At 55.1% G+C, this 55,879-nt stretch carries 56 protein-coding genes (1 of these 56 cut by a window edge); 30 read left to right on the forward strand and 26 right to left on the reverse strand.

Annotation, left to right across the window (positions count from 1 at the left end; translation table 11 throughout):
• The first annotated feature begins 1,049 nt into the window (after window positions 1-1,049).
• Window positions 1,050-1,724: a GAP family protein gene (locus B7364_RS00755; protein ID WP_085338033.1), complete on the forward strand. Its 675-nt coding sequence runs from the start codon at window positions 1,050-1,052 to the stop codon at window positions 1,722-1,724.
• On the opposite strand, the gene B7364_RS00760 is transcribed toward B7364_RS00755, so the two are convergent.
• The 3 genes from B7364_RS00760 to ccrA all read right to left on the reverse strand — a co-directional run bounded on the left by B7364_RS00760 (window position 1,721) and on the right by ccrA (window position 4,309).
• Window positions 1,721-2,059 carry a gamma-glutamylcyclotransferase family protein gene (locus B7364_RS00760; protein WP_085338034.1) on the reverse strand — a complete coding sequence of 113 codons (339 nt, stop codon included), beginning with the start codon at window positions 2,057-2,059 and terminating at the stop codon, window positions 1,721-1,723. The genes B7364_RS00755 and B7364_RS00760 overlap by 4 nt on opposite strands.
• A 13-nt stretch (window positions 2,060-2,072) precedes the next feature.
• Complete coding sequence (locus B7364_RS00765; RefSeq protein WP_085338035.1) at window positions 2,073-2,933, reverse strand: TauD/TfdA dioxygenase family protein; 861 nt, start codon at window positions 2,931-2,933, stop codon at window positions 2,073-2,075.
• Window positions 2,934-3,013: 80 nt separating this feature from the next.
• Complete coding sequence (gene ccrA / locus B7364_RS00770) at window positions 3,014-4,309, reverse strand: crotonyl-CoA carboxylase/reductase (RefSeq protein WP_085338036.1); 1,296 nt, start codon at window positions 4,307-4,309, stop codon at window positions 3,014-3,016.
• A 257-nt stretch (window positions 4,310-4,566) separates the two neighbouring features.
• Between ccrA and B7364_RS00775 the strand changes: the two genes are divergently transcribed.
• Window positions 4,567-5,694, forward strand: a complete 1,128-nt coding sequence (locus B7364_RS00775) for a hypothetical protein (protein WP_157893393.1) — start codon at window positions 4,567-4,569, stop codon at window positions 5,692-5,694.
• Here B7364_RS00775 and B7364_RS00780 read toward each other — a convergent pair.
• A complete protein-coding gene (locus B7364_RS00780; RefSeq protein WP_085338038.1) occupies window positions 5,691-6,665 on the reverse strand; it encodes a bifunctional helix-turn-helix transcriptional regulator/GNAT family N-acetyltransferase in 975 nt (324 codons plus the stop codon). The two genes, B7364_RS00775 and B7364_RS00780, sit on opposite strands and share 4 nt — an antisense overlap.
• A gap of 160 nt (window positions 6,666-6,825) precedes the next feature.
• Between B7364_RS00780 and B7364_RS00785 the strand changes: the two genes are divergently transcribed.
• From B7364_RS00785 to B7364_RS00805, 5 genes are all read left to right on the forward strand, one after another.
• Window positions 6,826-8,811: a protein meaA gene (locus B7364_RS00785; RefSeq protein ID WP_085338084.1), complete on the forward strand. Its 1,986-nt coding sequence runs from the start codon at window positions 6,826-6,828 to the stop codon at window positions 8,809-8,811.
• 98 nt (window positions 8,812-8,909) lie between these two features.
• On the forward strand, window positions 8,910-9,518 hold the full coding sequence (locus B7364_RS00790; protein ID WP_157893394.1) for a hypothetical protein: 609 nt from the start codon (window positions 8,910-8,912) through the stop codon (window positions 9,516-9,518).
• Window positions 9,519-9,527: 9 nt separating this feature from the next.
• Complete coding sequence (locus B7364_RS00795) at window positions 9,528-10,208, forward strand: hypothetical protein (RefSeq protein ID WP_157893395.1); 681 nt, start codon at window positions 9,528-9,530, stop codon at window positions 10,206-10,208.
• A complete protein-coding gene (locus B7364_RS00800; protein ID WP_085338041.1) occupies window positions 10,205-10,816 on the forward strand; it encodes a hypothetical protein in 612 nt (203 codons plus the stop codon). Before B7364_RS00795 ends, B7364_RS00800 begins: the two co-directional genes overlap by 4 nt.
• A gap of 123 nt (window positions 10,817-10,939) precedes the next feature.
• Window positions 10,940-11,461 carry a hypothetical protein gene (locus tag B7364_RS00805; RefSeq protein WP_157893396.1) on the forward strand — a complete coding sequence of 174 codons (522 nt, stop codon included), beginning with the start codon at window positions 10,940-10,942 and terminating at the stop codon, window positions 11,459-11,461.
• Between the two features lie 99 nt (window positions 11,462-11,560).
• Here the strand turns inward: B7364_RS00805 and B7364_RS00810 are convergent, their stop codons facing one another.
• Both B7364_RS00810 and dusA read right to left on the reverse strand, forming a co-directional pair.
• Window positions 11,561-12,385: a sulfite exporter TauE/SafE family protein gene (locus B7364_RS00810; protein ID WP_085338043.1), complete on the reverse strand. Its 825-nt coding sequence runs from the start codon at window positions 12,383-12,385 to the stop codon at window positions 11,561-11,563.
• Window positions 12,385-13,398: a tRNA dihydrouridine(20/20a) synthase DusA gene (gene dusA / locus B7364_RS00815; protein ID WP_085338044.1), complete on the reverse strand. Its 1,014-nt coding sequence runs from the start codon at window positions 13,396-13,398 to the stop codon at window positions 12,385-12,387. Before dusA ends, B7364_RS00810 begins: the two co-directional genes overlap by 1 nt.
• A gap of 722 nt (window positions 13,399-14,120) precedes the next feature.
• Between dusA and metG the strand changes: the two genes are divergently transcribed.
• A complete protein-coding gene (gene metG, locus B7364_RS00820) occupies window positions 14,121-15,830 on the forward strand; it encodes a methionine--tRNA ligase (RefSeq protein WP_085338085.1) in 1,710 nt (569 codons plus the stop codon).
• Between the two features lie 3 nt (window positions 15,831-15,833).
• On the forward strand, window positions 15,834-16,484 hold the full coding sequence (locus B7364_RS00825; RefSeq protein ID WP_085338045.1) for a glutathione S-transferase family protein: 651 nt from the start codon (window positions 15,834-15,836) through the stop codon (window positions 16,482-16,484).
• Window positions 16,485-16,559: 75 nt separating this feature from the next.
• On the opposite strand, the gene B7364_RS00830 is transcribed toward B7364_RS00825, so the two are convergent.
• Both B7364_RS00830 and B7364_RS00835 read right to left on the reverse strand, forming a co-directional pair.
• Window positions 16,560-17,066, reverse strand: a complete 507-nt coding sequence (locus B7364_RS00830) for a porin family protein (protein ID WP_157893397.1) — start codon at window positions 17,064-17,066, stop codon at window positions 16,560-16,562.
• A 354-nt stretch (window positions 17,067-17,420) separates the two neighbouring features.
• Complete coding sequence (locus B7364_RS00835; RefSeq protein WP_085338047.1) at window positions 17,421-17,867, reverse strand: PaaI family thioesterase; 447 nt, start codon at window positions 17,865-17,867, stop codon at window positions 17,421-17,423.
• Window positions 17,868-17,963: 96 nt separating this feature from the next.
• Here B7364_RS00835 and B7364_RS00840 point away from each other — a divergent pair, with 96 nt between their 5' ends.
• From B7364_RS00840 to B7364_RS00855, 4 genes are read left to right on the forward strand one after another with little or no spacing between them, the layout of a single operon-like run.
• Window positions 17,964-19,115 (forward strand): acyl-CoA dehydrogenase family protein, encoded by a 1,152-nt coding sequence (locus B7364_RS00840; protein ID WP_085338086.1) that lies wholly within the window; start codon window positions 17,964-17,966, stop codon window positions 19,113-19,115.
• Between the two features lie 3 nt (window positions 19,116-19,118).
• Window positions 19,119-19,430, forward strand: coding sequence for a DUF3253 domain-containing protein (locus B7364_RS00845; protein ID WP_085338048.1), 312 nt, complete (start codon window positions 19,119-19,121; stop codon window positions 19,428-19,430).
• Window positions 19,405-20,439: an alpha/beta fold hydrolase gene (locus B7364_RS00850; RefSeq protein WP_085338049.1), complete on the forward strand. Its 1,035-nt coding sequence runs from the start codon at window positions 19,405-19,407 to the stop codon at window positions 20,437-20,439. The genes B7364_RS00845 and B7364_RS00850 overlap by 26 nt, the downstream gene beginning before the upstream one ends.
• A 36-nt stretch (window positions 20,440-20,475) precedes the next feature.
• On the forward strand, window positions 20,476-21,414 hold the full coding sequence (locus B7364_RS00855) for a hypothetical protein (protein ID WP_085338050.1): 939 nt from the start codon (window positions 20,476-20,478) through the stop codon (window positions 21,412-21,414).
• A 742-nt stretch (window positions 21,415-22,156) separates the two neighbouring features.
• Here B7364_RS00855 and B7364_RS00865 read toward each other — a convergent pair.
• Both B7364_RS00865 and bcp read right to left on the reverse strand, forming a co-directional pair.
• Window positions 22,157-22,780 carry a bactofilin family protein gene (locus B7364_RS00865; protein WP_085338052.1) on the reverse strand — a complete coding sequence of 208 codons (624 nt, stop codon included), beginning with the start codon at window positions 22,778-22,780 and terminating at the stop codon, window positions 22,157-22,159.
• A gap of 99 nt (window positions 22,781-22,879) precedes the next feature.
• Window positions 22,880-23,350, reverse strand: coding sequence for a thioredoxin-dependent thiol peroxidase (gene bcp, locus B7364_RS00870; RefSeq protein ID WP_085338053.1), 471 nt, complete (start codon window positions 23,348-23,350; stop codon window positions 22,880-22,882).
• Between bcp and B7364_RS00875 the strand changes: the two genes are divergently transcribed.
• Complete coding sequence (locus B7364_RS00875; RefSeq protein ID WP_085338054.1) at window positions 23,349-27,596, forward strand: YhdP family protein; 4,248 nt, start codon at window positions 23,349-23,351, stop codon at window positions 27,594-27,596. The two genes, bcp and B7364_RS00875, sit on opposite strands and share 2 nt — an antisense overlap.
• Window positions 27,597-27,625: 29 nt before the next feature.
• Here the strand turns inward: B7364_RS00875 and B7364_RS00880 are convergent, their stop codons facing one another.
• On the reverse strand, window positions 27,626-28,264 hold the full coding sequence (locus B7364_RS00880) for a nitroreductase family protein (RefSeq protein WP_085338055.1): 639 nt from the start codon (window positions 28,262-28,264) through the stop codon (window positions 27,626-27,628).
• A gap of 63 nt (window positions 28,265-28,327) precedes the next feature.
• On the opposite strand from B7364_RS00880, the gene B7364_RS00885 reads away from it, so the two are divergent.
• A complete protein-coding gene (locus tag B7364_RS00885; RefSeq protein ID WP_085338056.1) occupies window positions 28,328-28,927 on the forward strand; it encodes an NUDIX domain-containing protein in 600 nt (199 codons plus the stop codon).
• 2 nt (window positions 28,928-28,929) lie between these two features.
• Window positions 28,930-29,769 (forward strand): serine O-acetyltransferase, encoded by an 840-nt coding sequence (cysE, locus tag B7364_RS00890; protein WP_085338057.1) that lies wholly within the window; start codon window positions 28,930-28,932, stop codon window positions 29,767-29,769.
• Between the two features lie 10 nt (window positions 29,770-29,779).
• Here cysE and B7364_RS00895 read toward each other — a convergent pair whose 3' ends face one another.
• The 3 genes from B7364_RS00895 to B7364_RS00905 are packed head-to-tail and all read right to left on the reverse strand — an operon-like array spanning window position 29,780 to window position 32,276.
• Window positions 29,780-30,682, reverse strand: a complete 903-nt coding sequence (locus B7364_RS00895; RefSeq protein ID WP_085338058.1) for a metal ABC transporter solute-binding protein, Zn/Mn family — start codon at window positions 30,680-30,682, stop codon at window positions 29,780-29,782.
• Window positions 30,663-31,544, reverse strand: a complete 882-nt coding sequence (locus B7364_RS00900; RefSeq protein WP_157893398.1) for a metal ABC transporter permease — start codon at window positions 31,542-31,544, stop codon at window positions 30,663-30,665. Before B7364_RS00900 ends, B7364_RS00895 begins: the two co-directional genes overlap by 20 nt.
• Before the next feature lie 18 nt (window positions 31,545-31,562).
• Window positions 31,563-32,276, reverse strand: coding sequence for a metal ABC transporter ATP-binding protein (locus B7364_RS00905; protein ID WP_157893399.1), 714 nt, complete (start codon window positions 32,274-32,276; stop codon window positions 31,563-31,565).
• 221 nt (window positions 32,277-32,497) lie between these two features.
• Between B7364_RS00905 and B7364_RS00910 the strand changes: the two genes are divergently transcribed.
• Complete coding sequence (locus B7364_RS00910) at window positions 32,498-33,556, forward strand: MBL fold metallo-hydrolase (protein WP_085338061.1); 1,059 nt, start codon at window positions 32,498-32,500, stop codon at window positions 33,554-33,556.
• Here B7364_RS00910 and B7364_RS00915 read toward each other — a convergent pair.
• Window positions 33,553-35,772, reverse strand: coding sequence for a transglycosylase SLT domain-containing protein (locus B7364_RS00915; protein ID WP_085338062.1), 2,220 nt, complete (start codon window positions 35,770-35,772; stop codon window positions 33,553-33,555). The two genes, B7364_RS00910 and B7364_RS00915, sit on opposite strands and share 4 nt — an antisense overlap.
• A gap of 279 nt (window positions 35,773-36,051) precedes the next feature.
• Here B7364_RS00915 and dapA point away from each other — a divergent pair, with 279 nt between their 5' ends.
• The 5 genes from dapA to B7364_RS00940 all read left to right on the forward strand — a co-directional run bounded on the left by dapA (window position 36,052) and on the right by B7364_RS00940 (window position 40,016).
• Window positions 36,052-36,939: a 4-hydroxy-tetrahydrodipicolinate synthase gene (dapA, locus tag B7364_RS00920; protein ID WP_085338063.1), complete on the forward strand. Its 888-nt coding sequence runs from the start codon at window positions 36,052-36,054 to the stop codon at window positions 36,937-36,939.
• 3 nt (window positions 36,940-36,942) lie between these two features.
• Window positions 36,943-37,410 (forward strand): SsrA-binding protein SmpB, encoded by a 468-nt coding sequence (gene smpB / locus B7364_RS00925; RefSeq protein ID WP_085338064.1) that lies wholly within the window; start codon window positions 36,943-36,945, stop codon window positions 37,408-37,410.
• A 4-nt stretch (window positions 37,411-37,414) separates the two neighbouring features.
• A complete protein-coding gene (locus B7364_RS00930) occupies window positions 37,415-38,140 on the forward strand; it encodes a TVP38/TMEM64 family protein (protein WP_085338065.1) in 726 nt (241 codons plus the stop codon).
• A 48-nt stretch (window positions 38,141-38,188) separates the two neighbouring features.
• Window positions 38,189-38,380: a hypothetical protein gene (locus B7364_RS00935; RefSeq protein ID WP_085338066.1), complete on the forward strand. Its 192-nt coding sequence runs from the start codon at window positions 38,189-38,191 to the stop codon at window positions 38,378-38,380.
• Window positions 38,381-38,477: 97 nt separating this feature from the next.
• Complete coding sequence (locus tag B7364_RS00940; RefSeq protein ID WP_085338067.1) at window positions 38,478-40,016, forward strand: 2-isopropylmalate synthase; 1,539 nt, start codon at window positions 38,478-38,480, stop codon at window positions 40,014-40,016.
• Here the strand turns inward: B7364_RS00940 and B7364_RS00945 are convergent.
• Entirely contained in the window at window positions 40,013-40,786 is a 774-nt protein-coding gene (locus B7364_RS00945) for an RluA family pseudouridine synthase (protein WP_085338068.1), read from the reverse strand. The two genes, B7364_RS00940 and B7364_RS00945, sit on opposite strands and share 4 nt — an antisense overlap.
• Before the next feature lie 9 nt (window positions 40,787-40,795).
• Entirely contained in the window at window positions 40,796-41,341 is a 546-nt protein-coding gene (locus tag B7364_RS00950; protein WP_157893400.1) for a TetR/AcrR family transcriptional regulator, read from the reverse strand.
• Window positions 41,342-41,394: 53 nt separating this feature from the next.
• Between B7364_RS00950 and B7364_RS00955 the strand changes: the two genes are divergently transcribed.
• The 4 genes from B7364_RS00955 to B7364_RS00970 all read left to right on the forward strand — a co-directional run bounded on the left by B7364_RS00955 (window position 41,395) and on the right by B7364_RS00970 (window position 44,447).
• Window positions 41,395-42,273 (forward strand): alpha/beta fold hydrolase, encoded by an 879-nt coding sequence (locus B7364_RS00955; RefSeq protein WP_085338070.1) that lies wholly within the window; start codon window positions 41,395-41,397, stop codon window positions 42,271-42,273.
• A gap of 343 nt (window positions 42,274-42,616) precedes the next feature.
• Window positions 42,617-43,723 (forward strand): hypothetical protein, encoded by a 1,107-nt coding sequence (locus B7364_RS00960; RefSeq protein ID WP_085338071.1) that lies wholly within the window; start codon window positions 42,617-42,619, stop codon window positions 43,721-43,723.
• Window positions 43,724-43,797: 74 nt separating this feature from the next.
• Entirely contained in the window at window positions 43,798-43,998 is a 201-nt protein-coding gene (locus B7364_RS00965; protein ID WP_085338087.1) for a tautomerase family protein, read from the forward strand.
• The gene (locus B7364_RS00970) at window positions 43,995-44,447 is read left to right on the forward strand and encodes a DMT family transporter (RefSeq protein ID WP_085338072.1); all 453 of its coding nucleotides are present in this window, start codon (window positions 43,995-43,997) and stop codon (window positions 44,445-44,447) included. The genes B7364_RS00965 and B7364_RS00970 overlap by 4 nt, the downstream gene beginning before the upstream one ends.
• Here the strand turns inward: B7364_RS00970 and nadC are convergent.
• From nadC to B7364_RS01000, 6 genes are all read right to left on the reverse strand, one after another.
• Complete coding sequence (gene nadC / locus B7364_RS00975; protein ID WP_085338073.1) at window positions 44,444-45,286, reverse strand: carboxylating nicotinate-nucleotide diphosphorylase; 843 nt, start codon at window positions 45,284-45,286, stop codon at window positions 44,444-44,446. The two genes, B7364_RS00970 and nadC, sit on opposite strands and share 4 nt — an antisense overlap.
• Complete coding sequence (locus B7364_RS00980; RefSeq protein ID WP_085338074.1) at window positions 45,283-46,782, reverse strand: L-aspartate oxidase; 1,500 nt, start codon at window positions 46,780-46,782, stop codon at window positions 45,283-45,285. The genes nadC and B7364_RS00980 overlap by 4 nt, the downstream gene beginning before the upstream one ends.
• Window position 46,783: 1 nt before the next feature.
• Complete coding sequence (gene nadA, locus B7364_RS00985; protein ID WP_085338075.1) at window positions 46,784-47,932, reverse strand: quinolinate synthase NadA; 1,149 nt, start codon at window positions 47,930-47,932, stop codon at window positions 46,784-46,786.
• Window positions 47,933-48,090: 158 nt separating this feature from the next.
• Window positions 48,091-49,047: an NUDIX hydrolase gene (locus tag B7364_RS00990; RefSeq protein WP_085338076.1), complete on the reverse strand. Its 957-nt coding sequence runs from the start codon at window positions 49,045-49,047 to the stop codon at window positions 48,091-48,093.
• Between the two features lies 1 nt (window position 49,048).
• Window positions 49,049-49,570, reverse strand: coding sequence for a tyrosine phosphatase family protein (locus B7364_RS00995; RefSeq protein ID WP_085338077.1), 522 nt, complete (start codon window positions 49,568-49,570; stop codon window positions 49,049-49,051).
• Window positions 49,570-50,166: an HD domain-containing protein gene (locus tag B7364_RS01000; protein WP_085338088.1), complete on the reverse strand. Its 597-nt coding sequence runs from the start codon at window positions 50,164-50,166 to the stop codon at window positions 49,570-49,572. The genes B7364_RS00995 and B7364_RS01000 overlap by 1 nt, the downstream gene beginning before the upstream one ends.
• 264 nt (window positions 50,167-50,430) lie before the next feature.
• On the opposite strand from B7364_RS01000, the gene B7364_RS01005 reads away from it, so the two are divergent.
• The 4 genes from B7364_RS01005 (at window position 50,431) to B7364_RS01020 (ending at window position 53,516) form a co-directional block, all read left to right on the forward strand.
• On the forward strand, window positions 50,431-51,267 hold the full coding sequence (locus tag B7364_RS01005) for a universal stress protein (RefSeq protein WP_157893401.1): 837 nt from the start codon (window positions 50,431-50,433) through the stop codon (window positions 51,265-51,267).
• Window positions 51,268-51,299: 32 nt separating this feature from the next.
• Window positions 51,300-51,674, forward strand: a complete 375-nt coding sequence (locus tag B7364_RS01010; protein WP_085338079.1) for a hypothetical protein — start codon at window positions 51,300-51,302, stop codon at window positions 51,672-51,674.
• 65 nt (window positions 51,675-51,739) lie between these two features.
• On the forward strand, window positions 51,740-52,921 hold the full coding sequence (locus B7364_RS01015) for an acyl-CoA dehydrogenase family protein (RefSeq protein ID WP_085338080.1): 1,182 nt from the start codon (window positions 51,740-51,742) through the stop codon (window positions 52,919-52,921).
• Between the two features lie 31 nt (window positions 52,922-52,952).
• A complete protein-coding gene (locus B7364_RS01020) occupies window positions 52,953-53,516 on the forward strand; it encodes a DedA family protein (protein ID WP_085338081.1) in 564 nt (187 codons plus the stop codon).
• Here B7364_RS01020 and B7364_RS01025 read toward each other — a convergent pair.
• The 3 genes in view from B7364_RS01025 to B7364_RS01035 are tightly spaced (at most 49 nt apart) and all read right to left on the reverse strand, a layout consistent with a single transcriptional unit that may run on beyond the window.
• Window positions 53,488-54,051, reverse strand: coding sequence for a hypothetical protein (locus B7364_RS01025; RefSeq protein ID WP_085338082.1), 564 nt, complete (start codon window positions 54,049-54,051; stop codon window positions 53,488-53,490). The two genes, B7364_RS01020 and B7364_RS01025, sit on opposite strands and share 29 nt — an antisense overlap.
• Before the next feature lie 5 nt (window positions 54,052-54,056).
• Window positions 54,057-55,151 (reverse strand): chorismate synthase, encoded by a 1,095-nt coding sequence (gene aroC / locus B7364_RS01030; RefSeq protein WP_085338089.1) that lies wholly within the window; start codon window positions 55,149-55,151, stop codon window positions 54,057-54,059.
• A 49-nt stretch (window positions 55,152-55,200) separates the two neighbouring features.
• Window positions 55,201-55,879 carry the 3' portion of a hypothetical protein gene (locus B7364_RS01035; RefSeq protein ID WP_085338083.1) on the reverse strand. The gene runs 344 nt beyond the window's last position, so 679 of the gene's 1,023 nt are visible here — the last part of the coding sequence; its start codon lies beyond the right edge, outside the window; the stop codon is at window positions 55,201-55,203.

Consider the following 55,879-nt stretch of genomic DNA (forward strand, 5'->3'; position numbering starts at 1 on the left):
GCCAGTCCGTTAATCTGGCCCACTTTAATTGGCGCACTCTTCGCGCCCCGGCCCCTCTGCCCTTTTCCCAAGGGCAAAGCCAAACCCCCGGAGGTCTTTTCCTCGCGGGGCAAAAAGTGTTGGTGCTGGTGTGAGGGCCCCCCTTTACGCTGTCATCCCGGACGGCGTGAGCCGATCCGGGATCTCGTGTCGCACATGCACAAGGAGGTCCCCGCTCTGCGCTTCGCTTCGGCGGGGATGACGGTGGTTTTGGTTAGATTTTATATCTGGACGCGCTTTGGTGATCTCCTTGGTCCACCAAACCGCTTTGAATATCGTGTTCGGGCGATTTGTCGCGTCAAGTCCAGATTTCCTTCGGAAATCTGCCGCCCTAGGTCCACCTCCTTATTTGAAAGGAGGTGGACCTAATTTCTTGATTTAAACGCGCAACTTGGTTCCAAAGAACCAAACGCGCGTCAATGGCGCGAAGCGGACTTGACCCGTCAAATCGCCCACCAACAATTGAGTTTGGCCTTTGGGGCAGGCACAGCCTGCGCCAAAGCCTTCCAGATAAAACCCTTTTTCACGCTGTCATCCCGGACGGCGTGAGCCGATCCGGGATCATTTTCCCCATCTGCGCATCTGCGTAATGGGGTCCCCGCTCGAAGCTCACGCTTCGGCGGGGATGACGGTGGTTTTGGTTAGGTTTTTTATCTGGACGCGCTTTGGTGATCTCCTTGGTCCACCAATTCGCCCGCGAACAATAACGTATGGCCTTTGGGGCATGCAGGGCCTGCACCAAAGCCTTCTAGAAGAAAAGAACGATAAGCGATGCTATGCCTTACGGCGCAACCGAGTCCCAGACCATGTGGCGAAAAGTCCCCTGGGGTCCTCGCTCTCCACAGGCGCTTCGACGAGGATGACATGGCTTTGGGAGGGATTGTACCGTTTAATGTGGCTGTATCGGCGCTCCCAGTCTCCATCTTCCCTCCATGCCCATGCGTTAGATCGACCGCCTGTTCACTCTAAGGCCATGGCCACCTTCATCAAACGTTGTATCACTTGCTACCATGTCGTTCTTGACCGCTCTGCTCGCCATTGTGGGCCTTGGCCTACTTGATAGCCTCAACCCCTTCTCGATCGCCGCCTGTGCTGTAGTGTCTGCAAGGCCCCAAAGCCTTGGGCGAGGTGTTGCCTTCATTACAGCAACATTCCTCGTCTATTTTCTCTCCGGTGTCGCCTTGGTGACAGGTTGGGCTGAATTGCTGATCGCGCTACAGCCATGGATCAAGCCTTGGATGAGAGTTGCATTCTGGCTGTTGGTTGCATTTGGCTGTTCTCTCGGCGCGATCTTCCTCTGGCGACGTCCTCCGATGGGGCAGGACAAGGCGGTCAAGCAACCCAGTTCTACCGCTATTTTGGCCATTTTTCTCTTCGCATTCGGCTCAACCCTATCGGATATGCCGACCGCATTCCCTTATTTTGGAGCCATCCCGATTATGGTGGCAACGGGGGCCAACTTCCTTGGACTTTTGGCTTGGTTGGCTCTCTACAGCCTGATCTATGTCAGCCCGCTGATTATATTACTGGCCTATCGCCTGATCTTCCCGCAGGCGTTTGAGCCTTTGCAGGGGGTAATAAATCGCATGATGGATTGGGTGATCCGTCGCCTCAGCCCGGCGCTCTTGGTTCCCTGTGCGGGGTGGGCGGCCTATCTCGCTGCGCAATCGTTGGGCCCGCTTTAAGGCTCAGCTGCCACATAGATCCAAGCAGGGATGGGGCCTTCTGCCGTTTCGACACACACGTTGCTGCGGCGATATTCCTCCCCTTCAAAGGCGTCGAGCCATTCCCAAAGCTGTGGCAATTGGTCGGAGATCAGGAGGTGGACTTCAATCAGATCACCTGCTGGATCAAGCCTAAGGGCAGGAAATCCCAAAGCCGCACCCCAGCCTGTTTCAACCAAATGGCCACGCAAGGTGCCGGTCGTCCACCTCCCACCCAAATGGGCCAGGCGGTGGTGATTGGGTTTGCCGGGGGCCAAGGTTCCATAGGTGGCTAAACAAAAGTCGACCTCGTTCATGGGCGCCGGCACCTCATCCCCGTGACGGGTCAAAAAAAGGTCTATCCCCCGCAATGGTCACTCGCTCCATAATGCGCACTGCAGGGAAGTAATCTGAGGCGGCATAATGCTGGCAGGCGCGATTGTCCCAAAAGGCCAGCGAGCCTGGTGCCCAGCGGAAGCGGCACACATGTTCTGGCACAGCGGCAAAGCTGTACAAATGGTCGAGTAGCCAGTCGCTCTCCTTTTTGGAAAGCCCCAAAATGCGCGTGGTAAAGCCTGTGTTGACATAAAGCGCGCGCTTGCCCGTCTCTGGATGGGTGCGAACAACGGGATGGACTTGGACCGGGAATTTCTCGTGCAGCTTCTCAATGTCTTGATTGAGCCGTTTGGCAAAAACCCGGGCAATATCATGCTCGGCCTCCAACGTGCAGACAAAGGTCTTCATCGCCGGACTGAGGGCTTCATAGGCGGCATACATATCCGAGAACAGGGTGTCGCCACCGACCTCGGGCAATTCGATGGCGCGCAAAATAGAGCCCAACGAAGGTTCTGCCCGCCAAGTCACGTCCGAATGCCAATTATTCTCAACCCCGCGCGAGTTCGGGCCATGGGCAATGCGCAAGACTTCTGGATCGGGTTGATCGCGCGGCGTTGCGGGGTGGATTTCAAGCGGCCCAAACCGGCGGGCAAAGGCCAAATGCTGGGCTCGCGTGATGTTTTGGTCGCGGAAGAAGACAACTTTGTGCGCCAGAAGAGCAGCACGAACGTCGCCAATCATGGCATCATCCAGCTCTTGGCTGAGATCAAGCCCCAGCAATTCCGCGCCAATATTTGGTGTCAAAGAGCGGACTTCAAAGCGGGTGAACTGGCTTTTGGGCACATGGACAGTCATGGCAGCGTCTCTCCCAAATTATTGTTTGAGAGAGATCGTATCCTGCATTTGTCTTTCGGCAAGCCTTACCGAAGCCGGACTTATCCGATTACGGATTCGCTGGCTTCCAGCACATCTTCAAATGTCCGCAAGCCAGGCTTTGGCGCACACACCAAGACTGCCATATTGCCGGGCAAATGTAGATTATCGAGCATTTTTTCATGCGCCAGCGGAATATCGGCCCATTCGAAAACTTCCGACATGCAGGGGTCGATGCGGCGCTCAATCACCAATTGGTTAGCTGCACTGGCCTGTTGCAGGTTTGCAAAGTGACTACCTTGCACGCGCTTTTGCCGCATCCACAAGAAGCGGGCATCCATGGTCAGATTAAAGCCGGTGGTGCCCGCACAAATCACCACCATGCCGCCGCGCTTGGTGACAAAAACAGAAACCGGGAAGGTGCTTTCGCCTGGATGTTCAAACACAATATCCACGTCGCGCTTATCGGTGACATTCCAAATGGCTTTGCCGAACTTGCGGCATTCCTTCATATAATCGTTGAATTCAGGACCGTTGACGGTGGGCAATTGACCCCAGCAATTAAAGTCCTTCCGATTGAGAACAGCTTTAGCGCCCATCGACAAAACATAGTCGCGCTTGCTTTCATCCGAGATCACACCAATCGCATTAGCACCCGAAACGGCGCACAATTGGGTTGCAAACACCCCAAGGCCGCCCGAAGCGCCCCACACCAAAACATTCTGGCCGGGCTTCAAAACATGGGGGCGGTGGCCGAACAACATGCGATAGGCCGTTGCCAAGGTGAGGGTATAGCAGGCGCTTTCCTCCCACGTCAGATGCTTTGGCCGGGTCATAAGCTGGCGGGACTGCACCCTGGCAAACTGGGCAAAGGCCCCATCGGGGGTCTCATAACCCCAGATGCGTTGGCTGGCCGAAAACATCGGGTCGCCGCCATTGCATTCCTCATCATCGCCATCGTCTTGGTTACAATGAACCACAACCTCATCGCCTGGCTTCCAGCGTTTGACGTTTTTTCCCACAGCCCAAACAATGCCGGCAGCGTCGGAACCCACAACGGCATAATCTTGGTCATAGCCATCCAGCACACTAACAGGTTCACCCAACCCCGCCCAAACACCGTTATAATTGACGCCAGCAGCCATCACGAGAAGGAGGACTTCATCATTATCAATCTCAGGAGTTGGCAGAACTTCCAACTGCATCGCCTTCAGTGGGCGGCCATGGCGCTCTTTGCGGATCGCCCAGCCCCACATGGTTTTGGGCACATGATAGGCAGGTGGAATTTTGCCGACGGGATAGAGATCGAGCAAGGGCTCACCCGAAACTGGCGGTGCCGCTACATCTGTTGTCGTCATCCCGAACTCTCCCGCTGAACGTGCTTGGCGCGATGGTTTTTCGCATTTTGTGGAAATTGGTTTCTCAATAGTCCGAATTAGAGGCAGAAACGTGCGCTTCAAGCCCCAATCGGACCTTGCCTGAGCCAAACTCTTCTGCTGCGCTGCAGCATAATTTGTCAAGCTGTTTTTAGCCCCGCTAGAAGCACCATTCTAACTAGCGGACAAAAGGATCACTGCTTACCTAGGATTTAAGTGAGGTGATGGGGGAGTTAGGCGTGAATCCTTTTCAGGCGAAGATTGGTCCACCGCGCATTTTTCTGGGTGTTATGGCGATAGGCTACGCGCTGGTGAATATCGGCTTTGAGATGCTGAGACGCGGTGAGTTTGAGCCTTTGCTACATGTGGATGAGATGCTGGCTTTGGTCTTTGGTCTGCTTAATCTCATCCAAGAACTGAATTTATCCATTTTTCGGAACCGCTTCGTTGTCGTCGAGATGAACGAGCAAGGTCTCTTCGATCGCCGGATCATGTATGAGCGCTTGGCTTGGGAGGACATTGAGTGGATCGAGCCCCATCCTGGTGGGGTACCCGATCGACTTCGGGTGAAGGCACAGGTGCGGTTGACCCCCTTTGGTGCGGTGCGCAACCGCTTGCTCTGCCTGATCCGCCATATTCCACAGGGTGAAGTTGTCGTGACTTTTGGCGGATTGAATAAGGCAACGGCCCAAGCCGCAGCGTGGCTTGCCGATCATCAACCCCGCCTGATCCCGGATGTTTGGAAGATTACGACCGTTCAGTATACGGGCGCGATCCCAACTGAGCATCGCGATATTTGCCTGCGCGCCTTTGTCTATCCCCGGGCTTGGCTGGGCTATCTGGCCAGCGGCGTTGTTGTGGTTGCCTTACTTTTTGCGTTGGTTCCAACACTTGTGGTCCCCAGTATGGCCAAGGGGAAGGTACCCGAAGATCTGGCGCAATTTGCCTTGATCGGTTTGATCGCCGCAGCCGCGATTATTGGCGGGATTTTCTCGGTCCTAACCTATGTCCGCCTGTCCAGTGACCGCAATGGTGTTATCATCCTCTCGCAAACAGGGCTGACCGACATCCGCATTTCAAGTCAGTTTATCCCGTGGAACCATATCGATCACGTGACGTTTCATTGGCTAAACAATGGCCGATTGGTCAATGAGGCCATTGCGGTGCAGGTGAAGTTGCAAGAGGGCATCAAGCTAAAGCCACCTGAAGGTGGTGTATTTTGGTTGGCGCATCGGTTCCGGCAGATTGCTCATCCAGAGCTTTTTGACGTGCGGCATGCCGGAACAACCACCAGTGTGAGCGAAATCATCGATCATATCGAACGCCACAACCTGCCGGTTGCCCTAAGAGAAATCGCGCGGAATTAGCGGTTTGGGTTCGATCTCTGTGGACGATAGCGCATGGCCACGTCACAGCGCTCATAGCTGCAGCCATAGCGGTCTATGATCTCTTGATCATGCACAAAGCCTAGCTTTTCATAGAGGTGGATGGCCGCTTCGCAGGTGTGATTGGTGAGTAGGAAGAGGGTTTCTATCCCCCGTTCTCCGGCCCGTGCTAAGGTTGCCGCCAATAAATGTTCACCCGCCTTTTGTCCGCGTAAGGAATCCAAGACACCCATTTTGGTCAGTTCAACCGCTCCATCCTCGGTCGGCATCAGGGCACAGGTGCCCACGACACCATGTTTTTCGGTTGCTATAAACAAAATCTCGCCGCCTCGGTCGAGGATTTCCACTTGAGGATTACTGAGGACGTCAATGTCATGCTCCTCCAGCTTGAACATCGCCGATATCCACGCGGCATTGATGTCGTAAAAGGCCTTTGCAAGCTCCGGCGTGATGGTGTCAGCCACTTGGATCACAGAGAAAGGATTGGTGACACGCTGCAACATGGATCGCTCCGCTAGATGGGTTTCAAAAAGGGTGAGAAGGGCCAGAAGTTCGTGTTCACGCCCCCCTGCAAGATCTGAGACGGCGGAGCCGACTTTCGGCCAGACGCGTTCTCGGGTTTTCACCAAGATGGCGCGGCCAGCATCGGTAAGGGCGATCTGCTTTGCCCTTGCATCGCCGGGATCTTGGTCGGTGGTGATCAGGCGAGCGCCACGCAAGGCAGCAACGGTTCGCGTCATAGCAGGTTGGCTAAAGCCCACGGTGGCAACCGCTTCCTTGATGCTCAAGGGGCCATACCGCTCGAGGGCCGTCAATAATGCGAGGTGGCTTGGCTGAACTGGGATGCCGGCTTGCTCGAGTATGATGGCGGCATCGGCCAGCAAGCGCTCTGCCAAGCGTTTAAGGCGGCTTCCCAGCGCCACATGGCCTAAGTTTTGAAGAATATCCGGCATGATACGTCCATTTGTATAACATGTTATGTATAATCGCGCCGACTGGTGGTCAAGCAAATTTTAGCGAGAATGGCTCTCTATTTCGGTGTTCTTGGAAGATTTTGCCGCTTGCCTAGCAGGTATCAGGCATGGCAATGCTGCAGTGCACAAGGACACACGCATGACCGATAAACCTTTCCAACACGCCCCCGACAAGCCCTGGATCTTCCGCACCTATGCGGGCCATTCCACCGCCGAAAAGTCCAATGCGCTCTATCGGGCCAATCTGGCGGCAGGGCAGACGGGCCTATCGGTCGCGTTCGATCTGCCAACCCAGACTGCCTATGAGGCCGACCATGTGCTGGCCAAGGGCGAGGTGGGTAAAGTCGGCGTGCCCGTCAGCCATTTGGGCGATATGCGGGCGCTGTTTAAAGACATTCCGCTTGAAACCATGAACACCAGCATGACAATTAATGCCCCAGCAGCGTGGCTCTTGGCGCTTTATGTCGCTTTGGCCGATGAGCAGGGGGCAGACCGCAAGAAGCTGCAGGGCACCACACAGAATGACTTGATCAAGGAATATCTCTCGCGTGGGACCTATGTGTTCCCGCCCGCGCCCAGCTTGAAATTGACGGCCGATACGATTGCTTGGTGCCTCAAAGAAACGCCCAAATTCAATCCGATGAATGTCTGCTCCTACCACTTGCAAGAAGCTGGCGCGACGCCGGAACAGGAATTGGCCTTTGCACTTGCCACGGCCATCGCGGTCCTGGATGAAGTCAAAGCCCAAGGCCAAGTCTTGCCGGAGGATTTCCCTGCTGTGGTCGGCCGCATCAGCTTCTTCGTGAACGCGGGCATCCGCTTTGTGACAGAGCTGTGCAAGATGCGCGCGTTCAATGTCCTGTGGGACGAGATTTGTCAGGACCGCTATGGCGTGACCGACCCCGCCATGCGCCGCTTCCGCTATGGGGTGCAGGTCAATTCGCTGGGGCTGACCGAACCACAGCCAGAAAACAATGTCTATCGCATCTTGCTTGAGACCTTGGCTGTGACCATGAGCAAGGATGCTCGTGCGCGCGCGGTGCAATTGCCGGCTTGGAACGAGGCCTTGGGCCTGCCGCGCCCGTGGGATCAGCAATGGAGTTTGAGGCTTCAACAAATCCTCGCCTATGAAACCGATCTTCTTGAATATGAAGACCTGTTTGCGGGTTCTTATGTGGTGGAGAAAAAGGTCGCTGAATTGGTGGCGGGGGCAAAGGCAGAGCTTGCCAAGATTGATGCCCTTGGCGGGGCGGTCGCCGCTGTGCCCTATATGAAGGAAGGCCTAGTCCAATCCAATCGCGACCGCTTGCTTGGCATTGAAGGTGGCACCCAAGTGGTGGTCGGCGTCAATCGCTGGGCGGATACCGAGCAATCGCCCTTATCGGCGGGCGAAGGGGCGATCCAGACGGTCGATCCCATGGTGGAAGCCGATCAGATTAAGCGGCTGAATGCTTGGCGTGCAGCGCGCGATAGCGCTGCTGTCGAGGCGGCCTTGGCAGAGTTGGAAGCTGCAGCGCGTGAAAACCGCAATATTATGGAACCCTCCATTGCATGCGCGAAAGCCGGTGTCACCACCGGGGAGTGGGGGGCTTTGCTGCGCCGGGTTTATGGCGAATATCGTGCGCCAACCGGTGTCTCGCTACTTGTGAATATTGAGGGCGAAGATATTGAAGCCGTTTCGAAAAAGGTTGATGATCTCAGCGAGAAACTGGGTCGTCGGTTGGCCTTTTTGGTGGGTAAGCCCGGCCTTGATGGCCATTCGAATGGGGCCGAACAAATCGCTACGCGCGCCCGGGCTGTCGGCATGGATGTGACCTATGAAGGCATCCGCATGACACCGGAAGAAATTGTCGCCCGCGCCGCCGAAAAGAAGGCCCATGCGGTGGGGCTGTCGATCCTTTCAGGCTCACACCTCGACTTGGTACGTGATGTGGTGGCCCGCATGCGGGCCGCAGGTCTTGAGCATGTCCCGGTGGTGGTCGGCGGCATCATCCCGCCAGAAGATGCCCGCGCGCTCAAGCAATTTGGCGTCGCCGCCGTCTATACGCCGAAGGACTTCAAAATCACCGAAATCATGGGCGATTTGGTCGATATTGTGGCGGCTCGGGTGGAGCAATTGGTCTAAGTAGGGCTTTCCATCTCACGCAAATCCTAGGTTGCCAGATCGCGCGATTGGCCTTAGCCTCCAACCCTATTCAAGGTTTGGTAGGATTGGAGGTTGGATTGGGCAAAAGGAGATATCTGCCGGGCGTCGAAATTGCCCAAACGCCGGAGGAGAAAATCACGGCTGGATTGATAGAGGTGCGTGGCTTTCTGATTTATGGACTGTTTTTTTTGACGTTGGCCGTATCAGGCTGTGCACCTCTATTTGGCAAGCTGGGACTGAATGGCGAAAGCACTTCAGTCCTAGAGACAATCTCGGTTATGGGGGCGGTAGTCTTCTACATCCTCTGTACGATTGTCCTTTTTATGAGCAGCAAAACACTCATTCGAAGACATGCTATTCAACCCGTTTTGGTATCGGGTAGGGTGCGGAACTGGAGGACACCCTCACTGCTCATCAGTGTGGTGGCTGCCATTGTCTTGGTCGGTGGCTTTGCCTTGGTTGTTACCTCATCCTACTTTGATTTTACGCGGGGTGGTGATCCCTCGTCGGCGCTGCGCTTCTTGCAAGTTCCTCAAGTTCTAGGCGGCTGCCTAGGTGTATGCGCCATGATAGCAGCTGCAATGGAAACTCTCGAGTGGGTCCAAGACGTTCGCCGGGATCCGAGCACGTCGACCAAACAAGCCGAACAAGAACCCCAACTGCCCAGCTGGGCGCAGACTTTATAGGACGGGGTGATGACATCCGGTATAAGTTCAGACACGCCACTGATGCAGTCTTCGCCGCAGGGAAAATATGGGCCAATCGCCCCAGATCGGGAGACGAAAATTCAAGCGGCCTTAGGCGAGATTGATCGTGCGACGATAGTGCTTGTTTTTGCACTTAGCATGGCGGTCTCGTGTTCCCTTCTGGCCTTCGGCGATTCGAAAGCTCTAGAAGGCACCTTATTGGCCAATGGATCAGGATTTTGGTGGCTGCCGTATTGTGCGGCTTGGCTTTGGTACGGCAGAGCCATTCGAAAATCTCGTGCCACTTGGCCGCAATTTCACTCTGGCAGATCGGAGAGCATCTTTTTGCCGTCCAATTTACTTCTTTGGGCAGGCATTCTTCTTTTGTGCTGGCAAACACTTGTTCTCGTGTTCGTTGTGATAGCCAATTTATTGAGCGGCGATTTTCCGTCCCGCGAACTGATATCGAACGAGGTATTTTCAGGTTATATGATGGCCGCAGTTGGTTTCCCAGTTTTGTGGGCGATTTCTTGCTTGGTGAAAGTGTATGAAACATTTCAATGGGTCAAAGTCTTGAATGGTGAGAAAGATGATGCCCCGCTTACGCTAGGACACTCTGTAGCCACCAAACCATTCCCAAACCCAACAAAGCCCGGCTCTAAACTAACGCCAGAGGAGGGTAGAACATGACCGAACCTGTTAGCCAAACGGGGGAAGCCCGCAAGTTCTTGTTCTGGACCGACAAGCGGCCCATCGCGCCAGATACGGAGACAAAAATCACCTGTGCGATTTCAGAGATTGGGATGGCTGGCGTTCAAGTGTTATGCAATCTCGTATTCATCGGTCTTCTGCTCCAGGTTCAAGCGCTGGATTTAGAAGATCATACTGTCGCGCCATCTGTATTTGGTCCACTCTTGATGCCGCTTGCATCAATCTTCTTCTTCTTGACTGGCGCACATGCAGGGTTTCCGCGTTCGGCCTTTCAAAGTGGCGTCCCTACAGATCAGACCCGTTTAAGCCGAATTCTTTTGGTGATCGCGATGGCTGCCTTTGGTGGCTTTATGGTTAGTCTCAGTTTTTGGGTACTAAACCTTGCTGAGCGGAGCGACCTGTACCTCGCAGAATTGGCAGGCCTTTACACAGTATGTGCGCTGGCAAGCTATGGAAGCTCAATTATCGTCAGAGCCTGCTGGATTCTCGAACTGCGCGCAGAGCAAGGCCATAAGCTGCCTTTAGGCAATGATGAAGATGAAACCAATGGGTCCCAACCTGCTTGGTATCAACGATCCACCAAATGATCGAGCGAGGATTCCACCATGTCTGACAAGCACCCAGGGCCCCAAAAAATCTTGTTCTGGACCGACAAGCGGCCCATCGCGCCGGATGTCGAGACACGGATTACGTGCGCAATTGCTGAGGCAATGAGCGCCATTATGGGGGTTTTGGCCCAACTCATTCTTGTCTATGTGTTGTATGCGTCTGGCGTAAATCGTCTCGGTGATAGTTACGCCGGCATGAACTTTGATGATCTCGCCATTCTACTGTTGCTCGCGATCGTAATTTTGAACCTCTCGGTGGGAAACTATCTTTCTAAGCTCGGGCGGGGTCGGGACCTTGCATGGCAGAGCGGCATTCCGCAGGCGCGTACCAGGACGAGCCGATGCATTCGATTGATTGTTTATTCTTCCTTGGCTCTGTTCATGCCTGCCTTGATACTTGATCTCGCGAAAGTGGATTTCATAGATGGCTTTCTTACGCGCCATTCTCTTGAGATATTTGCTTTTATGATTGTTTTTGGGATTTCGGCAAACGTCTCGCTGGCACATGAGCGTCTTGCGTGGGTTGTTGATCTGCGCAAGCAGCAAGGGCACGCCCTGCCGTTTGAGGACCATCCAATGGCTCAGCCAATGAAGGATGGGAAGGACTGGGGTACTAAGTCGTAGGCTTGGGCTCGCCTTTATGCGGCAGTTGCCCCCGATGAAGGTGTCACGAGGCGCGCAGGATGTTCCAATCAGTCACACGTCCATGCCAATAGAAAAGACCTAAGTCACCAGCGCCTTGATCACTACCGCCAGGGCCGTCAAGGCCAGATAGGCTCCGAATGCGCGGCGCAGCATGGTTTTATCCAAGCGGTGGGCGAGCTTGGCACCATAGGGGGCAACGGCACCCGTCAATAGCGCTAAAATGATAAAGCCGGGCACATTGATATACCCGAGCGACAGGGGCGGTCTGCCCTCTGCGCCCCAGCCCATCGCGATAAAGCCCAAGGTCGCAGGCACGGCGATGGCGACGCCAAAACCTGAAGCGGTTGCCACTGCTTGATGGATGGGTCTGCCTGCCAAAGTCATAACGGCGGAACCAAAGGCCCCGCCACCTATGCCCATCAGGGCCGAAACTGCGCCAAGGCTTGTGCCAACTCCGGCCCGTGCTGGTCCGGTCGGCACGTCGCGCATAATCGTCCAACTCTCCTTGCCAAGGCCCATATAGGCGGCCAAGGCAATGGCAAAGGCACCGTAAATCAGGCCAAGAGTCGCCTTATCGGCAAAGCCTGCCAGCACCGCACCAATGATCGCACCCAAAGCGATCCACGGAATAAAGCCTTTGAGAACGGCCTCATCGACCGCCCCATGCTTGCGGTGGGCAGCGACCGAACGCAGTGAGGTGGTGATGATGGTTGAAAGGCTCGTGCCCACGGCCACATGCAGATTGGCTTCCCCGCCCAATCCAAACACGCCAAACGCATAAAAGAGGGCAGGGACGAGGACTGTCCCGCCACCGACGCCAAACAGGCCTGCGATCAGGCCGGCAAACACGCCAGCCCCTGCCATGGCTGTAACCAGAATGACAAGGTCTTGGATTGGCGGCATCAGGCCGCGATCTCGCCACGATTGGCAAAGCGGGTGGCTTCCCGCTCAATCAATTCCAGCGCGCGGTCATAGACCTCAATGCCTGCGCCTGCGCGGCTCTCTTCCCCCAATTGGCGTCGAAACATCCGTGCCCCGGGTTTGCCTGCAAACAGGCCCAGCATATGGCGGGTAATCGCATGCAGCGGCACGCCTTCGGCCAAGCGCCGCTCCACATAGGGCCGATAGGCGCGATAAGCCTCTTCAGGGCGCACAAGCTCAGTATCGTGTCCCAAAATCTCCCGATCCACCCGACCCAATAGCGCCGGATCATGATAAGCAGCCCGGCCCAACATCACGCCATCTAGGCCTCTAACTGCCTCTTGGGCCTGCTCAATACTGCTGATCCCCCCATTCAAAATGATGGTGAGGTGGGGGTGGGCTGCTTTGAGTGCGCGCACCAGATCATAGTCTAAGGGCGGGATCTCGCGATTATCCTTGGGCGACAGACCTTTGAGGATCGCTTTGCGGGCATGCACGATGAAGACGTTTACCCCGGCAGTGGCGACCGTTTCCACAAAACTGAACAGGCTTTCCCGCGGGTCTTGTTCATCCACGCCCAAACGGTTCTTCACAGTGACGGGCAAATGCGTGGCGGCCTGCATGGCGCTGACACATTCGGCAACCAACTCTGGTTCGCGCATGAGACAAGCCCCAAAGCGGCCTGACTGTACGCGGTCGGAGGGACAGCCAACATTTAAATTTATCTCCCCATAGCCAAAGTCCGTGCTAATCTTGGTGGCTTCAGCAAGCTTATGGGGATCAGAGCCACCAATTTGTATCGCAACAGGGTGTTCACTTGGGTCAAAGCCAATTAGGCGGTTTAGATCACCATGGATCAAAGCATCCGCCGTGACCATTTCTGTATAGAGTAGGGCCCCTTTGGACAATGTCCGATGGAACGCCCGGCAATGCCGGTCGGTCCATTCCATCATCGGGGCAACGCAAAAGCGCCTGTCTAGGTTCTCGGAAGTCATGGCCGCTCCATGCCTTTTTTAGCCCCAAAACGCAAATCTGCAAAAAAATGCACAAAGGGCAAAAAATGTGTTTGACACATGTGGTGTGCTATAGTAGTAATACACCCATGCACTACATCAGTGCAGCACAAACACAACGACAGACCAACAGGAGAAACCAACATGATCACCTTTATCGTCACAATCTGGCTTAGCGCTTTGGGTGCCGGCATGGCCACGATGGCAGCCACCGAGCGCAACTAAGCAAACCGATCTAACCCTCCCCCAAAACCTCCTCCAACCAAAACGAATAAGGAAAACCACCATGATCACGCTCGCAATCACCGCTTGGCTCAGCCTTTTAGGCGCAGGTTTAGCTTCTATGGCCGCAGCAGAGCGCGCCTAAAGGTCAATCTTCCTCCGCGCTATCACCACTCGCCCCCTATAATTCGTCTCTAAATCTTACCAACCCTGCTCCTCCCCGAGCTTCACACAAAGGATAACAACCATGATCAACCGCATTGTCGCCGCCTGGCTTTCCGCAGTCGCCTCTGGCCTTTTGGGCATGGCCGCATCTGACCGGCACTAAATCAACCGGCATCGTCAGCCCCTACGCCTCCAATGTCCTCACGATGCCAAACTGGGGCCGGTTCAGCCGGCCCTCTTTTTTTGCGTCCTATTTTGTCTGGGGCTTATGCGGTCCAAGCCTTGGATGGCGCGCTCAAATCGCCTACATCAAGCTCATGGCTCGTTTTCTCATCACTTCTGCGCTTCCTTACATCAATGGCATCAAGCATCTTGGCAATTTGGCGGGGTCGATGTTGCCCGCGGATGTGCATGCGCGTTTCCGTCGGCTGCAAGGCCATGAAGTTCTGTTTATCTGCGCAACTGACGAGCATGGCACGCCGGCTGAATTGGCAGCGGCAGAAGCGGGTATGTCGACCAAAGCCTATTGCGATGAGCAGCATGACATTCAGCGCAAGGCAGGTGAGGGTTTCCATTTGTCGTTTGACTGGTTTGGCCGCTCATCCAGCGCCCAGAACTATGCGCTAACCCAACATTTTGCGGAAATGTTGGAAGCCAATGGCCTGTTGGAAGAGCGCGTGACCAAGCAGGTCTATTGCATTGATGACGCCCGCTTTTTGCCTGACCGCTATGTGGAAGGGACGTGCCCAGTTTGTGGGTTTGAGGATGCACGCGGCGACCAATGCGATAATTGCGGTTCCTTGCTCGATCCCACGCAGTTGAAGAATCCGCGCTCAAAAATTTCGGGCTCTACCAATATTGAGGTACGCGACACGGCCCATCTCTTTCTGCGTCAACCATTGATGGAAGAGAAGATCCGCGCATGGGTTGATGCCGCGCAGGATTGGCCGCATTTGGCGCGCTCCATTGCCTATAAGTGGCTTGACGAAGGGTTGCAGGATCGGGCGATCACGCGCGATCTGTCGTGGGGTGTGCCGGTCTTAAAAGATGGAAAACCCCGCCCGGGCTTTAAAAACAAGGTCTTCTATGTCTGGTTTGACGCGCCGATCGAATATATCGCCGCGACCGAAGAATGGGCGGAGGCCACCGGTGGAGACTGGAAAGGTTGGTGGCGTAACGATCAAGGTGCAGAGGATGTGACCTATGTCCAGGTGATGGGCAAGGACAATGTGGCTTTCCATACGGTCTCTTTTCCCGTCACGATCTTGGGCTCGGGCGAGCCGTGGAAACTGGTTGACCGCTTGAAGGCCTTCAACTGGTTGACCTGGTATGGGGGGAAATTCTCCACCAGCCAAAAGCGCGGTATCTTTATGGATCAGGCGCTGGAACTTCTCAGTGGCGATTATTGGCGCTGGTATCTGATGGCCAATGCGCCTGAAAGCTCTGATGCAGCTTTTACCCTCGAAGGCTTTCAAGCCACGGTGAATTCGGACCTTGCCAATGTGCTGGGCAATTTCGTCAATCGCATCATGAAGTTTGCTGCGGCCAAGTTTGACGGTAAAGTGCCTGCAATCGGCGTGGCTGGCGAAGCTGAAGCTAAATTATGGACGGAGGTTTCTGCCAAGATTGCTTCAATCACCGCCTTTCATGAAGAGATGGAGTTCCGCAAAGCCGCCGCAGAAACCCGGGCCCTTTGGGCTTTGGGCAATGAATATCTGCAAACGGCGGCTCCATGGACAGCGATCAAAACGGATGAGGCTTTGGCCGCTGTTGGGGTTCGTACAGGCCTGAACCTCGTCGCACTCTTTGCCATCTTAGCCCAACCCTTTGTGCCAGAAGCGGCGGGGCGGATTTTGGATGGCATTGGGGTGCCAAAGGAAAATCGGATGTGGCCAAATGCCGAGGATACAAGTTTGCTGGATGCCCTGCCGCATGGGCTGCAAACCCAGGTACCAGCCCTGTTGTTTGCCAAGATTGAAGAGGATCAGGTAGCAACTTGGTCTGAACAATTTGGTGGCGGTGGCTAAGCCATGATGACAACACAGGCGACTGATCCTGTCCTATTTGTTGGCAATGGCGGCGGCTCAATGCTCGCCGAGATTGTTCTTGGGATGGCCGGCGTTCGCTTCCGGGTACAGGTGGTGGGCTGGGGTGATCACGGGCTTGAAAGCGAGGGCCTGCATGCCACAAACCCCTTGGGCCAAGTTCCAACCTTGGTCTTCCCCAATGGCACTGTTTTGACAGAAACAGCTGCCATTGTGCTGACAATCCACGACTCACGGCCTGATCTGGATTTGGTTCCCGCAGCAGATAGTGGCCTGCGCCCCACTTTCTGGCGCTGGCTGATGGTGATCAATGCCGCAATCTATCCAACCTTCACCTACGGCGATTATCCTCAGAAATGGGCCGATCAGGATGAGGCAGGGCCCCTGCGCACCCGGACCGACCAGCATCGCAAGCGTCTGATGTTGCATCTTGAACAACAGGTGAGTCATCCATGGTTTTTAGGGGAGACGTTCAGCGCACTTGATCTTTACATCTGGATGTTAATCCAGTGGCGGCCGAAGCCGGATTGGTATCAAGCCCATGCGCCGAAACTTTATACCATCGCCAAGCGCGTCGATGATCTAAGTGTCGTCAAGCGTGTGATCGCGCGCAATGGGGTGAAGGCTCTGCCTTAGGCAGGGGGCTTAAACAAAAAAGCCTCCCCAAAACGGAGGAGGCTTTTCTATTTTTGGCCTTAAATCCGTGTGGCTTTAGAATTTACGGACATAGCTAACGGCGTAGCCATTGCTGCCCTTGCCTTCGGTATAGCGGGTATAGTCCACACGGATACCATTGGCATCGTCTAGCATATATTGGCCACCCACGCCGACGGCGAACGAGCCATCGTCATCCTTCACCTTGACAGCACCGGACTTGGCTTCACCCCATTGGTGGACATAGCCGGCACGGCCGATCAACGACAGGCGCTCTGCCACAGGTGCGCTGGCCACAGCGAAGGCACCCAAAGTGCCACGGTTCTTAATGGTCACACCATTGACCTTGTCGTCATTGACGCCAAAACCACCTTCGCCTTCCACTGCAAAATTCGGGGTGATTTGGTAGCCAATACGGCCGTTCACCGTTCCGGTATCAGCCGTCTTGGTTTGGAAATGGTTGTAGCCACCATTGATATAGACTTGGCCAGCCGCATCTTGAGCAAAGCTAGGAGCCGAAGCAAAAGCGGTAACGGCCAAAACAGCGAGAGCGAAAATACGCATGATATAGTTCCTTTGTTCCTTCTGCGACCACATCCCACAAGCCTGATTGGCTGAGGGACGATCGCTTTCTTGATCCAAAGGCTCCCGAGGTATGACGCCGCTCTTTGTCGGTCGCCAAAAAGGGGAGGAGAGCCTTTCGACACAACAAAGGTAGGGTCTCGCACCCCGGTTCCGCAACTAACCATTCTGTCATGTTGGGAGTGCAAATAGGTAGTGTGATCAATAAGATACAGATTGTGGCGGAACCTTGTCCCTCAGATGAACCGTGGGTAAATGGTTACCCTTTTCGCCCCATTCACGCCGCAATTGTCCCGAATTTGTGTCAGACGATACATGCAAAAATGCAAGATACAGTCACATGCCTATGCGTTTTAGGATCGCCGAATAGGCAAGCACTGGCTTATCTGATTGGGTCAGCACGCCGCGGATGAACAGCATGGTCCGGGTTGCCCGCACAATATCGGCGGTTGATTCGATCAAAATACCGGGCTTAGCGCCGCCAACAAACTGGCTCTCAAATTGCATCGTCACACAGGGCTGCTCATTCATATAGTCATGGCAATGGGCAAAAAGAGCAAAGTCCGCAAAGGTCATCAAGCAGCCGCCATGGATATTTCCCATGCCATTGCAATGGCGTTCCTCAGGCATAAATGCACAAATGTATCCACCCTCTGGCGCGGGCTTCATATAAAAGGGGCCTGTCAGTGTCTCAAATGGGTCCGAGCCATTGCCCCACGTGGACCAGCCAGCAAATTCACCCTCGGTGACCAATTGTGGTTTGGATGGGGTATTCTCGCTCATGTGCAACAGGCTTTCTTTTAGGACTCGTCAGGAGGGTGGGGTGGGTCTTAAAGTGCTGCGCGAATAATACAAGAATGTCTGCTTCAGGAGATGCCAATGGCCTATGATTCTGAGACCACCCAAGAGCTAGTTAGCTTGGTTGCCCGCTTTGTGGCCGAAAAGCTGCGCCCAATTGAGGCGCAAGTCTCTGAAGAAGATGCCGTACCTGAAGCCATTGTCACGCAGATGAAGGAATTGGGTCTCTATGGTCTAACGATTCCTGCCGACTATGGTGGATTGGAATTGTCGATGGAAGCAGAATGTCGGGTGGCGTTTGAGCTCGGTCGTACCAGCCCCGCTTTCCGCTCTTGCTTTGGCACCAATGTGGGTATTGGTGCCCAAGGTTTGGTTATGTTCGGGACAGAAGCGCAAAAGCAGAAATATCTGCCAGGCATTGCCTCGGGCGAGATCGTTACCAGTTTCTGTCTTACCGAGGCCGAAGCAGGTTCTGATTCCGCCGCCGTGCAAACGACTGCGCGTCTAGAGGGCGACCATTATGTGATGAATGGCTCCAAGCGCTATATCACCAATGCGAATAAGGCGGGCCTGTTTACTGTCATGGCGCGGACAAGCTCTGACGTGAAAGGGGCCAAGGGTGTCACCGCCTTTTTGGTGGAGCGCGATAGCCCGGGCCTCAGCATCGGCAAGCCAGAAAAAAAAATGGGCCAACAAGGTGCCCACATTTGCGAAGTCTATTTCGACAATGTGAAAGTGCCAGTTGAGAACCGCTTAGGCGGGGAGGGCGAGGGCTTTAAAGTGGCGATGCAAGTGCTCGACCGTGGGCGACTGCATATTGCTTCGGTCTGCGTAGGCGTGGCCGAGCGCCTGATTGCCGATAGCCTAGCCTATGCGATGGAGCGCCAGCAATTTGGCAAACCAATTGCCGAGCATCAATTGATCCAGGCCATGTTGGCCGATTCAAAAACCGAGGCTTATGCCGCCAAGTCTATGGTGTTGGATGCGGCGCGGTTGCGCGATTCTGGCCAGTCGATCACGTTGGAAGCTGCAGCGGCCAAATATTATGCCTCTGAAATGGTGGGTCGCGTGGCTGATCGGGCGGTGCAGATTTTTGGCGGCGCAGGCTATGTCGCCGATTATGGGATTGAGCGTTTCTATCGCGACGTGCGTATCTTCCGCATCTATGAGGGCACCAGCCAAATCCAACAAATCGTCATCGCGCGTGAGATGATGAAGGCGGCGAGGAGCTAACCCATGAGCCCGGAAGAAGCTACCATTTTGTCCCTCATTGCCGCCTCGAAAAAAGGCCGGACGATTGATCCAACCGAAGCTGCGCGCGCCGTCTATACGGGCGAGGATCAAGATGGATGGCGCAAACGTCTACCGTCTATACGTCAAGCCGCCATTCATTTGGCGCGCTCTGGCCAGATCAGTATTTACCGCAAAGGTAAGGTCATTGATCCCAATGGCTTCAAGGGGGTTTATCGCTTGGGCGTTCCAGGCGAGATAGCCATTGTGCCTCCATCGGAGCGCGAGCCAGATGACGCGAGCGGGCTTTCTGACTGAGGCTCGCCGTCTCACGCGGCGATGGACCACAGCTTGGCTGACACTTGCAGGCGTCTTGCTGGCTGCCTGCACGCCCGCGCGCCAAAATGTCCAGATTCCCGGGCCGGATCATATGGGGCCGCGCTTTACCCCAACACAATTTGTCAGCTTCGATGGAACGGCGCTCGGTCTTTCCACTTGGAAGGCGCAATCAGAAGAGCCCAAAGCCATAATCGTGGCACTCCACGGCATGAATGATTATGCGCGCGCGTTTGAGACCGCCGCGCCCTATTGGGCGGCGCATGGCATCACGACTTATGCGTATGACGCCCGAGGTTTTGGTCGTTCGCCTCAGCGCGGGGTTTGGGGCAATGAAGCCTTGATGATCCGCGACCTGCGTACCGCTTTGCGCGTGGCTCGGCAGACCCATCTGAACGTGCCCGTTGTCGCGGTGGGTGAAAGCATGGGGGCTGCGACTATTTTGGCAGCTGTCGGCGAGGCAGAGGGCCTTGCAGCCGACCAGATTGTCTTGATTGCGCCCGCTGTATGGGGCTGGTCCAACTTACCATTAGCCTACCGGATCTCATTATGGACAAGCGCGCATTTACCCCTAGCCCGCAAGCCGTTTGACCCGCCGCGCACCGTGACTCGCACGATTATGGCATCGGACAATATCGAGATGCTCCGCCGATTGGGCCGTGATCCAAATATGATCTTTGCGACCCGATTAGATGCGGTCTATGGGTTGGTGAGTTTGATGGAAAAAGCCTATCGGGCGGCCGATAAGCTACCACCCCCGGCCTTGGTGCTCTATGGCGCGCGCGACCAGATTATTCCTCGCCCTGCCGTGGCGGCTACGGTTCGAAAGCTACCATCAAAGGTCCGCACCATTGAATATCCTGAGGGCTACCACATGCTGACCCGCGACCTGCAGGCCGAACGTGTTTGGGCTGATATTGCTGCCTTTGTTGCGGATCCCGAGGGGCCATTACCCTCTGGGCTTGGACCCATAGGTAAGGTTGTAAAATAAGGAACTCGTTAAGGCTGTTTTGCTAGTCATTTCCGTATGGCCTTGAAGATCGCTCTGCCCATACCTGCGTTGCCGAAGTTAGATCCTGTAACTTTGGCCCAAACTCGCGCCCGCTTGGTTGCGTGGTGGGAGGGGGGCGATCCGCCAGACTTGGATGCGATTAAGGCTGAGATCGAAGCGCAAGATGCCCCTGGCAAGCTGAGTGCAAAGCATAAAAAGCTATATGTTACAGCAAGTCACATCATGTGGGGCCCGGATCGAAATTTTCCGACGTCCTTAGACCTCACCACTCAATTAGGCACAGCCGTGGGGGCTAAGAAAGATGTGACCTTGGCTTGCATTGGTGCTGGCAGTGGGATGATAAGCCGAACTCTCTTAGAGCAATTTGGCGTCAAATTGACTGCCTATGAAGCCGATCCGACCATTCGCAGTCTCGCGGCAAAGGCTGTTAAGAAAAGCAAGGCGCGCAAGGGCTACAGCGCAAAACCCTATAATGGCCAATTGTCGGGCCTAGCCGAGCGGCAAGCAGAAATCGCAATGCTGCTTTTCCAAGGCGGCGGAGCCGAACGCGCAGAGCGGGGTGCCTTCTCAATTTTACGTCTCCTAAAGCCCGGTGGGCAAGCGATTTGGTTTGACCTATTTTCGACCGAGGGTGAGGCATCACTTGACCTGGCCAAAGGAATTGAAAATCGCTCCTTTACACCGGTCGAGGTGTTCAAAGATGCCGCTCAAGCGGCGGGCCTGACCGTGGTGTCTGAAGCCGAATGCAATTTGAATTTCTTAGCCGCTATCAGCTCTTGCTGGTCTTTGATCGGCAAAGACTTTGATAAGCGCCAAGCGTCGTTGATCAAAGCCGGGGGTCAGGAGGCGGCAACCCTTGCGCTTCACTCTATCGTCACATGGAAAGCACGCGCCGCCGCCGTCCGTGCCGGGCAATTGAGCGCCCGTTATATCGTGGTTTCAGCACCGGCTTAGGCTAAGTGGGTCTTGGGGATTAGCCTCAAGTTCTGCGTAATTTGCGAAAATCTGTCCTTTGCAAACCTGGGGCGGTTATAGTCGTCGGGTACGGATGCGCAAGAATTGATCTTTCTTGATTTGGTTGAGGTCCCGGTTTGGAACCTCCTCTTGTATCAACAGTGCAGAAGACGAGGGCGAAGACGTCGGCGCTTCGGATGTACCTTGCGCTATCTGGGCTCGTAATCTTCAGCCTATGTGGCTGGTGGGTTTTTCTCGACCGCGAGACAAGGTCCGCCTACTCTGAAAGCGTCGTCCCAATGTTTGGTGACGCCGTTGCGATTTCTTTTCGCAACCAATCCAAGCGTTGCGGTCAGGCGAACCAATTGGTTTGAGCTTGTGCGATGATCGGAACGGCCTACAGCAAGTCGCCCTTGCAGGTTTTTTGCATAATCGCCTTCATGCAAACAGCAATCTAACAGTCGAGCGCATTAGTTTATCGAAGAAAGGGGCTGGATTAGGCCAAGACCTAAACCAATTTGGTTTCTCTCTTTGGTTTGGTTCAGAGGACGGGGTTCAAAGCCATGTGTGCCAGCTCCAAATGCGAAACGGTGGCACCTCAGAAGCTGCCTTAGTTTCAAGCATGATGGCATGCCTGAAACTGGCCGCCAGTCCGCGAACCAAGCTGAGTGTATTGTCAGGAACTCTACCGTGAAAGCAGGTTCGGGCGCGGCCTCAACTCTGAATTTGGAACGCGAATTGACTAGGCATTCACCGCAAAGGCATCACCCAACGCGTCCGCAAGGCTAGAGCGCGGGGGATCTTCGTTTGCGACGGGGGCTTTTGATTCTGGTGTCACGGCGGCTTGTGCCTTAGCTGTCGTTGCCTTGGTCTTTTTCGTTGAACGCTCAGAGGTCGTCTTTGTTTCGATATGGGTTGTCTCAATCGAGGGACCGGCGAGGGGGTCTGCCGACCGCTTTGAACGACCTTCGAACTGACCGCCTTCTTCGATAATCAGGATTGCATGCGTCAAATCACCATCGATAGAGCCCGAGGTGGCCAACTGAATCATGCGGGCCCGCACATCACCCGAGACTTTGCCCCGAATGGTTGCAATTTCGCTGATTACATTGCCTTTGACTTCGCCATTTTTGCCGACCACCAACGTGTCGCAACGCACATCACCAATCACAATGCCTTCGATATGCACGTCACCAGGTGACGACAAAGACCCGCTGATGACTGCGCCAGCGGCAACCACCGAGGCAGCGGGCTTTGGGCTTGGTGCAACAACGGCAATCGCCGGGGGTTCGTTGCGTGGCGCAGGGGTCGCAACGGTTTCAGTCTCAACATAGGTTTCTTTGGATTTGTTATTCCAAAAGGCCATCGTCTTGTTCCCTTTGATTGGCGATTACGCGCCCTTGTTGCGCATGCTGAAGTGTCACGCAACACCCGAAATCCTGTTTGGGGTGTATTCCTTGGGGAATTACACCAATTCTTGCACTGCCTTAAGAACGGCTTCATCATGACCGGGAATTTTTACTTTCCGCCAGATGTTTGCGATCATGCCATTTTTATCGATCAGGAAGGTTGTGCGCTCAATTCCAAAATATTTCCGACCATACATGCTCTTCTCAACCCAAACGCCATAAGCTTCACAAATCTGTGTGCCAAAATCTGATGCTAAGGTCACATCTAAGTCATACTTTGCCTTGAACTTGTCATGGCTTGCGACCTTATCCTTGGAGACACCAATGACCTCGCACGAAAGGGCTCGAAACTTGTCTATGTTCTCAGTGAATGCAATTGCCTGGCTTGTGCAGCCCGAGGTGTCGTCTTTTGGATAAAAATAAAGGACAACACTCTTTCCTTTTAAACCAGACAAGGCCACGGTTCCGCCGCCGTCTGTCGGCATTTCAAAGTCAGGGGCCTGTTGGCCAATTGCAATTTCGCTCATGGTGCTAAATCCAATCCGTTCGCGCCGAAAGCGCCTTGATCAGGCAGATAAGCCTGAGGCCGCTGGCTTGCAAGCCGGGGACGGGCCACCTCGCGGCCAAGAAGCTTCTTCCACAAAAGTGCGGCATTCGCGTGACAAGAAACGCGCAAAGGAAGTTAAGCCGGAACTGGGGGAAACACCGAGCGGGACCGTGGTGGCGAAACGGACAAAAAAGCCTTTAAGCCAAACACGGCATTCCAGATTTTGGATGGAAAGTGCAACCGTAGCTCTAGCTCTATCGGGCCTGTTTGCTGGTTATTTGGCTTGGCGGCTGTCCATTGGCACGGTTTCAATTTCAGCGACAACGCCCTTTGTTGAAGATTCCCTCAGTCGCTTGGTGGGGGGGCAAACCAAAATCGGCTCATTGCGATTGGGCTGGGATCAAGAGGCGCGGGACTTTGTGGTTTTGGCGGGTCAAATCACAGCGCGCACAGACCAAAGAACCTCACCCTTGCGGCTTGGAAAGGTTGATCTCACACTGGATGCGCCTTCGCTTCTAATCGGCCGCGCCGTCGTCAAGCAAGCCCGCTTGTCGGGTGTTGAGGCGGTTCTGGTTGTCGACCGACAAGGCCGAACGGCCTTTGGTTTTGGCTCCGCAGAAGAAGTTTTGGCGCTGCCGAGGATCAAGGGGGAGGATGGCGGCCTCGCCCGCATTTTGAAAGCAACGCGCCAAGCGCTTGATCCAAAGGGTCAAGCGGGCCGGGTGGCACAAGTCGTGCTGACCGACGCGCGCCTACAAATGATTGACCCAGATAGCGGCCAGCGCCTGATCTTGGAGCGCGCGCGTGCGGGCCTGTTCCGAAGTTCAACGGGTATCATCACGTTGCAGGCTTCTGGCCGAATAGAAAAGTCGAACTCAAGCATGAATGTTGCCATCGCTGCCCCGCCTGCTGCTGACGGCGCGCTGGCTTTGGTGACCGACCTAGAAGACATGCGTTTTGCACAATTACCTCTCAGCTTGCGTGGGCGGAGCTTGGAACAATTGGCCAAATGGACAAGTCCGTTAAGCGGACGTGCTTTGGTTTATCTCACCCCAGAAGGCAGTCCGATTTCGGTTCAAGGAACGCTGCGGCTGGCGCGTGGCCGTGCAGGGGGTATCGCTGTCGAACGGGCAACTGGAACGGGGGCTTGGTCAAAAGATACGGGTATCATTCGTCTTCAAGCGCTCGATATTGTCAGTGACAGAATCCAAGCCTCTGGTGTCAGTGGTCAGCTCTTTCCGGCCAGTGCAGGCCAGAGACGCTTAGAATTTGCTGCAAAGTCCTTTGCCCTCGATACCCCAAATGCCGGCGGTGTGCTTGGCGAAGGAGCCGGCGGTAAAGTCCTGCTCTCGGACGACATGCACTTGATTTCTGCCGATTTGGTGGCCCAAGGCTTTGGCCTATCACATCCCAATTCAACCATGGCCAAGCTGTTGGAAGCACAGGTTAAAGTGCTTTCAACGGGCCCAAGAGGAGGGCAAAGCAAAGCTGGCCCTCAAAGTGCCTTCGCCGGTGGTAAAGTCAGCTTGCAGGCCAAGTCTGCGCGTCTTTCCTTAAGCGATCGGGCAGGGGTATTTGGCAGCGGGACCGGCGTGGATCTGACGTTGGATCGCCCCTCCGCCAGCAGTCCATGGAATGCACAGGCAAGTCTTATCAGCTTGATGTTGACAGGTCGTGGACTCTCTATCCCGCAAACCAACGCACGGGGCTTGAGCCTAGCCTGGAGCGGGACTGATCTTGCCGGCGCTGGCCAAATAAACGCGCGCATCGGCGCTATGACCACCACACAATCTGGTTCACGTGGCCTTGGGCTTGCGGGCTCAAATCTTGCGGTTCAGGCTACGCGCCAAGCCAATGGTTCTATCAACCTCGAAGATGTTTCTGCAGATAGCTTTGCCTTTAATAATCCCGTTGTTTCAATCGCAACAGGCGCGCTTTCAATGGCTGGCACTTTGAGCAGCACAGGGCTGAAGGACGCTTGGTTGAAGACGCCAAGCTTGATCCTGACAAGCCCCAACCAATTGTCGAGGCCGTTTGTTGCAACGGGAGTCGACGTGGCAGGTGATGTTCTGCCGCGCGGGGTCCGATTGCCCGCGATCAGCTTGAACCATCGCGGGATCGCTGTTCAGGGAAATCTCGAAGTCGCGTTAGCCCGTCGCGGATCAGCCATGGTCAATCTCGATGCCGATATTGACGGTGAGATTGATGTTGAAAGCTTGCTCGCGGGCTGGCCTCGTGGTTTCTTGCCTGAGACACGCACCGCGATTGCCAATGTGGTCAAGGAAGGGGTCGGCAAAACCGAGCGTCTCGTGCTGCGCATCCCGTCTGGGTTGTTAAAGGGACAGCCGGGTGGGTCAGATATGATCGAACTGGACTTTGATATCCGGGATGCAACAGTACAATATCTGCCGCAAATGACAGCTTTGACCGGCGTTTCGGGGCGCGCTCATTTGACCGGCGATAGCTTCCATGTTGCGATTGATGGTGGCAAATTAGGCGATCTGACCTTGTCTGACTCTTCTTTTGCCATTCCAAAATTCAGACCCAAGGATTCTGAGGGTGTGGTGCATGCAAAGGTGTCAGGTTCGGTCGCCTTCATGGCACAGGAGGCTGACCGTGAACCATTGCGTTTGCTCTCCAAGGCACAGTTTGATCCGGCCCGTTTGGATGGTGAGGGCAATCTGGAATTAGACTTGCGTCTGCCGTTATCAGACCGATTGCAACCCGACGCAATCAAGGTGCAAGCGCGCGGGCAGTTTGAGCAGGCTAGCCTGAAAGACGCTTTTGCGGGCTTGGAAGCGAATGACGGTACCGTCCAATTGGACATTGATAATGGTCGTGTCGATGTAAAAGGGCAGGCTTGGATTGCCGGCAATCCATTTGATTTCTCGTGGATGTCAGAGCCTGAAACAGCGGCCACACCGGGCACCAACTTGGTGGCAGACGGCATGGTTGATTTGGCAAGTTTGATCCAAATTGGCGTGGACGTCACGGCCTATGCAACCGGGCCCGTGCGCCTCAGGCTGGATGCACAGTCTAGAGGCAACAAGTTGCTTGGTGCGGATTTGGATGCTGATTTCAATTTGGCGACCATGGTTCTGCCTGGCTCCCTTTGGACCAAGCCCGAAGGAGAAGCCGCGCAAGCCACTGCTCGCATCACCCAACGCGAAGGCGGCGGCTGGGAAGCCAAGCAAGTGGTTTTTGGTGCCAGAGGTGCCGATGTTCGTGGGGATTTGGCCTTCTCAGAAAAGCTTGACTTAGTTGCCGCCGATTTCTCCCGCATTTCAGTCGCTCGTGCGGCAGATTTGAAGTTGCATATTTCTGAAGATGCCAATGGATTACGTGTGAATGCCGAAGGCGATTATCTGGATTTAAGTCCATTCTTGATCAAACGCGATGTAACCGAGCGTACCGTCGATTTGCTCGATCGACCGCTCAATCTTTCCGCTTCGATCAAGCGTCTTGCCACCGGCCAGTCGGCTACTTTGGATGATGTCAATGCGAGCCTATTACGGGATCAAGATGGCTGGCGCTCGCTTACCATGACAGGCAGTTCCCCCTCGGGGGAAACCGAAATCGTCATGCGCCAGCAACAAGATGGTCGCCGTAGCATTGTCGGCAGCCTTTCCGATGCAGGCTTCTTTGCAGGTTTAATTTATCCCGGCGCCCCATTGGTAGGGGGAACCGGCACGATCGAGGGCGAATTGCCTGTGGTCGGAGCCGACAGTGCAGGCAGTTTGACGGTTGAGGTTAAAGGCGTTTCTTACGCGCCTAACAAGCAAGCTCCGATCTTGTTTGATCTGGTACGACTGCCGATGTCTGTGAATGGCGGCATCATCGCCCTGCGCGACGGGAAGGCCGACGGTGCAGCTTATACGGTGAAGGCCTCAGGCTATGTGGATGTTGAGGAAGGAAAGTTGGATATTCGCGGGGTGGCAACTCCTGGCGGGTTAAACCGTGCCCTGGGAGAAATGCCCTTATTTGGAGGCCTTTTAGGGGGTGGACAGGACGAGGGCTTGGTCGGCCTAACCTTTACCGCCCAGGGCACTTTGGCAAATCCAAAACTGAGGACCAATCCGATTTCAGCTCTCGCTCCAGGATTCTTGCGGAAACTATTTGAGAGTCAGGCCCCTCTGGAGCCGCCCCCCCGGCTCAAGAAGCCAATTGTACCTGCTCTGATCCCTCCACCAGCTGAACCGGCCGGCGAGGCAGCGCCACAAAGCTAACTCCTACCTTCACTTCAGGCAGCTAAACCTTATGGCTGCCACTGCGTGATCCGTGACGAAGCACTCGGACGCGGCCGTTCCAACGGAGCTTGCGTGGGTGTTCCAAGATAAAGAAGACCAGCAAGCTTCTCTTGTGGCGTTAGGCCCAGTAGGGCCAGCGCGTCACGATCATAGGCAACCCATTCGCTCAACCAGCAGCCGCCAAAGCCAAATCCATTGGCGGCTAACAGAAGATTGTAACACACCGCTCCAGCAGACAGCACTTGCTCCCATTCAGGGACCTTTGGGCTTTCAACCGGCGAAAATACCACAGCCACAACCACTGGCGCTCGAAGAAAACGGGCTTCTTCCAGGGCAAGCCGTTCTGCATCCTTTACTTGACCTCGATCAGACAAGAGCGCTGCAACCTTAGCCCCATAAGACCTTCGGCCATCGCCAGATAGGATGATGAAACGCCAGGGACCAAGCTTGCCGTGATCTGGAACCCGGGCCGCCAGCCGTAGGATCGCATCTAACGTATCGTTGTCTGGGCCTGGTGCGGTTAGATGCGCAACCTTGGTTGAGCGACGCAATGCCAGTCGCGCAAGAAAGGCTTCATCAGGGCTGGCTTGCGGCAGGACATCGTTTTCAATGGGCGGAGGCGGGAGGGTGTGTGGTGCAATTGTCATTGTTTTCAGACATAAGGCATAGTGAGTGCGATTGCATCGCCTTAGGAAAGTTTTTTTTGCTCTATGCCTGAATCTGATCCCTTCCAGACCCTCGCGTCGCATATCGCTTATCAGAACCCGTGGATCACGGTGGAACATCAAGATGTCCTGCGTCCAGACGGCAAACCGGGCATTTACGGGATTGTCCGCTTTGCTAATCGTGCCGTTGGCGTGCTGCCGATTGATGATACAGGCCATGTCTGGATGGTGGGCCAGTATCGCAGGCCCGTTGAAGCTTGGTCATGGGAGATGCCAGAAGGCGGTGTGCCTTATGCGGAAGATCTTGAGGCCGGTGCCTTGCGTGAATTGGAAGAAGAAGTTGGCATACGTGCCAACACCTTGATCAAGGTACTCGATATGGATCTGTCAAATTCTGTCAGCGATGAAACCGCTGTCTGCTTTGTGGCGTATGGATTGTCACATGGTACTTTGGCCCCGGAGGGAACAGAGGTTTTGACGATCAAGCAGCTTCATTTTACGGATTTGCTGGCTGATGTAGAGGCAGGAAAAATTCGTGATGCGTTGACAGTTGCGACGGTCTATCGGACTTACCATCTAGCAATGACAAATCAATTGCCCGCTGCGCTGACCAAGAAGTTGTTAGCTCACCCAGACGGAGACTGAATATGGCAGGTGCAAGCTTAGAACTTGTTGGGGGCATCGCGACTGGCTTAACCAACGTCTGGACCCATTTGCGCATCGAAGCGGCTACTGCTGCGGCCGAAGAGCCCTTATTGGCAAGCCTATTGAATGCAACCATTCTCAATCACGCCAATTTCGATGATGCGCTGGCTTATCTTTTGGCGCAGAAATTGGGTGGGGCAGATATGAATGCGCTTCAAATGCGCGAAGTCTGCATGCAAGCCTTCAAAGAAGATCCCGCGATTGTTCGCAGTGCGCAGGCTGACGTGCGTGTCATTAAAGTGCGTGATCCTGCCTGCCGTACCTATTTGCAGCCCTTTCTCTATTACAAGGGCTTTGCAGCTTTGCAGGCGCACCGGGTCGCCCATCATCTATGGAAGACGGGCCGTGAAATGATGGCCTTTCATCTTCAAAGTCGAGTGGCAGAGCTGTTTCAAGTCGATATCCATCCAGCTGCACGCTTAGGCGAAGGCATCTTTATGGACCATGCAAATGGCATTGTGATCGGTGAAACGGCTGTCGTCGGCGATAATGTTTCGATGCTGCACAATGTGACTTTGGGGGGAACTGGCAAAGAAGGCGGTGACCGCCATCCAAAGATCGGTGCAGGCGTCTTGATCGGGGCGGGAGCCAAGATTTTGGGAAATATCAAAGTGGGTGAAGGGGCACGGATTGCCTCAGGCTCCGTTGTCCTGCACGAAGTGGCGCCTGGTTGCACGGTGGCAGGTATCCCTGCGCGCCCGGTAGGTGGCCCTTGCTGCGAAAACCCGGCCGATAGCATGGATCATGTTTTTGATGTCGCAACTTTTGACCCGGGGCTTTAGGCTTTAGGCCTTAGGTCGCGAGTGCTTTGGCGATGGTGGAAATGTTGTAGGCCAGCATCTTGATGCTTGTTCCTGCGGGGCCGTCTGGCTTTGACAGCGATTCTGAATAGAGCTTCCCGCCTAGCTTCGCACCACTTTCTTTCGCGATTTGCGCCATAAGGCGTTGATCTGCTTCTGTTTCAATAAAGCAGGCGGCGACGTCTGCGCCCTTGATGTCGTTAAGCAGGCTGGCCATTGCTTTGGCCGACGGCTGAGCACCCGTGGATAAGGCCGCGATACCGCGAAACTCGAGGTTGAACTCGCGACCCAAATAGCGGAACGAATTATGCGGTACGATGATCAGGCGGCGACCTTGCCGAACGGGAGCCAACTGCGCAGCTGCTGTCTCTTGCGCCGCTTGCAGCGCTGCGAGATAGGCCTTTAGCCGGGTCTCAAAACGCGTTGCGAGATTTGGCCACAAAATCTTATAGGCCTTGGTGATCGTCTCAGCATAATTCCGCAAGCCCAAAAAGCTTTGCCAGGTGTGAGGATCAGGGATACGCCCTTCGATATAGATTGGGGCAATGCCTTCTGACACTTGGATGATTGGTCCGCGATAGCCTGTGCTTTCCGGTAAACGGTCGATCCAGCCCTCGAGCATGAAGCCGACATGTAAAAGCAAGCTGATCTCGTTAAATACGGCCAATTCGCTCGGCTTTGGGTCTTGGTGATGGGCGGTCTGATCTGGTCCGATGAGAGAGACTATCTCAAGGTCTGGCGCGCCAATTTGTTGGGCTACATCCGCCAAAATCGACATCGTCGCCAATACTTTTGGCTTGGACGCCGATGGTCCTGAGCTGGGTTCCTGTGTGCAGGCAGCGGCAATCAGGCCACCAGCGGTGAGTCCTAAAAGGTTACGACGCGCGATGAGCAAGGGATGTTTTCCCAAAAGAGCGGGTTAACAGGGATTGATTAGGTCCAATTAGGCTTGAAGTTAGAACCAGCCCAACCAAGCAGGAAACAATGGCGGCTCCGACTGGGGCAGCAAGGTGAAAGGAAACCAAAAGTCCAGCTAGGACGCCACCTATCCCAAGGCTGACTGCGCTTAGGATCATCCCCGGAATACTCTTAGCCCAAAAGCGAGCGGCGATAGCTGGTAAGATCGTCAGCCCAATACTCATGAGGGCTCCAAGGGCATGAAATGATGCCACTGTTGTCAAAGCCAAGAGTCCAAAGAAAACCGACTGGGCGACGGGACCCGCCCATTTAGCCCCACCAGAAGCACGCAAAAACTGAGGGTCGAGCGTGTCGATCAAAAGCGGGCGATAGACTAGGGTCATGCCAATCACCGTCACAAGTGCGGCTATGCAAGCCAAAGCTAAGGCTGTGTTGTCAATGGCCAGTGCAGCCCCAAACAATAGTTTATCGAGATCAATGACGCCGCCTCCCATACTGGCGATCATCACGCCCATGGCCAAAGCTGCAAGATAAAACACCGCAAAGCCCGCATCTTCGGGTAAACGTAATGCGCGGCTGGCTGGCCCTGCCGTCATAAAAACCATAGTACCGGTCAGTGCCGCGCCCAAGGTCGTCCAAAGCGTACTGCCGCTACTCAATAGGGCAGCTGCGGCAGCCCCGGGCAAGACGGCATGGCCCACAGCATCGCCAACCAAACTCATGCGCCGCATGACCAGAAAAACGCCGAGCGGTGCGCCTGCGACTGCAAGGGCCACGCCACCCAAAGCGGCTCGTGTCATGAATTCATAGTCAAAAAACGGAGTAAAAAGCCCAACCACGCCAATCCCCTAAAGCCCTTAGGACGAATGAGCGACGCCGCTTACCGCGCGCATCGGCTGGGTCAGGCTGCTCAAGGGTTTCTCGTCGCTGCGACGCATAATTGCGCCGAATTTGGAAAGCTCCCACCAAAGCGGGAAGTGACGTGCACACTCAAGGTCATGAATTGCCGCAATCACCGTGCGGCCTTCACCGACCCAGTGATGTATGACTTCCAATAGTTTTGCTTGAGACGTCGTATCCACGGCCGAGAATGGCTCATCGAGCAAAATCAGGCCACAATCTTGAACCGTTAATCGCGCAAACAGGGCACGCTGTAACTGGCCGCCAGACAAAGTGCCGACTTGTTGGTTCTCAAGGTCAGCCAAGCCAACCATGTCCAAGGCTTGGTCAATCCGTTCTTGGTCGTGGCGGCAGGGCTTACCAAATAAGCCTAAGCGCGCCCACAAACCCATCGCCGCCAATTCACGAACCGTCAAGGGCGCATCAGGACGAAGGCTTGGATGCTGCGGTAGCCAAGCAATGCTGCGGTGACGCTTGATCGAGGCATCCCACACACATGATCCACTAACTGGCGCTTGTTCACCAGCCAACGTACGCAATAAAGTAGATTTGCCCGCTCCATTTTGGCCAATTAAAGCCACCGCGCTACTCGTTTGGATGGTGCCACCAATACCGGCCATCACCAGATGATTGGGATAACCAATTGCAAGATCGTTTAAAATCAAGCTCATAGCGCTGGATCCTGCATGCCGGTCTAAAGCGAGACAGGGCGGATTAATGGGAGAAAGGACGACGCTCAAGCCTTTACTCTCAATCATGTCAAAAGCGAAGCGGAAATGTTATGTTATTACAGTACCGGTGCTGGTTATCCACCCGGTCTTGCACGTAGGACCCGCATGCGGCTAGCCTAGCAGGGCTAAGGCAGCAGACGCCTAAAAGAGGAAATCACCCCATGTCGATGGACGGTCTCGAACTCACTTCAGCTAATGGTTTGACCTATCCATGTGGAGAGCCTCCAGAGGTTGGCACCGTGAAAGAGGTGGCGGATGGCGTTTTTTGGGTTCGCATGCCGCTGCCCTTTGCCCTGAAATGGATCAATCTTTGGCTGCTGCGTGACGGCGATGGTTGGGTGATCGTGGATACTGGCGTGGCCACCGAAGAAAGTCGCTTGCATTGGCGGACGATTTTTGACTCGGTTTTGGATGGCTTGCCGGTTAAACGCGTCATGATCACCCATATGCATCCAGACCACATCGGTTTGGCGGGCTGGATCACGCGTAAGTTTGGTGCCGCCTTGTGGATTTCGCGCCTCGAATATCTAACGTGTCGAACCTTGGTTGCAGACACAGGCCGCGAGGCCCCTGAAGACGGGGTGCGTTTCTATCGCGCTGCAGGGTGGGATGAGGATGCGCTGGATACCTATCGGATCCGTTTTGGTGGTTTTGGCAAAGCGGTGTCACGCCTGCCTGATTCATATCAACGTATGGCTGATGGTGATCGGATTGAAATTGGAGGCCGAGATTGGCAGGTGGTCACAGGGTGTGGCCATTCTCCCGAGCATGTCTGCCTCTACCAGCCAGACTTGAAGGTCTTGATCTCTGGTGATCAGGTCTTGCCGCGTATTTCGTCCAATGTATCCGTTTTCCCGACAGAGCCAAATGGCGATCCAATGACCGATTGGATCAATTCTTGCCATAAACTCAAACAAGTCATTGCTGAAGATGTCTTGGTGCTGCCTGCGCACAATGAGCCCTTTTATGGGCTACACAAGCGCTTGGACGATTTGATCGACAATCATGAGACGGCTCTAGCGCGACTGGCCGATTGGCTCGCAACGCCGCGTCGCGTGATTGATTGCTTCTCGCCTTTGTTCAAGCGCCCAATAGGCGGGGAAGTGTTGGGCATGGCGACTGGCGAGGCAATTGCCCACCTCAATTGTTTGCTTGCGCGCGGGAAAGCCGCTGTGGATCGTCGCCCTGACGGGACTCTCCTTTATCGCCAAGCCGGTTAGGGTTGTTCCTGTGACGGCTTGGAGTCGGCGGCAGGGGTTTCAGCTTGCGGGCTTGCCTCAAGGGGTGGCCCGCCGGGCTGATCTGCCCCCGGTGCAATCGTCACGTTGAAGATTGGTGGTGGCCGCCGACCGCGACGTAGGTCATCGGCGATGCCAATCGGGGCGGAACCACCGTTCAAGCGTGCCCGATAGACTTGGATATTCTCCAGAACGCGCTGAACATAATTGCGGGTTTCAGAGAAGGGGATTTTCTCCACCCAATCAATGGCGGTCTCAAGATCGGTCTCGCGGAATTCACCATAGGTCTGTACCCATTGGCGTGGACGCCCCGGCCCAGCATTATAAGCCGCAGCGGCCATAACATAAGACCCATAGAAATTATTGACCAAGTCAAACAAATGGGCAGAGCCTAAGGTCACATTATGGTTAGGGCGCGTGATCAGCCAGCTTGTTTCATGCTCTAAACCCATACGGCGCGCTTGGCTTGCAGCAGTCGCTGGCAAGAATTGCATCAGCCCACGCGCATTGGCAGAGGAGACGGCACGGGTGTTGAACTCGCTCTCTTGGCGGGTAATCGCCAAGGTAAAGGCGTCTTCTATCTGGCCATACCCAACAATTCGGGGAATTGGCATGAGGGGATAGGCGGCCTCAGTTGCCAAAATGCCGCGATTAAGGCCCGCTTTGGCAACCCGGACCGCGAGCGCTGGTTCATCCTTCGCGCGCGCATACTCAGAAAGCGCTTGGTGCTCGCCCTCGGTATCAAGTTCATCATCTAGTGCCAGCGCAAACTGGCGGAAAAATTGGTTCTCGCCCGCATCTGAAAGCAAATTGATGATCGCCATCATGGTACGGCTGTTCAAGCGGTCGCGATCTTCTTGGGTCGCTTTCTTTTCTGGCGGCAAGGTCAATTGTGCGGCTTGACCCATGGACTCGGCCACTTCGACCGCGGCCAATTGCCCATAATAAACCGTCGGAAAGGCTGCTGCAGTCCGATAATGGTTTTGCGCAACATCTGGTTGGTTCAAGGCTTCTGCGGTGCGACCCAGCCAATAGGCAGCCCGCGCGCGCGAAACTGGCGTTCTCACGCCGCCTTCCAGCCGTTTGAAATGCTCAAGTGCCACATTGGGTTGGTTCAAAAACCGCAGAGCCACCCATCCCGACACAAATTCGCCATCGGCAAAGCGCTCCCCCCGCTGATAACCATGGGTCGAAGCAATGCGATAAGCAGATTGCCAATCGCGAGTCACAATGGCTTCGTTTAGAAGATTGCGCCGCTCGGTCCAGATTAAATCCTGACCAGGCTCTGGTAAGCCACGGGAATCAATTTGGGTAAGCAGAGAAAGGGCTTCGGCCCGACGCCCGGCCTGACGCAGATTGCGGACGCGCTGATACTGAATGCCCCGGTCATCAAGGCTGACACCGGTCAAAGTCACGGTGTCGCCTGCCGCAATGCCAACACGACGCTGCGCGTTAAGGCGGCCGGTCTCGCTCATTAAAGGCCATAGCGGTTTCGATTGGGTGACGCGGTCGGTCCATAACAGGAAATCGACGCGGGCATCATGATCTTCGGTGGTGAGTTCGCTTCCGAAGCGGACCAGAAAATTGGCTTGGCTTGCACTATCAAAGCGGTGATTGCGCCACCCATCTGACAAGAAGCGCTTTGCTTGGTCTCGTTCACCCAGAGCGAACAAGACGGCGGCGAGTTCCAGTTTTCCTTCACCAGAAATGGGACCATTGTGGTCAAGACCTTGTTCCTTGCGTTCCAAAAAGGCGCGCTTGGCCTGCGGTGTCAGCGAGGTCAAAACGAGGCGCTGTTCTGCCCGGATGCGTATGGATTGACGGCTTGGATAGAAGGGTAACTGGTCCAATGCTTGGCGCAACTCGTCAAAGCTAGCTGGGTTAGACTCCGCCGTCGCTAAGCGCCACAATAGGAAATTGCGAATACGTGCGTCACGGGTGGTCGCCATGGTGGCGCGCACATAACTCCAATCGCCGCGTTCAGCGGCCCGCAAGGCTGTTCTGAGCACTTCAACTGGAGTTGTCGGGACTGGGGCCGCTGCAAAATCAACCGGCACAGAAGTGGGAACAGGCACGGGAACTGGCGTTGGCGTCGGCGTCTCTTGGGCGGATGCCATACCCGACACCATGGGGCTCGAAGTCAAAAGGCCCGTCACAATGAGGGCCAAAGCAGCTTTACGCGTGTCATACACAGACATTCAAAAACTCCAGCGAAGTTCAGCGCAAATTGGGGGAGGGCTGTCGTCGCATCGCGGCCTAGCGGCCCACTAGTAGGAATAGAAAGGGTTAATCTTGGGAATCACACCCTGTGTCTAGCGACCAAATCTCATTGAACCTAGTCGTATGTATGAAAAAATCACGGCAAGCACAGCCTTGTGTACGCCCCTTGGTCTGCCCTTTGGTCTTGCATCCATGTGAATTGCGGTCGAGAAGGGCATTCACGACCCACTCAAATTTCAGCTAGGCCAGTACGACCCATGACGGTTTTTAAAGGCGTTTACACCGCCCTGATCACGCCCTTCAAAGATGGCAAGGTCGATGACGCGTCCTTCCAAGCCTTGATTGAGCGCCAGATTGAAAATGGCGTCAACGGAATCATTCCGGTTGGTACCACTGGCGAGAGCGCAACAGTAGATGATGCTGAACATTGGCACTTGTTTGATCTGGCGATCGAAGCGGCCAACCGGCGTGTGCCTGTGCTGGCGGGCTGCGGCTCTAACGACACACAAGCCGCGATTCGCCATATGCAAGTTGCTAAGAAAGCCGGTGCAGATGGGGCGCTGATTGTGGCCCCTTATTACAATAAACCCAGTCAAGCGGGGCTGATTGCCCACTTTAACGCACTTGGTAATGCCGTCGATTTGCCGATCATGGTCTATAACATTCCCGGTCGCACCAATGTTGATATTCTCCCGGATACTATGGCTGAAATTGCCAAACATCCCAATGTGGTTGCTTTGAAGGACAGCGCGGGCGATCCATCGCGCACGGCCTTACATTTGGCGCGCATCACCAAGCCCTTCTCCATTTTTGCGGGCGACGATAATTTAGCTTTGGGTTTTGCAGCTTATGGGGCGGTGGGTTGTGTATCGGTTTTGTCAAACATCATGCCCAAAGAATGCGCGCAATTGCAGGCCCTCTTGGCATCTGGTCAGCTGGCAGAAGCACGCGCTTTGAACCAAAAGCTCGACCCCTTGCAACGTGCATTATTTCTCGAGCCTAATCCGGGGCCTGCAAAATTTGCTATGGCGACGTTGGGTCTATGTGCGGAAGACTTGCGTCTGCCGTTGGTGCCCCCCATTCCTGCAACTCGCGTTGCGGTACAAACGGCCATGATCGCAGCCGGGGCGTTACGAGGCAATTAGGCCATGCGCCCAGAACAACCCCGCAAGTTGATCGCTGAAAACAAGCGTGCACGCTTTGATTATTACATTGAAGATACCTATGAAGCTGGGCTTGTATTGACGGGCACGGAGGTCAAGAGCCTTCGCCTTGGCCGCGCGAATATTGCGGAAAGCTATGCAAGCCCCGAGCATGGTGAGGTATGGCTCATCAATTCCTATGTGCCAGAATATGGCCCAGCATCGCGCTTCAACCATGAGCCACGACGCAAGCGCAAACTGTTGTTGCGTGAACGCGAGATCAATAAATTGTTCGCTGCCGTTGATCGCGAGGGCCGCACCGTCGTCCCCTTAAAACTCTATTTCAACGAGCGTGGGATGGTGAAATTGGAATTGGCGCTCGCCAAAGGCAAAAAGGATCACGACAAGCGTGATTCCACGAAAGAGCGGGAATGGAAGCGCGAGCAGGGGCGCTTGCTGCGCGACCGGGGCTAAGGCCATGTCAGGCTGGCTAGACCGCTTTTATCGTTTTTTCACTGAGATGGACTCAACTGCTGCCCGCGCCGTCTGGGTTGCCTTCATCCTGTTCTCGATTGCTGGACTTGTCCTGACCGCAGGCATGATGTTCATCGATTTAGATCAAGGCAATATTGCTCAGTTTCTGCGTGGCCTCCGTGATTCTTGGTGGGCACCGGCAGCAGTTACGGGAACCTTCATCACATTGGCCTTTATTGGCGCGCCGCAAGTTGTGTTGATTGCCGCGACCGTTGCTGTCTTTGGCCCTGCGGAGGGCGTTGTCCTGAGTTGGATTGCCACCTTGGTATCCGCCCAAGTTGGCTTCCTGTTAGGGCGGGCAGGGGGCGCTACAGCCCTATCAAAACTGCTCGGCGGTCGGGGCGGCCGCGCACTTTCCTTCATTGGCAAGAATGGCTTTCTAGCCAGTCTCATCATTCGCTTGGTTCCCTCAGGACCCTTTATCGTCTGCAATATGGCGTTAGGCGCGGCCAAGGTCCGTTTGACGTCGTTTGTTGGTGGTACAGGCATTGGGATCTTACCAAAAATCTGCCTTGTGGCCTTTGGGGCGCATGGCGTGGGCGAAGTGTTAAAGGGCGAAAATCAAGGCGCGATTTGGTTCTTTGTTGCTGCTGTCATCATCTATCTCTTGCTGGTCTTGGTGGTGCGCCCGATGTTAACGCGAGGCCAAGCGCAAGAGGGCCTTGATTGAACTGATCTTTTGGATTAATTTGCTGTCAAAGAGGTGAACCGTCATATCATGCGCAAGAATTTTCCCTTTATTGGAATGAGCTCAAAAGATTTTGCTGCAACCCTGCGGGTTGGGCAGGAGATTGCGGCTGCGCAATATGATTTGGCCCAACGGGCAGGCTCGCTTCTTCTGGATGCAGGTCGACTTAATCTGAAGTTAGCCGGGCTGCTTATCAGCCCTTGGGCGCGCAAGAGTCGCTAAGCCAATTGGCTGAGGGACGGCGCTCAGGGGTAAAGCGCCGGAAGGGCCAGCAAAGGCCCGCTCTTCAAATCTTCAGCAAATCAGGCCACACAACATCATGACCCAATCTATCCGTATCTTTGACACCACTATGCGCGATGGCGAACAGTCGCCCGGCGCTTCTATGACGCATGATGAGAAGATCGAGCTCGCAAAATTGCTCGAAGACATGCGCGTTGACATTATTGAAGCAGGTTTCCCGATTGCCAGCCAGGGAGACTTTGACGCGGTTCAAGCCATTGCGCGCACCATCAAAACGAGCACGGTCTGTGGTCTTTCACGGGCCGGGGCGAAGGATATCGAGCGTTGCGCGGAGGCGTTGCGTCCGGCACCTTTGAAGCGGATCCATACCTTCATTTCAACCTCACCGATTCACATGAAGCATAAGCTTCAGATGGAACCAGAAGCCGTGCTTGAAGCCATCCATGGTTCCGTCTCTCTAGCCCGCAATTACACAGATGATGTCGAATGGTCTGCTGAAGATGCCACCCGCACAGAGCGCGACTTTTTGTTGCGCGCGGTGGAGACGGCGATCCGTGCAGGTGCCACCACCATCAATCTGCCCGATACAGTTGGTTATTCTTTCCCCACTGAGTATGGCGCTTTGTTTGCCGATGTGATCGCCAATGTACCCGGTGCCGATGATGTAATCTTCTCCGCGCATTGCCACAATGATTTGGGTCTCGCAGTTGCCAATTCCTTGGCAGCTGTTCAAGGCGGCGCGCGCCAGATTGAGTGCGCGATTAATGGCTTGGGTGAGCGCGCGGGTAATGCCGCGCTAGAAGAAATCATTATGGCACTCCGCGTCCGCGGCGATGGCATGCCCTATGCGACTGGTGTGGATGCGACACGTCTGATGATGGCGTCCAAAATGGTAAGCCGGATAACCGGCTTCCCTGTCCAGTATAACAAGGCGATTGTCGGCAAGAATGCCTTCGCGCATGAAAGTGGCATCCATCAAGATGGTATGCTGAAGCATGCCCAGACTTATGAGATTATGCGGCCTGAAGACGTCGGCCAAGGGGCGACCAATCTAGTCATGGGCAAGCATTCGGGCCGCCACGCATTCAAGGATAAGCTCCGCGATATGGGCTATGAATTGTCTGATAATGCGTTCCAAGACGCGTTTGGCCGGTTCAAAGCGCTCGCCGACCGGAAGAAACACGTCTATGACGATGACATCATTGCTTTGGTTGATGATGCAGCCGCCCATTTTGACGACGCGATCAAAGTTTTGCGTCTTCGGGTTGTTGCGGGGACAGATGGACCGCAAACTGCTGAAATTGACCTCGAAATTGATGGAAAATCTGCTTGGACAACCCAGCGCGGGAATGGACCGGTTGACGCGGTCTTTAACGCGATTTCAGCGCTCGTTCCCCATAGCGCTGTCTTGGACCTCTATCAGGTCCATGCGGTCACCGAGGGCACAGATGCACAAGCCGAGGTCTCGGTGCGTTTGAGCGAGCATGGTCGCTTCGTAACGGCACGCTCCGCTGACGCCGATACATTGGTGGCGTCGGCAAAAGCCTATGCCAGCGCCTTGGCGCGGCTGCGGGCTAAGCGCGAACGCGGTGAGGATGCGCAAGCGGCAGGCTAAGCCTGCCCGCTTGTGCAATTGGGAATAACCGCGCGAACAAAATCGGAAAAATCGTCCGGTGGTGGGACGTGAAGGTGCATGGGTTCACCCGTTTTGGGGTGCGTGAAGTCCAACGCTTCAGCATGCAACATCAAGCGCGGGCAGGGCTTATTGGCGAGCATCACTAGTCCGCCATATTTTGTATCGCCTGCAAGCGCATGGCCAATTGCAGCAAAGTGCACTCGGATTTGGTGCATGCGCCCTGTTTGGGGACTAATTTCTACCAAGGAAGCAGCGGGAGCCGCAGCCTGCACCCGGTAGGCGGTAAGGGCAGTTTGTATTTCCCCATCTCCGGCAGTGGCAGGGCGCATCAGGTCAATGCCAGCCGATTTGATTTTGACCAATGGCAAGTCAATGTGGCCTTGCTTGTCGGCCAACAAGCCACTGACCAGGGCCAGATAGCGCTTGTGAAGCTGTCTTCCAGCAAATTGGGCTGATAAATGTGCCGCAGCAGAGCTGGTTTTGGCGACAATCAATAGCCCCGATGTTTCCCGATCTAGACGGTGGACAAGTTTCGGCCTTCGACCTTTGCGAGTTGCGAAAGCAGCCAGCAGCCGATCAATGTCGCGTTTCACACCCGATCCGCCCTGAACGGCAAGGCCCGAAGGCTTGTTAAAAGCGATCAACGCATCGTCCTCATAGAAAACCAAGTCGCGAATATAGACTTGCTCTTCTTGGCTCAGCGCGGGTGGGCCTTTGGCTGGGAAGTGGCGGGTAGGTCGATATGCCATCGCGGCTGACTATCCCATCTTGGGCGCTGCTCGCAAGGCGCTCGTTAAGATCGCACTCATGGAAGACCGTGCTTGTTCCTTGCTAATGCCGCAGGCTTCAAACTCACCCTCTGCCCAGGCGTCACAGAGGCGCTCAAGCGTAAAAATCAAAGTCAAAGCTTCAAGATTGGAAAGATGTGGAAAGCGGCTCGTTAGAGCGCTCATTTGTTGTTGCCGCGACTGTGCCCGAACGGCGGCAACTTCAGGATCTGTCGACGTAAGCTGCCGCAGCGAGCGGCGAAACAAACGATGCGCGACATGATGGCTTAAAAGCGTGTCGATCATGGCTGTGATGGTATCGGCTTTGGCCAAGCCCTGCGCCTCTGCTTGAGTCCAGTCCAGATAAATGGCCAGAAAAATCGCCTTTTTATCTGGAAAGTGCCGGTAGAAGGTTTGCGGAGCATAGCCCGCCCGCCGCGCAATCGCATTTGTTTGTGTGCCGTCAAACCCGTGATCTTCAAATTCAAGCTGGGCGGCCTTGAGAAGTTCCGCGCGCCCCGACTTTCGATTTTTCATTGGCTTGTCCCGCGAACTTGACATTAAGTGATATTCATATCACTTATTTGAGTATGAACCAATCTCGTCTTCCAGTACACTCGTTTCGCGCCGCTGTGGGTGTTCAAAAGCCCTATGACTTTGTGGAAGCTGCGGGGACACGTGTTGCCGTTTCGCGTCGTGGAGCCGGCACACCCGTCTTGTGTTTACATGCGACAGCCCATGGTGGACGTGACTTTGAGAATTTAGCAGAGGCTTTAGTGCCTCAGGGCTTTGAAGTCGTCTGCGTGGATTGGCCAGGCCACGGGGCCAGTCCCGTGGATGCAAGCCGAGTGCCTGCAAGCGCCAAGCGGTATGCTGCGATTTTGTTGGCACTATTGCCGCTTCTGTTTGGTAAGGCCAAGCCTATCATTATTGGGAATTCTATCGGTGGGGCGGCGGCTTTGATCGCTGGTCACGATCAGCCAGAAGCCATGTCGGCTTTGGTGTTATGCAATCCTGGTGGGCTCGCCCCGCTAGATCTGGTTGCGACCCATGTAATCAAGCTGTTGGTCGCGTTTTTCAAAGCCGGTGCCCGGGGCGCAAGCTGGTTTCCCCAAGCATTTGAACTTTACTATCGGTTGGTTTTGTCGGGCCCGGCAGCGCATGCCCAGCGCGCTCGCATCGTTGCCGCTGGACCTGAGATGGCGCCGATCCTGGCGCAAGCATGGCATAGTTTTGGACTAGTCGATGCAAATTTGGCCGAAAGGGCTCAGGCACTCAACCTGCCCGTCCTATTTGCATGGGCTAAGTCAGACCAAATTGTTGCCTGGTCACGCTCTAAGCGGGCGGCAGAGAAAGTCCCCCATGCACGGGTTGAGTTTTTCAAAGGCAACCATGCGGCTTTCCTTGAAGACCCGCAGGCATTTCAATCCGCTTTTCTTCGCTTTGTTCGCAATCTCGATCTCACTTAAACAATTTCGATGATTGGCGGAACAAATTCGGTCCTGATCCTCAAGTAGGCATCACCAAGATTTGAATAAATTCAAATAAAATATCGATTTTCTCTTTGAAAATGATCTTTGCGTTTGGGCGGCATTAACTACAATTCGATTAAATAGGTTTCAGGGGTAGCTTTGGCCTTGTTTTCATCATGTTGTGTCTAAAATGCTTTTCTTCCGATCTGTCGACGGGTTGAAAAAGGATCGAACGCAGTCAGGCAATATGGCTGTGACCGTTGCCATTGCTGCAATCCCGCTGGCCATGCTTGTCGCGATGGCGAGCTAGTTTGTCGCCCTAGGTCGCGAAAGAGCCCTTATGCAAACCGCTGCCGATGCTGCCGCACTTTCAGGCGCACAAAATCTTACCTTGGTAGGGTCAAGTGCCCGGCAATCCAAAACGGATGTAGAACGCTTTGCCATGGCGCAAGTCGGCGAATTCGCCAATCGTGCGACGGTTTCATTCAACGCAACACAAGGCAGCGATGGCACCTATACGGTTGAAGGGCTTGCGCTGCGACCGTCGTTCTTTGGGGACCTAGTTCCCCCTGGGGGGTTTCGAATTGAAGTGAAAGCAATTGCGGAATCCATGCAGATTCAGCCCCTTTGCGTTATCGGTGATGATGCAACAGTCGGTGGCAAAGGGATAACAGCCGCAAACAACAGCAGCATTCGCGCTCGAAATTGCATTGTCCATTCCAACAGTGACTTTGAGCTCAGAAATACGGCCCCGGTTGAGGCTGGCAGTCCCCGCGCAACAGGGGTGGCGACCGGTTCAGGTTTCACCCCAGCAGCCAATAGTGGGGCTCTGAAGATTAATGACCCTTTCCGAAGTCGCACCATTGCCCCGCCCGCCGATTGCACCACTGTTCCTGACGGCGGGCAGTTTGTGACGTCAGCAGATACGGTTACTTTATCACCCGGCATCCATCGCATTGAATACAACATGACTGGGACGTCTGTTCTCAAACTGCTGCCAGGAGAACATTACTTCTGCAAGGGTTTGAAGCTTCGAGGGCAGAGCCGACTTGAAGGGGAGGATGTCTTGTTGATGTTCACTGGGGGCAATGCGCTGGACGCTAGCCAGAATAGCAGCGTGTCCCTGTCTGGTCGACGTTCTGGCCAGTGGGCTGGTTTTGTAATCGCTTCGACACGCGGCAATTATGCCAATTTCACGATTGCTTCAAGCAATGTCGATAAGCTCTTGGGGACCATATATCTACCCATGACGCGCCTTCAGGTAAGTGCGACAGGTGAGGTGGCCGAGGGGTCGCAATGGAGCGTCATTGTCGCGCGAAACATCAATCTTTGCAACAATACGCGACTGATCATTAACTCAGATTATGAGGGCTCACCCGTCCCTGTGCCGACTGGTGTTGGCAACCAGGCGGGTGGTGCCAATGTGCCACTTCGCCTCCGGCAATAAACACCGAAGCTAGAAGTAGGGGCTTGCCGAAAGCAGCAACATTCTCGAGCATGATCGGCGGAAAAGGAGTGATCATGCCCTTTGTAAACATCAAAGTGACCCCCGACGGACTGACGCCCGAAAAGAAGGCCGCCCTGATTGCCGGGGTGACAGAGCTCTTGCGGGTTGAGCTCAATAAGAACCCCGAAACCACGATTGTCATTATCGACGAAGTTGAAACCGACAATTGGGGAATTGGCGGACGGACCGTGACCGAAAGGCGAGCTAAGACATGAGCGGCGGGGCAGCACCGATCTGGCTGTCGGTTCTGATGCTGCTTGCGGGTTTTGGTATCCCCATTATGGCGGCTCTCAATAGCGGTCTGGGCGTGCGCCTTGGGAGCCCCGTTGCCGCAGCCTTTGTTCTCTTCATCGTCGGCGCCATTGCGACAGGCCTTGTGGTTTTGGCGACCGGCACCACCAATCCGTTTAGACCTGTCGCGCCCCTCAGCTTTTGGCTCGGTGGGCTATTGGTTGCGTTTTACGTCCTATCGGTGACGCTCGCCGCACCCAGCATCGGGGTTGGAAATGCAATCTTTCTGGTTCTGCTCGGTCAATTGGTCAGCGCGACCGCAATTGATCACTTCGCCCTCTTCGGGGCGCAGCGCTATCCGTTGAACCTAACGCGGGCAATAGGCCTTGTTTTGATGGTCGGAGGGGTCTTTCTGGCGCGAAGGACCGGTTAGCCCTCATCCAACCCCAGATCGGTACAGGGGGCGGAATGGGTGAGGGCCCCGACCGAGATATAGTCGACCCCAGTGGCGGCAATTTCGCCCACGGTTGAGAGAGTCACCCCGCCAGAGGCTTCCAGGGTCACAGCCCCAGCCACGCGCACCACAGCGGCCTTTAAGTCCTCCAAACTGAAATTATCCAGCATGATGCAGGTAGGCGCAAAGGGCAGGGCTTCTTCCAATTGCTGCAGGCTGTCGACTTCTACTTCGATGGGCAGCAAATGGCCGCCATAGGCTTTGGCGCGGGTTAAGGCTCGGATGATGCCGCCGGCAGCGCTTACATGATTATCCTTGATCAGAATGGCATCATCCAAGCCAAACCGATGATTAGAGCCGCCGCCTAACCGCACCGCCTTTTTCTGAAGTGCGCGCAGGCCCGGTGTGGTTTTGCGCGTGCAGGTAATTTTGGCATTGGTGCCCTTTACCGCCTCGACAAAGCGGGCTGTTAGGCTTGCAATTCCAGACAAGGGTCCAAGGAAGTTCAGCATCACCCGCTCTGCCATCAACAGGCTTTGGGCTTTGCCGCTTAAAGTGGCGATCACATCACCGGCCGCTAGAACCGCCCCTTCGGGCAGGCGCGGCATGAGGGTCGCACTAGGATCAATCAGGCGCAGCGTAAGAGAGGCCGCATCAAGGCCAGCTAAGATGCCGGCGCTGCGCGCCCGCAATACCCATTGGACTTCTAGGTCGGGGTCAATGGTCGCTAACGTGGTGACATCGCCCGCCCGCCCCAAATCTTCGGCGAGCGCCAAGCGAACAATCGGCTCAAGTACCACATCGGGCAAATAGGTCATCGCATTATGTCCAAGGTGACGAAGCTGCGCTTCGCAGGGGTGAGTTCATGTGGGAAGTCGCTGCGATAATGTCCGCCACGGCTTTCCTGCCGCGCTAAGGCGCCCTCCGCAATCAGGCTGGCGGTGATCAATTCATTGGTAGACCCATGTTGGGCTTTCAGGTCTTGGATCATGTCAATAAGGCTGGTCAGACCTGCCGCATCACGCACAACACCTGCTTTAGCGGTCATCTCACTTCGCAAAAGCTGCCTCGCCTCTTTCGGCAAGGGCAAGATCGAAGGTGCATCACCGCCCGCCTGTCCGCTCAAGGATGTTTCGCGCAAGCGCTCTGCAACCCGATGGGCAAAGACTACCGCTTCAAGAAGTGAGTTAGACGCCAAGCGATTGGCCCCATGCACGCCAGTGGAAGCGCATTCCCCAACAGCAGAAAGCCCGTCTAGCGTGGTTTTGCCCCAAACGTCGGTAACGATGCCCCCCATATGATAATGGGCCGCAGGCGCAACTGGGATCAGATCATTGCGCGGGTCAATGCCAGCCGCCGCACAGGCGGCAAACACCGTTGGGAAGTGCTCGGGGAAGCCTGCCCCAATGGCTGTGCGACAATCCAAATACGCACCTCGACCCGCCTGAATTTCGCTTGCCACCGCGCGCGCAACCTGATCGCGCGGTGCAAGGTCGGCGAGGGGATGATAAGCACTCATGAAAGGCGTGCCGTCTTGGTTCACCAAGTGCGCCCCATCCCCGCGCAAAGCTTCGGTTGCCAGTGGGGCTGGGTCACGCGCTAAATCCATGGCGGTGGGGTGGAATTGGATGAACTCCGCGTCAGCCACCAGGGCGCCAGCACGCGCCGCCATGCCGAGGCCTTGGCCCGCTGCTTCTACAGGATTGGTGGTAACGCGGAACAGGCCGCCTGAGCCACCAGTTGCCAGCACAGTTTCTTCCGCTTCAAGGCGGATCGGCTTACCATTCATCGCCAAAATACCGCCGACGCGCCCAGTTTCAGTTTGCAGAAGAGCGCGCGCAGCAACGCCTTCAACCAAAGTAATGTGGTCGCAAGCCTGCACGGCTTTGATCAGATTAGACATGATTTCGCGGCCGGCTAAATCGCCTGCAACGCGGGCAACGCGCGCGTAGCTGTGTGCCGCTTCCAAGGACAGGGCTAGACTGCCATCTTCTCGGCGATCAAAGGCCACCCCCAATTCCAGCAAATCGCGCACGCGTGCAGGCCCGTCTTTGGCGATCAGCATGGCGATAATCGGGTCGACTAAACCTGCGCCTGCCGCGATGGTGTCCTTCGCATGGCTTTGGGCGCTGTCTTCCGGGGCCAGGGCGGCGGCCAAGCCACCTTGTGCCCAAGCACTCGATGCTGCTTGCCCAAAGGGGGCGGGTGAAACCACCACACAGGGGCGCGGCGCAAGCTTCAGGGCGAGGAACAGGCCAGCCAGACCCGCTCCGATGATCAGGACACTACCGTCCTTCAGGCGTTGTGTGTCCACCTCAGATCAATTCCAAAGAGTCAGGTACTTGTCGCGTGGGATCAAACTTACCTGCTGGAGCGGGGGGAATGGCCAACATGGCATCAACGGCCTGCTTGGCACGCGCGGCGATGTCGGGATCGACCACCACTTCGTACCGCATCTCTTTCAGCGCGTCATAAATGGCTTCCAGCGTGATCACCTTCATATGCGGGCATAGATTGCAGGGTTTGACGAATTCCACATCCGGATTGGCCACAGCGACATTGTCGCTCATGGAGCATTCGGTGATTAAGACTACTTTCTGGGGCTTATAATCCTGAACATAGTCGCTCATTGCCCCTGTCGAACCAATGAAGTCCGAGGCGGCCACCACTTCAGGCGGGCACTCGGGGTGGGCCAAAATGATGGCACCGGGGTGAGAAGCACGAATCTCGGCAATATCATCGGCGGTAAAACGCTCATGCACCTCGCATTTGCCCTTCCATGAGATGATTTTGATACCCGTTTGCGCAGCAACATTTTTGGCCAAATATTCGTCTGGCAGCATAATGACCTGATCGACGCCCCAGTCTTTCGCGATTGCTTCCACAACTTGGATGGCATTGGATGAGGTACAGCAAATATCGCTCTCGGCTTTTACTTCCGCGGTCGTGTTGACATAGGTGACTACCGGGAGGCCGGGATAGCGGGATTTTATCAGCCGTACGTCTTCGCCGGTGATCGAAGCGGCTAGCGAGCAACCAGCTTTCATCGACGGGATCAGCACCGTCTTCTCAGGCGAGAGGATTTTTGAGGTTTCGGCCATGAAATGGACGCCACCCTGCACAATTACTTTGGCTGCAACTTTAGCGGCTTCGCGGGCAAGACCAAGGCTATCGCCCCTAAAGTCGCCAACGCAATTAAAAATCTCTGCCGTCATATAATTATGTGCAAGAATAACGGCATCGCGCTCTTTCTTCAGACGGTTAATCGCCGCGATCAAGGGCGCATAGGCTGGCCATTCTAGGGGAGTGATGACATGGCGCACGATGTCGTAAAGGTGGTCTGTTTCTGCCTTGACAGCCGCGTCATAGACCAAACCTCGCGCTGCAGCCGGGGAAAGCTGGTTAGCTGCACCGGTTGCCTTGCTGTTGTGAGCCGGTTTCGCACGTAAATTCAGAACGGCCATTCTCAATCTCCTGATCACTAATACTCAATCTGAGCATTAGTGTCTTACGCCTAGAGCGACAGCCCCATTTGGCTTAGGCACTTATACTTAGTGTGAGCATAAGGGTCTGTCAAACACTATTCATGTTCCCGCTTCGCAGGGGCCTTGGATGAAGTGCTTTAGCGCTTGGCGAGCGGTAAACTAAGACCCGTGGCCCCGGCTTGCCGGCTTACGGCACTGCGCGTGAACAGCATGGCCGGGCGACCACCCGTTTCAGCGTGCATCGCCCCTGTCGATTCCACAAGACCTGAGCGTTCCAGTGTGCGGCGGAAGTTTTGCTTGTGTAGCTTAACGCCGCACAAAGCCTCAACCAAGTCTTGGAGCTCACTCAATGTAAAGCGGGCAGGGGCGAGATCGAATACAATCGGACGATAGCGGATTTTCGCGCGCAATCGGCCCATGGCGGTGGCCAAAATACGGCGATGATCAGAGACTAAAGGCTCGCCCACATACGTGCGCTCGGCTGGTGGCGCAGCCAGTACTTGGCCCTTGGCCCGATCACGCTGGGCCTCATGAACCAAGCCCGCTTCATAGAGAAGTTCAAATCGATCCAAAACTTGAGATTCCTGCCAAGATTGGCTGTGCAGGCCGAATGCCATGGCAACTCGGCTTTGTCGCTCTGTCGTGGTCGCCCAAGCTTTCAGGTCAGGCAGAAGAAGTTCGAGGGCGCGTATTCCCGCCTCGCTCCGCCGATCCTCCCACGGGAAAAATCGGTACCAGTCGGCCCACACGCCGGCGCGCCGCTGGCCTTCATCAATGCTGCCCGCCAAGGCAATATAGCCCACGGACACCACACGATCAGCGTCAGAAGATTGACCCATATCGGCCAAGGGCGCTTCTCTGCCTTTGTCGCCAAAGGTGTAAAGCTGCTCGACATAGCCGAGCGCAAAGCCTGTCTGTGATGTTACAAAGTCCCGTACCGCCAATTCGAAGGTGCGGTGTCCAATAGGATCAAAACTTCCGAAGGGTAGGCCGATGGCACCAGGAGCGCCGCTCAAAAGAACTTCAGGGCCTTTGCCGCTTGCTGCCACGACGACGGCGGATAGGCCGATAATGACGCGTTGCGTGGCACTCATGCTAGGGCTCCCACCGGGCTGGTAAGTCGAAGGCTACACCTTCCCAGCAATCTTCGCCACGGCCGATTGCGTCAACGGCATCAACCATCGCCCCGCCGCGCCCTAAAACATCATCGGCATAACGCGTCAAAAGACGATTGGGGGTCGCAGTGGGGGAGGCCTCGCGGATATAGTGCGCAATTCTCAGCGGGGGAACCTCTGGGTTCAAAGCGCAGACACCGATAAAGGCAGAAGCGGTGGAGCGTGAGACACCGGCCCAGCAATGTATCACCAATGGCGCGGCCTGATCCCATGCCTGCACATGGTCCAAAATAGCCGCAACATGGGCTTCGGCAGGCGTAATCAAGCCTTCCTGCACATAGGTAACGTCATTGAGACCTAGCCGCAGATGCGTGTCAGGTGACAGGCCCTCCGGTGTTTCAATCATGCTCGACGGGTCTAAGAGCGTGATCATGCCCCAAGGCCGTAACCGCGTGACGGTGGATGGGACCAGGGCGAGGGAACAGACTGAGATAAAGGGCATTACATAGCCTTCTTGTGCCGTTGGCGCAGAGTTTGCGCATCAATCTGGCTGATCAATGCCTGATGACGAGCGACATAGGCGGTTTGGGCCTGTCGGGCAGGCCAAGGATCGATGGTAATGGCAAGGCCAGCGGGAGGCGCGCCAAAAAAGCCGACCGATTCCTCATGGCCAAATCCCGCAACTTGGGTTGCCTCAAAAAAGGCACAGGCGAGGTCTGCCCGCTTGATCAGCTTCTTTAAAGTCGCAGGTGTTTTTGGCGGTAGACCAAACCGGATATGGACCGCACGCTCTAACCTGTCTTCAAACGCACGATAATCGACACCCAAAGCATTTTTAAAGGGGCTAATCATGTCGCCAACGACATATTCCGGCGCATCGTGCAACAACGCCATCAGGCGATCCTGGGGTGTCAGGCTAGGCTCAATGAATGCGGCAATTTCTTCCACAATCAGGCTGTGCTGCGCTACCGAAAATGCATGGTCGCCCGTGGTCTGGCCGTTCCAGCGCGCAACACGGGCTAGCCCATGGGCGATGTCCTCAATTTCAATGTCTAACGGCGAGGGATCGAGCAGGTCCAAGCGGCGACCCGACAACATGCGCTGCCATGCGCGGGGTGGGGCGGACTTAACGCTTTTGCGCGGGGAGGCGGGAGCTTGTGTGGCCATTTGTCTCATGCGGTTGATTGTCACTTGTGCACGCCTGTGGCGCGCCCCCATGTCTTAAGCGTGGAAACACACTCATGCCGAGAATGACACCGAAATACCAGTGGACTTCTCAGCAACTAGACGGGGCGACGTAGGATGGGATCGAAATCAAACCCAACCCACACCGCACATAGCTCTAAAGGTGGAGGAAGCAACATGACTCAAGCTGAAATTCTAGTACCGCTTCGTGGCGATGCGTCCGATGTAGACCTGTTGCAGCAAGGCTTGGCCTTAGCTGATGTGGTAGATGCCAATGTAGCAAGTGTCTTCGCTCACCTTGACCCAATAGAACTCATGGCTTGGTCTGCCGATGGGGCCTTTGCGACAACCTCAGCAAGTCTCATTCAATCGGCCCGCGACGGCAATGATCAAGCGTGGGCCGACGTGAAATCCCGGGTTGATGCCTTGGCCTCAGCGCATCCCGGCCTAACCGTGGAGCGGCTTATTGGGTTGCAAGATCGGCTGCTCGCGCGCCGAGCAGCGCTCAGCGATGTCGTCCTATTTGCCTGTGAGACTGTTCGCGGGAAAACAACAATTTCGCCTGTCTTCGAAGCCTTAATGATGGATGCCCATGCCCCAATTTTTATCCCCCGCAGCGCCATGAGCCAGCTGACTGGGACAGCTCTCATCGCTTGGGACGGTAGCGTTGAGGCAGGCCGCGCCGCAAAGGCTGCTTTACCCCTTCTCCGCAAAGCTGGAAAAGTTATCATTATCCAGTCGGTTGGAGCACTAGACGATGAAGGCAAGCACTTAAGCGATCCTGCACGTTTGCAAGATTGGCTCAGCCGTCAAGGAATCAAGGCCCAAGTCGACCTGCTCGATGCCTCTAAAGATGCGGCAAGTGAAATCCTAAAGGCCTGCACGACGCACAGCGCCGGGCTTTTGGTTGCAGGGGCCTATGGGCATAGCCGCGCGCGCGAATTTGTGTTTGGCGGCGTCACGCGGACACTTTTGAAAACACCGACCACCCCATCTTTGCTGCTCTGCCACTAGGGCTCTTCATCCAGAATTGGAAAGGTCAAGCCATGTCTGAACTCACGCGCATTATTCTTCGTCTCGCCCGCAATCCTGCAGCTGGCTATCCAGAAGGGGATAGTCGCCAAGGCTATGTGTTGGTCGCACCACTTCGCTCAGATGGTCATCTGGACCTGGAGGCTTGGAAAGCCCATCGTGCCAAATGTACGGTTCGGCGTTTCTCTCCTGATCCAGCAGAATTTGCAGATGGGTGGCTAAGCCATAACGGTGGGCGGTGGCGCGTTCATTATGACGAGGACGGCGAAGGGCCAGACGAGGCTTTGGACCATCTGGCCGATCACCGACTGTTCATCGGCGATTATGTCACCATCACCCGGCGCGGCCAATCACTGGTCTATCAAGTTGCCGAAGAGATGGATGATTGAGCTAGGGATAGTCTTTCCCGCCGCGCCTACTGGTCAGGGCAGAGAAAGCCTGCTTAAGTTTAGGAATGCCTGACTCGCTCGATTTCGACTCGCTCCGCCCCAAATCGCCGTTCATGGGCGACAGCCATGGTTTGTGGCGTGCACAATTGCGTCGGTTCATTGACCGCGAAATCATGCCCTATGTCGACCAATGGGATGAAGCAGGTGCCATCCCGCGCGATTTGTTTCTGCGGGCAGGGGCCTTTGGCTTGCTGGGTGCCGGATATCCGGTTGAATATGGTGGCACGGGCCGTGGTCCCGATTATGACTCGCACCATGGCATTGTTACGAGCGAAGAGTTGGGCCGGATTGGCGCGGGTGGTATCACCGCAGCGCTGATGATCCACGGGATTGGTTTGCCACCGGTTTTGGCTTTGGGTGATGCGGCAATGAAGGCTAGGATTGCCCCTGAAGTTTTGGCCGGTAGGCAGCAAATCAGTCTTGCGATCACAGAGCCCGACGCAGGATCTGACGTTGCCAATTTGCAGACCCGAGCCGTCCGAGACGGCGATATCTACCGGGTGAATGGCTCAAAACTCTATATCACCGGTGGCTGTACGTCACATTGGTTGACCACGGCGGTGCGAACAGGCGGGCCGGGGGCCGGCGGGATCAGCTTGTTGCTAATTGATGGAAATGCCAAAGGCGTTACCCGCAACCTATTGAAAAAGCAGGGCTGGTGGGCATCTGATACAGCTGAAATCTTCTTCGATGATGTAGAAGTACCGGCCGAAAACCTCATTGGTGCTGAGAATGGTGGTTTTTACGGCATTATGGCTAATTTTAACGGTGAGAGGTTAGGCATGGCCGCCGGCGCGCTCAGCGCTGCACGGGCCTGTGTGGAAGATGCCGTTGTCTGGGCTCGTCAGCGTCAGACCTTTGGCAAGCGCTTAGCAGACCATCAAGTGGTACGGCACAAGGTGGCGCAAATGGTGCAAAAGATCGCCACCTCGACCGCCTGGTTGGATCAATGTGCGTGGCGGGTCAGCCAAGGCGAAACGCCGGTCGCTGACCTGTGTTTGCTAAAGGTGCAAGCAACCGAGACACTCGAGTTCTGTGCCCGTGAAGCCAGCCAAATCTTTGGCGGCGCTAGCTATATGCGCGGATCGCGCATTGAACGTGTTTATCGTGAAGTTCGGGTCAATGCGATTGGCGGGGGATCTGAAGAAATTATGCGCGATCTGGCTGCTCGACAGCTTGGCTTGTAACCCGATCTAACGGGTCAGCGTTGTGTCCTCTATGATCCCAGCCGACTATTTGATTTTTTTAGGTGCTTTTATAGCCCCCTTTGTTCAAGAAGATGCGGCAGTCTTGGCTGCCGTTACCGCATTCGCCCACCCCGCTATGGACCAGATGGCTGATGGGCGTCTGATCGTGGCGGCGATGTTACTTGGCCTAATCCTCAGCGAATTGTGGAAATATTGGCTTGGCTGGGCCGGAAAAACCCAAAAATGGGCGCATCGTTTTTCTGAAAAGCCCGGTGTGGCCCAAGTTCGGGCTAAGATCGTCGCGAATCCCGGAAAGACTCTCATGATCGCCCGCTTCGTGCCGGGAACACGCATTCCTGCCTATATCGCTGCTGGATTTTTTGGTGTCCCTTTTGGATTGTTTGCCCGCTGGATAGTGGTGTCGGCCTTGGCTTACACCTTTGTTGCGTGGGTCTTGATCGCCACTGTCGGCACAGTTGCGGGCGAAAAAGGACAACTTTATCTCGCGATTGGACTCATCTCTGCGATTTTGGTGTTTGTCACTGTCAAAATGGTCAAGGCTAAGCTCAAGCAATCAACCCACGCGGACCTGTGATCGGTGAACCGAGAAAGACTTCAAAGGCCTGACGAATATCTCTTGGGCCGTCGGTAAGACCAGACAAAAGGATCGTGAGGTGGCTTTCGCCGACTTTACGCCAGTTTCTGGCTTGCAAGCGTCGCCAAGGTGGGTTCGTATCTGGGCGCACAATCGCGAGATTAAATGTTGCGATCAGCTCGATTTCTAGCAAGGCTATCACACGCGCATTCGGGTTCGGATTGATCTGCCGCTCATGATAGGTAACCGTCCCAATCGCTTCCCAAGGGATCAGGCCGAGACCATCAAGGCGAAAGCCATCGGCCGTCAAGTTGACTGCTGATTTGCGCGGCCATAGGGCAGGGGCGAAATGAAAGACCAATGCTGCCATACAAAGCAGCGGAACCAGCGGGACGGTCCGAAGCAAGGCGAGGCTTGCAAATCCAGCTAAGCCGAACAAGCCAATACCAGCAAGCACAAAGGCGCGGGCAGGCCGAGAGTCAAAATCACTGATGAACACGCGCCCTAAAAGCTCTGGTCGATCAGAGGGGCCCATCGGCACTAACCACCTTTTTGGCCACGATGTCGCAGCATATGGTCGGCCAAGACGCATGCCACCATCGCTTCTCCAACCGGTGCCGCCCTTATTCCCACACAGGGGTCGTGCCGACCGATGGTTCGAAGTGAGACTTCGTCAAGGTCGCGGTTTAAGCTATTGACTTCGTTTAGGATAGAAGAGGTTGGCTTGATGGCGAAACGGGCAATGATGTCTTGCCCAGTGCTGATGCCACCCAAGATGCCACCATTATTATTGGACGAAAACACCACCTCGCCAGTGGGCCCACGGCGCATTTCGTCGGCATTAGTCTCACCACTCAACAGTGCCGCTGCAAAGCCTGCACCGATCTCAACACCTTTTACCGCATTAATGGACATAAGTGCTGAAGCCAGATCACTGTCGAGTTTGCCATAAATCGGCGCGCCCCACCCCGCCGGCACACCCGAAGCGACAACTTCAAGCACAGCCCCAGTCGAAGATCCTGCTTTGCGAACTTCATCCAGATAGGCCTCCCACACAGGCACGATGGCGGCATCGGGGGCAAAGAAGGGGTTTTCGCGCGTTTGCGACCAGTCCCAATTGGCGCGATTAATCTTGTGAGGGCCGATCTGGATCAATGCGCACTGGATCGTGATATCTGGCCCCAAGACTTTTCTGGCGACCGCGCCTGCCGCGACTCGGGCCGCAGTTTCACGCGCACTTGACCGGCCACCACCGCGATAATCGCGCACACCATATTTGACGTCATAGGTGTAATCTGCATGCCCAGGTCGCCACTTGTCACGGATTTCGGAATAGTCCTTGCTGCGCTGGTCGGTATTCTCAATCATCAGGCTAATGGGTGCGCCGGTCGTGATTGGGCCACCTGTTCGATCATCTTCAAAAACGCCGGATAGAATGCGCACTTCATCGGCTTCGCGGCGTTGCGTGACAAAGCGGCTGGTCCCGGGTTTACGACGATCAAGATCGGCTTGAATATCGGCTGGTGTTAACGCGAGGCCTGCCGGACAACCATCAATCACACAGCCCAACGCTGGCCCATGGCTCTCGCCCCAAGTCGTGACACGGAAAAGATGGCCGAAGCTATTGTGTGACATGGCCATCTTCCTAAACACAAAGGCCTGATTTTGAAAGGGACACCTTCCATTACCTCTGTTGGTCGCTCCTTTCGATCAACAAAGTCAATCTTGCTCGTTTTTCTGAAGCGCTCACGCCGCCAATCTTGTCCACAGTGAATACCAACGAAACGTCACTTTGATTGCTATCCTTGAAGGTCAGTAGAATTGTTCTGACATGGTTGCGGTCGCGTCGGCTCACTTCCTTTAAGCTCGGGAATGTTTGCAACAGCTTTGCCAAAGAAGCATTCAGTGCACCCTCTGCATCCAGCCACGCCGCGCCAATGTAGCAGTTGGACGTGCTGGTTGAGGACAAGCTGACGATGTCGTTGATCGGTGTCATGCCATAGCGGCGATAGGTTTGACCAAGAGTCGTTCTTTGTTCGAGTAAGGTCCAGTCGCGCAATTCTTCGGAGGGCAGGCTATCTAGTGTGATTGCTTGGTGCATCGCCTTGGCGCACTGAAGCGCTCCGTCCGCAAAGGCGGCTGTTGCGGCTTCCAAATAATTGGCAGGATAACGCTTCACATCAGCGCCAAGCAACGGAAATCGAAAGATTCGAGAGCCCATACCGGGCTCACCTCCCATCAAGAAAACATGGACGATGCTTCCATCACTTTCGACATGTTCATAGCGTTCGATAAAGTCTTCTGGCGTTGTTTCCTGTTGAATTTTTGTCCATTGACTAGACTGCGCCTTTAGCTCCTTTTCG

This window comes from Aquidulcibacter paucihalophilus, assembly GCF_002105465.1.
Lineage (GTDB): Bacteria > Pseudomonadota > Alphaproteobacteria > Caulobacterales > Aquidulcibacteraceae > Aquidulcibacter > Aquidulcibacter paucihalophilus.

Excerpts from the sequence above, each read along its gene's own strand:
- B7364_RS00755 (WP_085338033.1), top strand. The coding sequence starts at position 1,050 with ATGTCGTTCTTGACCGCTCTGCTCGCCATTGTGGGCCTTGGCCTACTT.
- B7364_RS00760 (WP_085338034.1), bottom strand. The coding sequence starts at position 2,059 with ATGAACGAGGTCGACTTTTGTTTAGCCACCTATGGAACCTTGGCCCCC.
- B7364_RS00765 (WP_085338035.1), bottom strand. The coding sequence starts at position 2,933 with ATGACTGTCCATGTGCCCAAAAGCCAGTTCACCCGCTTTGAAGTCCGC.
- ccrA (WP_085338036.1), bottom strand. The coding sequence starts at position 4,309 with ATGACGACAACAGATGTAGCGGCACCGCCAGTTTCGGGTGAGCCCTTG.
- B7364_RS00780 (WP_085338038.1), bottom strand. The coding sequence starts at position 6,665 with ATGCCGGATATTCTTCAAAACTTAGGCCATGTGGCGCTGGGAAGCCGC.
- B7364_RS00785 (WP_085338084.1), top strand. The coding sequence starts at position 6,826 with ATGACCGATAAACCTTTCCAACACGCCCCCGACAAGCCCTGGATCTTC.
- B7364_RS00795 (WP_157893395.1), top strand. The coding sequence starts at position 9,528 with ATGACATCCGGTATAAGTTCAGACACGCCACTGATGCAGTCTTCGCCG.
- B7364_RS00800 (WP_085338041.1), top strand. The coding sequence starts at position 10,205 with ATGACCGAACCTGTTAGCCAAACGGGGGAAGCCCGCAAGTTCTTGTTC.
- B7364_RS00805 (WP_157893396.1), top strand. The coding sequence starts at position 10,940 with ATGAGCGCCATTATGGGGGTTTTGGCCCAACTCATTCTTGTCTATGTG.
- B7364_RS00810 (WP_085338043.1), bottom strand. The coding sequence starts at position 12,385 with ATGCCGCCAATCCAAGACCTTGTCATTCTGGTTACAGCCATGGCAGGG.
- dusA (WP_085338044.1), bottom strand. The coding sequence starts at position 13,398 with ATGACTTCCGAGAACCTAGACAGGCGCTTTTGCGTTGCCCCGATGATG.
- metG (WP_085338085.1), top strand. The coding sequence starts at position 14,121 with ATGGCTCGTTTTCTCATCACTTCTGCGCTTCCTTACATCAATGGCATC.
- B7364_RS00825 (WP_085338045.1), top strand. The coding sequence starts at position 15,834 with ATGATGACAACACAGGCGACTGATCCTGTCCTATTTGTTGGCAATGGC.
- B7364_RS00830 (WP_157893397.1), bottom strand. The coding sequence starts at position 17,066 with ATGCGTATTTTCGCTCTCGCTGTTTTGGCCGTTACCGCTTTTGCTTCG.
- B7364_RS00835 (WP_085338047.1), bottom strand. The coding sequence starts at position 17,867 with ATGAGCGAGAATACCCCATCCAAACCACAATTGGTCACCGAGGGTGAA.
- B7364_RS00840 (WP_085338086.1), top strand. The coding sequence starts at position 17,964 with ATGGCCTATGATTCTGAGACCACCCAAGAGCTAGTTAGCTTGGTTGCC.
- B7364_RS00845 (WP_085338048.1), top strand. The coding sequence starts at position 19,119 with ATGAGCCCGGAAGAAGCTACCATTTTGTCCCTCATTGCCGCCTCGAAA.
- B7364_RS00850 (WP_085338049.1), top strand. The coding sequence starts at position 19,405 with ATGACGCGAGCGGGCTTTCTGACTGAGGCTCGCCGTCTCACGCGGCGA.
- B7364_RS00855 (WP_085338050.1), top strand. The coding sequence starts at position 20,476 with ATGGCCTTGAAGATCGCTCTGCCCATACCTGCGTTGCCGAAGTTAGAT.
- B7364_RS00865 (WP_085338052.1), bottom strand. The coding sequence starts at position 22,780 with ATGGCCTTTTGGAATAACAAATCCAAAGAAACCTATGTTGAGACTGAA.
- B7364_RS00875 (WP_085338054.1), top strand. The coding sequence starts at position 23,349 with ATGGTGCTAAATCCAATCCGTTCGCGCCGAAAGCGCCTTGATCAGGCA.
- bcp (WP_085338053.1), bottom strand. The coding sequence starts at position 23,350 with ATGAGCGAAATTGCAATTGGCCAACAGGCCCCTGACTTTGAAATGCCG.
- B7364_RS00880 (WP_085338055.1), bottom strand. The coding sequence starts at position 28,264 with ATGACAATTGCACCACACACCCTCCCGCCTCCGCCCATTGAAAACGAT.
- B7364_RS00885 (WP_085338056.1), top strand. The coding sequence starts at position 28,328 with ATGCCTGAATCTGATCCCTTCCAGACCCTCGCGTCGCATATCGCTTAT.
- cysE (WP_085338057.1), top strand. The coding sequence starts at position 28,930 with ATGGCAGGTGCAAGCTTAGAACTTGTTGGGGGCATCGCGACTGGCTTA.
- B7364_RS00905 (WP_157893399.1), bottom strand. The coding sequence starts at position 32,276 with ATGAGCTTGATTTTAAACGATCTTGCAATTGGTTATCCCAATCATCTG.
- B7364_RS00910 (WP_085338061.1), top strand. The coding sequence starts at position 32,498 with ATGTCGATGGACGGTCTCGAACTCACTTCAGCTAATGGTTTGACCTAT.
- B7364_RS00915 (WP_085338062.1), bottom strand. The coding sequence starts at position 35,772 with ATGTCTGTGTATGACACGCGTAAAGCTGCTTTGGCCCTCATTGTGACG.
- dapA (WP_085338063.1), top strand. The coding sequence starts at position 36,052 with ATGACGGTTTTTAAAGGCGTTTACACCGCCCTGATCACGCCCTTCAAA.
- smpB (WP_085338064.1), top strand. The coding sequence starts at position 36,943 with ATGCGCCCAGAACAACCCCGCAAGTTGATCGCTGAAAACAAGCGTGCA.
- B7364_RS00930 (WP_085338065.1), top strand. The coding sequence starts at position 37,415 with ATGTCAGGCTGGCTAGACCGCTTTTATCGTTTTTTCACTGAGATGGAC.
- B7364_RS00935 (WP_085338066.1), top strand. The coding sequence starts at position 38,189 with ATGCGCAAGAATTTTCCCTTTATTGGAATGAGCTCAAAAGATTTTGCT.
- B7364_RS00940 (WP_085338067.1), top strand. The coding sequence starts at position 38,478 with ATGACCCAATCTATCCGTATCTTTGACACCACTATGCGCGATGGCGAA.
- B7364_RS00945 (WP_085338068.1), bottom strand. The coding sequence starts at position 40,786 with ATGGCATATCGACCTACCCGCCACTTCCCAGCCAAAGGCCCACCCGCG.
- B7364_RS00950 (WP_157893400.1), bottom strand. The coding sequence starts at position 41,341 with ATGAAAAATCGAAAGTCGGGGCGCGCGGAACTTCTCAAGGCCGCCCAG.
- B7364_RS00955 (WP_085338070.1), top strand. The coding sequence starts at position 41,395 with ATGAACCAATCTCGTCTTCCAGTACACTCGTTTCGCGCCGCTGTGGGT.
- B7364_RS00960 (WP_085338071.1), top strand. The coding sequence starts at position 42,617 with ATGCAAACCGCTGCCGATGCTGCCGCACTTTCAGGCGCACAAAATCTT.
- B7364_RS00965 (WP_085338087.1), top strand. The coding sequence starts at position 43,798 with ATGCCCTTTGTAAACATCAAAGTGACCCCCGACGGACTGACGCCCGAA.
- B7364_RS00970 (WP_085338072.1), top strand. The coding sequence starts at position 43,995 with ATGAGCGGCGGGGCAGCACCGATCTGGCTGTCGGTTCTGATGCTGCTT.
- nadC (WP_085338073.1), bottom strand. The coding sequence starts at position 45,286 with ATGACCTATTTGCCCGATGTGGTACTTGAGCCGATTGTTCGCTTGGCG.
- nadA (WP_085338075.1), bottom strand. The coding sequence starts at position 47,932 with ATGGCCGTTCTGAATTTACGTGCGAAACCGGCTCACAACAGCAAGGCA.
- B7364_RS00990 (WP_085338076.1), bottom strand. The coding sequence starts at position 49,047 with ATGAGTGCCACGCAACGCGTCATTATCGGCCTATCCGCCGTCGTCGTG.
- B7364_RS00995 (WP_085338077.1), bottom strand. The coding sequence starts at position 49,570 with ATGCCCTTTATCTCAGTCTGTTCCCTCGCCCTGGTCCCATCCACCGTC.
- B7364_RS01000 (WP_085338088.1), bottom strand. The coding sequence starts at position 50,166 with ATGTTGTCGGGTCGCCGCTTGGACCTGCTCGATCCCTCGCCGTTAGAC.
- B7364_RS01005 (WP_157893401.1), top strand. The coding sequence starts at position 50,431 with ATGACTCAAGCTGAAATTCTAGTACCGCTTCGTGGCGATGCGTCCGAT.
- B7364_RS01010 (WP_085338079.1), top strand. The coding sequence starts at position 51,300 with ATGTCTGAACTCACGCGCATTATTCTTCGTCTCGCCCGCAATCCTGCA.
- B7364_RS01015 (WP_085338080.1), top strand. The coding sequence starts at position 51,740 with ATGCCTGACTCGCTCGATTTCGACTCGCTCCGCCCCAAATCGCCGTTC.
- B7364_RS01020 (WP_085338081.1), top strand. The coding sequence starts at position 52,953 with ATGATCCCAGCCGACTATTTGATTTTTTTAGGTGCTTTTATAGCCCCC.
- B7364_RS01025 (WP_085338082.1), bottom strand. The coding sequence starts at position 54,051 with ATGGGCCCCTCTGATCGACCAGAGCTTTTAGGGCGCGTGTTCATCAGT.
- aroC (WP_085338089.1), bottom strand. The coding sequence starts at position 55,151 with ATGTCACACAATAGCTTCGGCCATCTTTTCCGTGTCACGACTTGGGGC.